Raw genomic sequence first — 57,671 nt, 5'->3', positions numbered from 1 at the left:
CGCCGGCGTGATGGGCGGCATCAAGGGCGGCATCCTACTGCTGCAGGCCGCCGAGGGGCACGACCCGTTCACCGAGGGCTGGGCCACCAGATTCGGCGTGGAACTTGTCGACAGCTTCATCGCGGGCGCCATCGGCGGACCGCTGACCTTCGGCATAAACAGCCGCGTCGTGGAGGCGGTCGCGTTCGGCGTCGGCCAGTTCGGCGACAACGTGCTGCAGTACGGCCGGGACCGGGCGCTCGACGCCGCCGGCCTGACCGACTGGGCACAACGCAACCACCTCTACAGCGGAATGACGCTCGGCAATCTCACCAACTCGCTGACCCCTGCCGCGCTGCTCGGCGAGATCCTCAGCGAGACCCGCCGCGGTGGTGCCCGCCCCGACCTGATCACCCCGACCGTCGGCCAAGCCGCGCAGAACCTGTTCGGCAACTCCGGCGCGAACCTGCCATCCGGCGCGAACCTGCCGTCGGGCGCCAACTCCGCGCCGCCCGCCGTGCTGCCCACCCCGGCTCCGGTGCTCACCCCCGCCGGCGCGAACACGCCCGTACCGGTGGGCGCCACCACCCCGACCGGCGCCAACGCGGGCGGCACCGGCACGAGCACCGCCACCGCACCGGGTTCCCGCACGGCCCCGGCCGGCGTCGTCTCCGCACCGTCCGCCACCTCCACCAGCCCGACCACGACCGCCAGCACGACGACCACGACCACCGGCTCCACCACCACCGGCCAACCCACAACGGGTACGCCCACAACGACCGGAAGCGGCCGGGACAGCGGCACCACCACCAGCACACCGGAGTCGCGCACGCCCACACGGGAAGATTCGGCCCCCCCGACACCGGCCGCCCCAACCCCGGCGACGCCGACCCCGGCCACGCCGACGCCCGCGACGCCCACCCCCGACTCGTCCGGACTGGCCACCCCCACCCCGGCCAGCCCGAACAACCCCACCCCCTCGTCGCCGACGCCCGACGGCGGCCCTCGCCCGGACGCCGACACCACCATCCGGCCCGACCCGCCGATGGCGGACCCGGTCCGTGGCGACGGCACCCGGGCCGACAACGCTCCGACCACACCAGACCCGACTTCGCGCACCCCGGACCAGGCGACCCCCGAGGGCGACCGCACCCGGGATCAGGACCCGCTGAACACCACCGGGCCGGCGCCGAACGTCGACGGATCCCCGCCGCTGGACTCCACCGCGCAGACGACGCCGACCAGGGACGCCGCTGACGGCGTACCGCCGGGGGACCGGACGCCGGACGGTGCCGGAGCCGACGGTCGCGCGCCTGACCAGCGGGCCGGCGACGGTCAGCCGCCCAGCCCGGTGACCCCTCTGCCCGACAGTGGCCGGTCTGACTCCGGCCGGTCCGACGCGGACCGCTCCGACCCGGCCCGGAGCGAGCCGGCTGCCGATCCGTCCAGGTCTGAGCCCGACCCGGGTACGGGACGCGACGAGCCGCGCTGGTGGGAGTGGCGGCAGCGGATCGAACAGCGGATCGAGACGCAGTACGCCGGCGGCGTCGCCGCCCACCTCGGCGGGCTGCGAGGCGACGTGGACGCGGTGGTCGGTTCGGCCCCCCGGCTCACCCCCGACCTCGTACAGCAGGCACTGAATACCAGACCGGACAGCCTCAACCGGTACGGCGAGCGGCTGCGCGGCTTCATCGAGCAGAACTTCACCCGGGTCGACGAGAGCGGTAACCGCCGCCCGATGACGGCGACGGAGATCGACGCCCGGCTGGACCAGATGCGCATCGAGGCGCGCCCGGCGCCGTCGCCCACCCGTCCCGACGCCCCGGAGCCGGACGCCGCCGAGCGGGACACCCCCGAGCCGAATGTTCCCGAGCGGGGCGCTCCCGAGCCGGACGCCGCCGAGCGGAACACACCGGAGCCCAGCGCCCTCCAGCCGACCGCTCCGCAGCCCGACGGCGCCAACCGCGACGACCGTCCCGACCGCACACACCGGTCGGACCTGCCCGACGGCGGAAGGTCGGATCTGCCGGACGGTGGACGTTCCGAGCTGCCGAGCGACGGTCGCGCCGACCTCGCGGAAGGGGGCCGATCCGATCTTCCGGAGGGCGGCCGGGCAGATCTCCCCGAGGGCGGCCGATCCGACCTGCCCGACGGGGGCCGATCCGATCTGCTGGATCGGGGCCGCACCGATTCGGTCGGACCGGACAGCCGTCCCGACGGCGCGCCCCGCCCGGACGGCACCCGCCCGGACGTAGACCCGCGCCGGGACGGGGATTCGCTCCGGGAGGGTGTGGTGCGGGCCGAGGGGAGGACCCCGCCCGACGGCACGGTGCGGCCCGAGAGCGCGGTGCGCGGCGACGGAACGACGCCGGCCGAGGGGCGGGCGCGGCCGGAGGAGGAGGTACGGGCCGAAGGCACTGTTCCGGTCGAGCGGCCGCGAACCACGCCGGACGTCACCGCGAGCACCAACCCGCCGCACACCGGTGACGGGCCGCGTAACGAGGATCCGTCCCGGGACACCGAGTCGGAGCTGCGACCGACCGACAACCTCGGCCCGAACTACCCCACCCGGGACGGCCGGACCGGCGCCGACCTGCCGCAGCAGGTCCGTGACATGGTGGACCAGGCCCGGCAACGGCTGATCGACAACTACCCGGAACACGCGATCGCCGGCCGGCTGCGCGACCTGGACGACATCGCCCGGATGGCTGACCGGTTGCAGGACACCGTGGCCCGCGCCCGGTCCACCGGCGACACCCGCGACCTGGTACGCCAGGTGCGCGAACTCAGCAACGCGGTCAACCGGTACTCGGACCGGTACCGGAACTGGCACCACCCGACCCGGCCGGACATCCCGGCCGACCCGGGTTGGCGTGACCTGGACGGCGTCGACCCGCTCAACTCCGTCGAGATGGCCAACCGGGCCGCCACCATCGACCCGGACACGCACCGCTTCCACGTCATGGACCAGGCGATCGCCATCGCCAAGATCGGCGACGTACTCGGCCCCGAGTTCGAAGCGCACGCCCGGCGCACGTTCGAACGAACGGTCCCGATGGACATCCAGCACGCCCAGCACCTACTGCCGTCAGACGAGGTGAGGCGCCTCTCCAGAAGTATCGCTAGGGATAGCCGTGGCTTTTTCGAACCACGCAGCGGCGCCGTTTTTGTCAACCCGACCACCATGGTCCAGCACCCGGTGACTGGTGGTCCGATGTCGGTACCTCGTCCAATCAGCGGGATCGCCACGACGATCGTGCATGAAGGCATGCACGTCCTGCAGCCGAACAACGCAGTCATCGGCAATCTCGCGGAAGGCAGCCTTCCGGAACCCGAGGTGGCTCGGACCATGGGAATGCTTCGCTTCGAGCGGGAGTTCCAGGCGTTCTCGGTCCAGCAACGGTTCCTGCACGGACTGGCCGGGTTCCGGTCTGCCGACCCGCAGTCGGACCCGCGCATCCCAGCTGCCGACGGTTACCGCGATGTCGCCGCCTACAGCGTGCGGCAGACGATGGACGAGATTTCGAACAGGTACAACGTTCCCCGGTCGATCCTGCCCGACGACCTCGTTGCGCGGCTCGCGGAAATGACGCCGGAGCGGGTCACCGAACAGGCGCGCAGCGCGATCGCCGAGGCGACCCATCCCGATCCGTCCCAGCGGCGGCAGGGTGGACTGGTCGGTCCGATCACCACTCACGTGTTCGACACCCACGGTTGGGACCTCGACACCGTCCAGGGCAACCCGGCGGCGTCGGATGTCGGACCGTCCCAGGACGGGTCGGGTCGCTCGACCGAACCGGAGACGGGCCCGGATCCCCCCAACCAACCGGCCGAGCAGTTCGGGCCGCACGATCCGCAGCAGCCGGGTCCGCTCGGCGAGCATTTCGCACCGGGTGTCCACGATCCGCACGCCGGCACGCCGCAAGGCTTCGACCCCAAGGAGCAGCGCACCGCCGCCCTGCGCGCCAGCGAGGGCCGGCAGGTCACCCGGCTGCCCGTACACCCGGAGAACCACGCCGGTTACCGGTCGCTGGAGGCGCTGGAGCGGTCCGGCCCGGACGATCCCGGCCGGGGTGTGGAGTACAAGGAGGTCGGTCACGACACCCGGTCGTCGGTCGACGATCAGATCCGGCGGGGCCTGGCCAAGTTCCAGGCGCAGCCGGACGGTAGCCGCCTCGAAGGCGACATCGTCCTCGACGGTCGCGAGGCCGGCCTGAGCCGGGCCAACGCGGAGGCGTCGCTGCGCTCCCGGATCGGCCGGATGCTCGCCAACGGCGATCCGCGGCTCGACCAGGTCGGTCGCATCGACATCTACCTCGGCGACGGCAGCCGGCTGAGCTACGCCGACGGGCGCATCACCCACCACACTCCGCAGGGTGACCGAACCGTCGGCACCTGGGACCCTGACGCCCGCAGATTCGTCGAGCCGCCGACCGTCACCCCGGACGAGCTCGATTTCGAGCACGGGTCGCCACAACCGCCCGACGGGGGAACGCCCGAGGCCGACGGACCGGCTCCGGAGGGTGGACCGCCCGACCCACGGTCGGTCGAGCAGCGCTATCTGGACGCGCTCACACCGGAGGAGCGGGCCGAGCTGCAGGCCGCCCTGGACCGGGCCACGCCGGTGGCGGAGCAGATGCGGTCGGACCTGCTCGACGTGGAGGCGGCGCTGCGGGAGCAGTTCCAGACCCGCGACGTCGAGGTGATGGGCGACGGCGGCAGCGACGTCAAGAAGCTGGTGTCGCTGGCCCGCAAGTTCCTCATCGAGGGCGACCGGTTCGGCCTGGACGCCTTCCTCGGCGAGGCCAACGACCTCGCCCGGTTCTCGCTGCGCGTCCCCGAGGGACCGCACTACAACGACGTCGTCACGGCAGCGCTGGACCGGCTGCAGCAGGCCGGCTACCGGTACGACCCGGCCCACGACAAGAGCTTCTGGCGGCCCGGCAACCGCTTCTACGGCCGCAACGTCACGCTCTTCAACGCCGACGGTCACGCGATCGAGGTGCAGTTCCCGACCCGTTCTTCCTGGGACGCCGGCACCCACACCCACCGGCCCTACGAGACCCTGCGGCTCGACGCCCCGGACCCGGTCACCGGCGAGTCGCAGCCGCCGCGCGCCAGGATCGACGCCTTCCTGGAAATCCTCAGGACCAACCGGGAGTTCGGTCTCGCCGACCGGGTTCCGGGCGGTGTGGACCCGGCCGGGTCCAGGGACACCAGCTTCGCCAAGTGGATCGCGAGCCGACCCCAGGTGTGGGCCGCCTACCAGGCGGCGCTGGCGGCCGACGGACGCACCTTCGCCGACGAGGTGCGGGAGCGTGGGCTCGGGGTGGAAGACTTCCCGATCGACCCGAAGCTGCTGCAGGGGGGACGGCTCGATGCCGCAACAGTTCAGCTACTACGTTCTCTACCGCCGGGACCATCGGACGGATCCGCCGGTTGGCCTGCTGGCCGAGGGCCGGACGGACCCCAACTACCCACTCCGGGTGATCGGGTGGAGTCACCGGTCCAGGACCTGGACGGAGGCGGCCGACACACTGGCGGAGATAACCATCAATCCGGAGTACGAGGACCGGTTCCGGATGGTGGATCGGGCGACGGCCGAGGCGATAGCCCGGGAGCATCTGGGCGCGACGCTGCCGACCGAGGAGGAGATGCAGCGGATCGGGGACCAGGCGGCGACGGACCGCCGCGAGACCCGTCCGTAACGCCAACGCCTGATCCGGGTCCGCCTGGTCCGGGTCTGGCCGACGGCGTACCGCCCTTGGAGTCGACCCGGACGGTCGGGCCTCGCAGCTTGGCGCCGATCGAGAGTCCCCAGTACCAGCGGGACGTCGAGGACAGCCTGCGGACCGAGAACGGCGGTTACCAGGTCGGCGCGGACCCGTCCACCCATCCGTACGGCCAGCTGATCAATGATGGTGGCCCGGGAGTGGTCGGCCGAGGCAACAACTGCCTCGACAATTCACTCGCCGCGCTGTCCAGCTTCTACGGACAGCCCGAGGTCTCCGCGCCGCGCTGGCCGGACCGGCGTCCGGACGGTTCGATCGACCGGACGACCGGCGAGGCCGATGGACCCGCCCGAGCCGGCCAATGGCTCAACGCGGCCTGGACTCCGCCGCCCGTCAACATGCCCACCGACCCGGTCGGCCGGGCCGCGGCCGTCGCCGACCAGTACCGCCAGCTTCATCAGCAGATCGCGGATGCCGGCCCGGGCGCCTCAGCGCTGGTGGTCGCGGAGTGGCTCGCCGTCGACCAGGTCACCGGCCAGCCGGTGGTCGACGCAAATGGCGCGGTCCAGATGGAGAACTCGCACGCGTTCGTGGTGGTCTACCCGCCGGGAGCCGACGGCCCGGTCTGGTGGGACCCGCAGCACGGCCGCACCTCCAGCGGCCCGCCGGCCGGATACCAGGCGGCCACCCACACGCTATGGTCCATGCGCGGCGAAGGGCTGGCCCGCGGGCCGCTACCGATGCCCAACACGACGGGCGTCGCCGGTAGGCCGGACGACGTCGCACCGAACAGCGAGGGTACGCAGCATGAGCCAGGAGCAGGAACTGACCGAGGAACAGGCGCTCGACCTGATCACGCGGCTGATCGGGCGGGGCGGACAGGTGGCTCTGCACCCGTTCGCGCACGGCTGGCTGGCTCGGGAGATCCTGACGGCGGAGGAGCGCAGCCGGGGGATGCAGATCGGCATGGGCAGCTACATCATCGACCGGACGGGAGTGATCACGGTCCACTCGAGTCTGCCGATCCCGATGGTGATCGAGGAGTACAGCGAGGCGCGGACCCAGGGGCGGATAACCGGCCGACAGATCTGGCCCGAGCCGACCGAGACCTCCCTGACGGACCCGCGACCCTAGCCGATACCCATCCGGGCGAGCAGCGGTACCTGGACGCGCTGACGCCGGATGAGCAGGCCGAGCTTCAGGCCGCGTTGGATAGCCCGGGAGCATCTGGGCGCGACGCTGCCGACCGAGGAGGAGATGCAGCGGATCGGGGACCAGACGGCGACGGACCGCCGCGAGACCCGTCCGTAGCGCCGCCCTCCGATTCTGGCCCGCCCGGACCGGGTCTGGCCGACGGCGTACCCCCGTTGGAGTCGACCCGGACGATCGGGCCGCGCAACCTGGCGCCGATCGAGAGCCCCCAGTACCAGCGGGACGTCGAGGAGAGCCTGCGGACCGAGGACGGCGGATTTCAGGTCGGTGCGGACCCGTCGACCCATCCGTACGGCCAGCTGGTCAACGACGGCGGTCCGAATGTCGCCGGCCGAGGCAACAACTGCCTCGACTGTTCGCTGGCCGCGCTCTCCAGCTTCTACGGACGACCTGAGGTCTCAAGTCCTCGATGGCCGGATCAACGCGCGGACGGGTCGCTCGACACGCACTCCGGTGAAGCGGATGGGCCGCAACGAGCTGCCGGATGGCTTGGCCAAGACTGGACCGCTCCCTCGCCGGACACCCCCAGCGATCCAGTCGGTCGGGCCGCTGCCGTGGCGGATCAGTACCGGGCACTGCATCAGCAGGTCGCCGACGCGGGACCGGGAGCCTCGGCCTTGGTCGTCGCGGAGTGGCTGGAAGTTGATCGCGAGACCGGCCACCTGGTGACGGCCGCCGACGGCGCGGTCCAGATGGACGGTTCGCACGCCTTCGTTGTGGTCTATCCGCCTGGTGCGGACGGACCGATCTGGTGGGATCCGCAGACAGGCCGGACCTTCACCGGCCCACCGTCCGGATATGTCTCCGCGACCTTCGCGCTATGGTCGATGCCCGGCGGAGGTCTGGCCGGTGGCCCGCTGACGAGGTCGGGCCTGACGGGTGACGCCGGTGGACGCCACCACGTCGCACAGCACAGTGAGGAATCGCAGCGTGAATCAGGACCAGGAGATAACCGAGGAACAGGCGGGGGATCTGATCACCAGGCTGCTCGGACCCAGCACAGAGATAGTACTGCATCGATTCGAGTTCGGCTGGCTGGCTCGGCCGAAGCTCACCCCACAGGAAATCAGCCGGGGGCAACACATCGGTCTGGGCAGCTACATCATCGACCGGACGGGAGTGATCACGGCCCACACGAGTCTGCCGATCCCGATGGTGATCGAGGAGTACAGCGAGGCGCGGACCCAGGGGCGGATAACGGGCCGGCAGATCTGGCCCGAGCCGACCGAGACACCTCCGGCGGGGTAGATGAATCCGCCGCTTCGCCAGTCGATCGAGGATCCGTAACAGACAGCGGCACGCGCGAATCGGTCGGCGACGGACCGCCGCGAGACCCGGCCGTAGGGTCGCCGGTGGATCCGGCTCGGTCCGGTTGGGGTCTGGCGGACGGGGTGCCGTCGGTGCGGGCCGGCCGGACGTTCGGTCCGGGCGGGCTGGCGCCGATCGAGAGTCCCCGGCATCAGCGGGACGTCGAGGAGAGCCTGCGGACCGGGTCCGGTGAGTTCCTGGTCGGCGCGAATCCGGCTACGCATCCCTACGGCCAGCTCATCAACGACGGCGGCCCGGAGGTGGCCGGCCGGAGCAACAACTGTCTGGACAGTTCGCTGGCGGCGCTCTCCAGCTTCTACGGCCGGCCTGAGGTCTCCGCGCCGCGTTGGCCCGACCAGCTTCCGGACGGTACGCGGGACCACTTCAGCGGCGAGGCGGACGGGCCGAACCGGGCCGTGGCGTGGTTGGGTTCCGGCTGGTCCGGGCCGCCGTCGAACATGCCGACCGATCCGGTCGGGCGGTCCGCCGCGGTGGCCGACCAGTACCGGGCGCTGCACCAGCAGATCGCGGACGCCGGACCGGGTGCCTCGGCGCTCGTCGTCGCCGAGTGGCTGGCCGTCGACCGGAACTCCGGCCAGCTCGTCACCGACGCCAACGGCGCCGTCCAGATCGCCGGGGCACACGCCCTGGTCGTGGTCTACCCGCTGGGCGCCGACGGCCCGGTCTGGTGGGATCCGCAACGCGGCCGGACCTCGACCACCCCGCCGAGCGGCTACGTGGCGGCCACCCACACGCTATGGTCCATCCGCGGCGACGGCCTCGCCAGCGGCCCGATACAGCGCACAACGGGCGCGGTCGGATCCTCCGACGGCGTCGTGCAGAACAGCGAGGGAAGACGGCATGAGCCAGGAGATCACCGAGGTACAGGCGGAAGAACTGGCGACCCGATTCCTGGGGACCGGCACCCGGATAGCTCTGCACCCGTTCGAGCACGGCTGGCTGGCTCAGGCGATCCCGACGGAGTCCGACCGCAGCCAGGGGAGGCATATCGGGCTGGGGAGCTGCATCATCGACCGGACGGGCGTGGTCACGGTGCAGTCGAGCCTGCCCATCCCGATGGTGATCGAGGAGTACAGCGAGGCGCGGACCCAGGGGCGGATCACCGGCCGGCAGATCTGGCCCGAGCCGACCGACACGCCACCCAACCCCTAACCCAAAACCAAACCCCGGCGGTACGCCCAGAGCGCCCCGGGCCGCTGCGGCGGATGGTCGACGGCCTGCGGCGCCTGTTCGGCCTCGCCGATCCGCCGTCGAGCGGCGCCCGGCCGGAGCCGCCGACAACCATGCTGCCCTGGCCGGACCAGCCGACCACACCACCGGTCTGGCCGGAGCCGACCCGCTCGGTCTGGCCGGAGCCGACGCCCCCGGTCTGGCCGCCCGACCAGTTCACCACCGGCCCGGTCCGGCCCGATCCGCAGACCACCGCCCCGGTACGGCCGCATCAGCAGGCGGCGAGCCAGGTCTGGCCCGACCAGAGCCAGGTCTGGCCCGACCAGAGCTATGGCTGGCCAGACCAGGGTCACGGCTGGCCAGACCAGGCGAGCAGCGCGCCGCCGCGTGCCGTGCCGTCGACCGTCGACAGCACTCCCGTACCCGAGGAAAGCTCGCCGGCGGTGGAGCCGGCGCCGGCCCCGGAGAGTTCCCACGACGAGGTCTGGAGCGACCCACCGTGGCGGCGGGAAGGTCGCGACCCGTCGTTGGACGAGTTGATCCCCGCCACGGACGCGGAGATCGCCCGCTGGGAGGGCGCGGTCCGGGAGGAGTTCGCGCGGCACCTGGACGGCCTGGAGTTCGCCGGGATGCGGCTGCGGCTCGACCCGACCGTGCCAGAGAGCTTCAGCGTCTACCGGGACAGCGTGGTCATCCGCGCCGACATTCTCGACGGCGAGCGTGGGTACGTCGGGCAGGCCGTCCGGGAGTTCCGCCGCGACCACGACGGCCGGCTGATCGCCGAGCACGTCTCGCTGAAGCTGTCGAAGTCCGTGCACGGCCGGGGCTTCGCCGACCAGTTCAACGAGGCGATGCGGGACTGGTACCGGTACTCCGGCGTCGACCACATCAGCCTGCGGGCCGCGTCGACCATCGGCGGCTACGCCTGGGCGCGGGCCGGCTTCGACTGGCAACCGGAAACCGGCCACCACGCCCGCAACGTGATGCAGCGGCTCGGCACCGAGCTGCGTGCCGCCCGCGCGGACGCCGAGGCGGTCGCCGCGTGGGCGGCCGGCGACGCGAATGTCGACATCGCCGCACTGCGCGCCCGGTACGGCGCCACCGACCCGGACGCCATCGTCGACGAGATCCAGCGGCAGCAGGAAGGGGCGCGGGACATCCTCGACCGGGCCGCCCGGCACGGCTTCGGCAATCCCGGTTATCCGACCCCGTACGAGGTCAGCCGGGCCGGCTGGAACGGGCAGCGCGGCCCGGAAGCGAGCTGGCTGGGCAAGCGCGCGCTGCTCGGCGCCGACTGGCGGGCGTACCAGCGGATCAGCGACGGCGGCCCGTTCCACCCCCGCAGCGCCCACGCCAACCCGGAGCCGTCCCCGCCTGCCGGCGGGGGCACCGATCGCGTATTCGACCCCCGGGACGCTGAGCGGCGCCTGCTGGACAGTCTCGCGCCCGAGCACCGCGAGGTGCTGGAGTCCTCGGTGGCCGAGGCGCGGGTTGTGGCCGACGGGGTGCTGGCCGACCTGCGGGCGGTGACGGCCGGGCTGGACGGGTTCACCGAGTCGGACCGGCCCCGGGTGGTGGACGAGCAATATCGGCCAAAGAGCCTCCCGTCGCTCGCCCGGAAGTTCATTGCCGTATTCGAGGCCAAGGGGCAGACACCAGAAGCGTTCCTCAACTCGGTTGCCGATCGGGTCAGGTTCAGCGTTCAGACCCCGGAGGCCAGGTACGGGGCGGTAATCGATGCCACCCTCAGGGCTCTCGTCGACCGCGGGTACCAGATCACCGAGGTCAAGAACTTCTGGCTAGCGGGCAATCGTCATAACGGAGTCAACGTCACGGTACGATCTTCAGCCGGATTCGCGGTGGAGGTGCAGTTCCCCACGGCACTGTCCCGGGACCTGGGAAAGACGACCCATGAGCTTTACGAGATTGTTCGCCTTCCGTCGGCCAGCTCTGTGGACCGGGTCAACGCATTGCTCGAAATTTCCCGGCTGAATCGGCAGGCGGGAATATTTGACCGGATGCCGAGCGATATGGGGTCGCTGCCCCGGCCCGTCGACACCAGCTTTGAGGCGTGGACCCGCCGGAAGCCGAGAGCATGGGCGGAGTATCAAGCCCATCTGGCTGCGTCCGGACGGACGTTCCCGCAGGTAGTCGCGGAACTTGGCCTCGGACTCAGGGACTTCCCACGCGGTGAGAGATTGGGGTTAAGCGGTGCAGCCGAGAACGTTCGACTACCACGTGGTGTACCAGACCAGCCGAGGGAGCCCTCCCGCCAGCCTGATCGCGTCGTGGCTGGAGACCGACCACCCGTTGCGCGCGGTGCTATGGAGCGTCCCGAAACAGCGGTGGATCTGGGCACCGGAGATCGCGGTGACACTTCTGTACGACGACTCGGAGGAGGAGGGGATCGACCCGGTGGACCGGTCGACGGCGGAGCGGATCGCGCGGGAGTACCTGGGGACCGAATTGCCGACCGAGGAGCAGCTGCATCGGATGTGCGAGGAGGGCGTCCGCCAGTCCGAGACGTAGACGAGCAGGGCTTGCCGCAGGATGAAAGCGCGGATGGCCGTACTGGTGGACTTCGAGAAGACCTGGGAGAGCCGTCAGATGGTGGAGTACGCGTTCGGGGTTCGCTTCAGCTATCACGCGATGCTCAAAGCGCCGGCGACACCACCGTCCGGCCTGATCGCGGTTCGGGCGTGGTCGGGTCCGTTACAGGCAGTAGTTTGGCACATTCCGAAGCGCCGTTGGATCTTCGCGCCGGCACTCGCGGCGCCGAGGATCTTCGACGACCAGTACGCGGACCGGAACCGATCCGTGGACCGGCCGACGGCGGAGCGGATCGCACGGGAGTACCTGGAGACGGAGTTGCCGGCGGAGGAACAGCTTCACCAGATTTGCCAGGAGGGCGCCCGCCAGTCCGAGGAGTAGACGAGCAGGGCTTGCCGAAGGATGGAAGCGCGGATGGCCGTACTGGTGGACTTCGAGAAGGTCCGGGAGAGCCGTCAGATGGTGGAGTACGCGTTCGGCTTCCCGGAGATGGATCGCCGGATGGTGATCGAGACGGCGACCCAGCGCGGCACACCGCTGGACGGGTTGGAGAACCTGCTCTACGAGAAGGCGTACCTGAAAATCGTACGGACCTGGCTAGCCGATGGAACGTGGCCGGAGAGGGGCGGGTACGCGGCGTAGCGGACGCAGGTGGGTCGCCCACGCCGGCTTCCGTGCCGCAGCAACGCTCCGACCCGGCCGCCGCTCCGACCAACCCGGCGGGCGCTCCCGGCGGCGCGGCCCGGGTGCCGTTCGACTTTGAGCGGTTCTTCACGGATTCCCGGTGGGCGGACGAGGCGACCCGCTTCGAGCAGCGGCTGGGCGCGTACTACTTCACCGACCCGGCCACCCTCGACGTGGCCCGGGAGGCGCTCGGCCGGCTGCGGGACGTGCTCACCGACCTGACCCCCCGGCGGCCCGACGAGAGCCCGGCCGCACACGCGCGGCGGGTGGAGGGCGCCTTCTTCCGCGACGACGCCGCCGACAGCGCCGGCCAGGTCGGCGCCACCGTCCGGCTCGACGACCTGCTCGCGCATGGCAACCTGCGGGAGCTGATGACCGCCTTCTACAACGCCGCGTACTTCAACCGGTCGGCCCCCCACACTCTCGCCGCCACCCTCATCGACATCTTCGACGGCGGCCGGTGGGACGCCGCGCGGGACGCGGGCATGGACGTCGACCAGCTCCGGACCATGCGGCACCAGCTCGACGAGAGCGTCAACCGGGCGATCCTGGGCCGGCTGGAGGCCCGCTTCGACCCCACCGGGTTCCGGTTCGGTCGGGACCCGTTCGGCACCGGCAACGTGGTGATGCTCTCCGATCGCGGCATCCGCGACCTCGCCGACGTGATCCAGAGCCAGGCGAGCCGGCACGACCGGACCCCCGAGGAGCAGGAACGGCTCGGCCTGATCAGCAACCCCGGCCGGTACGACGCCCTCGGCGTGCCGCTCGGCCGGTTCGAGCGGGCATACCTCGAATCGCGGCTCGGCGGGCCGCTCACCCCGGACACGCCGCTGCCCTGGCGGGAGGGGGTGGCCGCGCACGAGTCCACCGGCAGCCGCTGGGCCAGGCGGGTCGCGGGTGACGGCTTCCCCGTTGTCGACGGTGTCTCCGCGACCACCACCCGGATGCTCACGGCCGCCCGGTTCCTCGGCCTCGACCCGGCCCGCGTGCAGGGGTTCCTCGGCGCGTTGATGGGCTGGATGCTGCCGGGGCGGGACCATTCGCTGTTCGAGATGTTCCGCGGCGCGCAGATCGCGGGGATCGCCCGCACCGAGCTCCCGCCGGGTGGCCGGTTCACCGCCGTCGACCTGCACCGCAACCTGCCCGGCCTGGACCTGCACACGTTGCGGACCCGGATCCTGCCGGACGGGCTGTTCCCGCACGAGGCCCGCTACCTGCAGCACGCCACCGACCCGGACGGCTTCACCGAGACCCGGCACCCCATGGTGCGCGACACCGCCGCCCGGCTCTGGCCGCAGCTGCGCGACGGCCGGGTCACCGACTCTGATCTGGCCGACTGGCTGCGCCGCAACGGCATCGACCCGGCCGACCAGCCCGCCGTCCGGGCACTGGGGGAGCGGCTGTCCGAGCCGCACGTGATGGCGCTCACCGTCTACACCCGACACAGCCACTACCTGATCAACAACGTGATCCGTACCCAGCTCTGGACCGCCGGGGTGTCGGAGTCGGCGGTCCGGGCGCGGATGGGCTCGAAGGTCCGCGAGCTGGTCGGCAACTACCTGGAGAACCTGCGCGCCGGACGGAAGGCGCTGCCGTTGCCGCTGGCGTTGCGCCCGGTACTGCACGTCGGCGAAGGCCACCTCGACTCCCGGTCGGCGTTGAGCCCGTTGACGCGGGACTGGATGGCCGCCGCGGACCGGGCGGACGCGGCGAGCCGGCTGGCCCACGAGCACCAGACCGCCGGTCGCGCCAGCGAGGCGCGCCAGGCTCGCGCCGCAGGGGTACGCGCGCAGCGCGAGCAGTCGATCGCCTGGCGACGGCTCACCGCGGCACTGCAGGCGCCCACGGCCCGGCTCTTCGACGAGGTCCGCTGGCACGCGGACATGGTGCACGATGCGCTCACCCGGTTGCCCGCGCTCGGCTCGCCCGACCGTCCGGCACTCGCGTTCCGCGGGGACTGGCTGACGCCCGGTCACTCACCGATCTACGGGTCGCGGCTGCGGCCACAGGGCACGGCGAGGGAGTTCCTCAGCGTCAGCCGCCGGCTGGACGTTGCGGTTCGGTTCATGGCGGAGAACCCGGCCAGCGACCGGCGTGTCCTCGTCGTCTATCGGCTGACCGGCGGCCAGGCTCGGGACATCTCGGTCTTCTCGTCCTTCGCGGAGGACCAGGAGGCGGTTCTCCCGCCGCGGTCGCGGACCCGACGGGTCGACGACCGCGACCTGATCGAGCGGGTCCGCGCAGACCTGGCCGGAACGATCGACAGTATGGTCCGCGACGGGGTGATTCCGAACGCGCCCGAGGGCTACCAGGTCATCGTGATGGAGGAGGAGTGACGTGGCGGACGGATCGGAGCTGGACGAAGCGGGCTGGCGGGTGTGGAGCGGGCTGCACCGGCTGCTGTTCCGGTTCGCCGGCCGGGTGCCCGACGAGTGGCTCACCCATGCCCGGGGCATGCTCGGCAGCGGTGATCTGAACTATCTGCCGGACACCATCTCGGGCTCGCTGCTGGAACTGGATCTGCCGCTGCGCCCCGCCGAGGCGCAACTGCTCCGTGACACTCTGGTGCTGCTGGGCGTCGACGGAGATGAACCGGCCGGACTGGCCCGGGTCCGGATCTCGGACGAACCGACCCCGGCCACCGGCCACCGGTTCCACCCCGCGCCGCCCGCCGTGCTGGCCGAAGCCGGAGCGCGCATCCCACCGAGCCTGGACCTGACGGGCGGCGACCCTGACGATCTCGCGGAGTTGCCGGCCGACCTGGCACACCTCGACGATCTCGCCCTCGACCTGACCGACCAGACCGATGACCGGGCACTCGGCAACGCCACCGGCCAGGACGGGACGATCTCGCTCTGGCGTGCCTGGCGGTTCGGCCCGCAGGGGCCGCCAGTGGGCGGTCGGCGCGTCTACCTGATCGAGGTCACACCCGGGACCCCGGCCTGGGACATAACCCACGAGCTGCAGCGTGAGCTCATCTGGAAGGGTGAGGAGTCGCCGCAGGTGGAGGTCTTCTGGACCGGTGACGAGCTGACCCCGTACCACCGCGCGGCGCTGGCCGGCGCGGCCCGGCTCTGGGTCAGGCCGTGACCGGCGAACGGAACCGGGGGCCGGCGTAGCGGCGCAGCGCGTCGGCGACCTGCTCCGGACTCTCCACCAGCTCGCTGATCTCGATCAGTCGATGACCGCGGCGGCCACCGGCGGAGAACCGTGGTCGGCCCTGGGCCGGCACCAGATCGGAGAGCCAGAGTACGAGGTGGTTCTGGGTGCCGTTGGGCAGCACCACCGGCTCCACACTGATCCCGTCCACCTCCGCCCAGGTGCCCTCGAAGTCGCAGCCGCCGGCGTGCACGACCAGGCCGGTCTCGCTCAGCACGAACTGGAACCGGCGCAGCGTGGACAGGAACAGCAACGCTCCCACCAGGAGAAAGAAGCCGCCCGAGCCCCACAGCAGCACGGTGATGATGGTCAACCGCGATCCGATCAGGGCGAAGACGCCACCGACCAGGAGGGCCGCCAGGGCGTAGCCGGCGGCGATCCCGGCGAGCTTGCGGCTGCCCCGGTCGTCGCGGTGCAACTCCATCAGGACTCCCCGTTTCACCATGCCCGGCCCCTGCCCGGCTCGCGGTCCTCAAATTATCAAAGCGGTGCCGTCCGGCGTGGACGCCGGCCCGGCCCGGCGCCGGGCCGCTGCTAGATTGACGGGCGGACGACGGTCGACCAACGGGGAGGTGGGCATGGTGCTGCCGATCGCCCGCAGCCGGGACGAGGTGGACCTCTACCTCAGCCTGCACCCGTGCGAGCGGTGCCAGACCGCCGACGCCGACTGGCGGATGTCGACCGCCAGGGACGGCGACGGCAGACGGATCTGCCGCTACCAGGGCGCCTGCCGGCGCTGCCAGGCCGCGCGCGAGTTCACCTTCCTGGTGCCCGAGCGGCCCGCCGTGCCCGGTCCGGACGACCTCATCTTCTTCGGCGGACCGGAGCCGTCCCGGCTCTTCGACGCCGGCGAGTGGCGGCTGATCTCCGACGCCGGCATCCACGAGGGTGGAGCGCCGCCGAGCCACGGCCCCGCCGCCGAGCGCCGGCGGGCGTTCACGCTCGGCGTTGCCGCCCTGGCCGAGGTGCTCAAGTTCATTCCGGACGGTGCCGAGGCGGTGCCCGAGTCGGCGTTCTGGACCCCGCACGGCCGCGCCGCGTACGACCAGCATCCGGACCGGTTCACCCGGGACTACGTGCAGCGTCGGCTGGACCAGTTCCGGGACGAACTGGAAGCCCGGTTCCCCGACTGAGCGCGCCTAGGGAGACAGCCATGCGTCGTACGATGGCCGCCGTCGTCGCCGCGGCCGCGCTGGCCGGGGTCCTCGCCACCGGTGGGCCGGCGGCCGGCCAGACCAACCGCAACTGCGCCGAACCCGGTCAGCCGATCAGCCCGATGCCCTGGCCACAGCAGATGCTCGGCCCGGAACGCGCCTGGTCGTTCACACAGGGCGGCGGGGTGACGGTCGCCGTGCTCGACTCCGGCGTCGACGCCGACCATCCCCAACTGGCCGGTCGGGTGTCCGCCGGCTTCGACGCCGTGGACGGCGGCACCGGCGACGACGACTGCCTCGGCACCGGCACCCACGTCGCCGGCGTGATCGCCGCCGTCCAGACCGGCTCGGTCGGCTTCGCCGGCGTGGCGCCCCGGGTGCGGATCCTGCCGGTCCGGGTGGTGGCCGACCGGCCGGGCCGCGGCATCGCCGAGCCGGACGCGCTCGCCGACGGCATCGACGCGGCGGTGGAACGGGACGCCGACATTCTCGCGATCTCGGCGGTCACCTACACCGACGACACCGCCCTGCGGCTCGCGGTCGCCCGCGCCCTCGAAGCCGGTGTCCTGCTGCTCGCGGCGGTCGGCGACCGGGGCGACGAGGACGGCGAGATCGTCCCGTATCCGGCCGCCTACCCCGGCGTCGTCGGCATCGGCGCGATCGACCAGAACGGCGAGCACTGGCGGGGTTCGCAGCGGGGCGACTTCGTGGACCTGGTCGCGCCGGGCGCCGCGGTGCCGACCCTGCAGACCGGCGCGGGCATGGCTCTGGTCGACGGCACCGGCGTGGCCTGCGGCTTCGTTGCCGGGGCGGCCGCGTTGGTCCGGGCCCGGCGGGGCGATCCCACCCCGGACGAGGTGGTACGGCAACTCTTCGCCACTGTCATCCCGGCGGCCGGTGGGCCGGCGTACGGGCGGGGGATCGTGAATCCGCACGGCGCCGTGACCGACCGGATGGCGGTCGACGAGCCCGCCGCCCTGCCGGCGCTGGTCCGGCCGGTCCGGGAGAGCTCGCCGGCCTGGGAACGCAGCCGCGACCTGGCGCTGGCCGGCAGCCTGGTGGCGCTGATCGTCGTACTGGTGGTGCTGGTGTCGGCGATGGCGTTGCCGCGCGGGCGGCGCCGGCTGTGGCGGTCCGGCACCAGCAACCCGCCGGTCGTCCGCCCGGAACCGGAGGAGCCGGCCCCACCGGTGCCACTGTTCCCCGCCGGCTGACCTGGGCCGCGGTCAGCCGCCCCGGGCGGTGCCGTCGGTGGCGGCCGGCGCGAGGGCGGCGGCCGGGTCGAGGGTCGGGCCGGTCGGCAGCCGGCTGACCAGGGCGGCGGGCACGTTCACCGCCAGCTCCGGCGGGTAGCCGAGCATCGGCAGCACGCTGGCCTGCGGGACCGGATACTTCACCCCCACGTCGGTGATCACGTAGTACGGTCCGGCCTGCGCGTTCGGTGAGCCCAGCACGCGTACGGTGGTGACCCGGCCGGCCGGCACCAGGACCAGGTCGGCCAGCGGCACCCCGTCGGCGGAGACCGCTGGGGTGGGCACGGCCGCGGCGAGACCCGGAACCTCGCCGCCGACCTGGACCGTCGGTGGGGTGGCGCCGTCGGCGGTGACCGCGCAGAGCGGGTCGGCGCCGCCGGGCACGGCCAGCGCCGGCGTGGTCGGCGGCGGTTGCCCGTCGCCGGCCGGTGCCGGCAGTTGCCGGCTGACCGGTGCCGCGTTCGCCTCCGCGACGCTCATCGGCACCGCCTCGGCCGGTGACTCGGCCCGCAGGATGTCCCGCTGCAGGGCGGTGATCGGCGCGAGGCCGTCATCGAAGACCAGCCGGAACTGGGTTCCCGAGCCGGTCTGCGTGCTCAGCACGTCGCCGATCCGGCGGCCGTTCACCGCGCTGGACGGCTCGCCGCGGTCCGGGACGGCGATCGGCTGGATGTCCGCGCCGGCGGGCAGCGCGTTGAGCCAGGCGGTGCCGACCGGCACCGGATTCGCCGCGCCGAACAGCGCCGGCACCAGCGCCTCGGGGTTGCGGATCTGGTGCCGGCGGCCCTGCCAGACCAGGTACCGGGCGTTGAGTTTCGCGTCCCGCACCAGCACGGCGCCGTCGCCGAGCGGCTGGCCGCCGGCGGGCGTCGTCGCCACCGCCACCGCCACCACGCTGACTCCCTGGCCGGCGGCGTTGGTGCTGGGGATCGCGCACGTCGTCCAGGGCAGGCCGACGTGCCGCTTGATCCCGGGCAGCGAGTCGGGCGCGCCGGGGATGCCGACGGTGGTGCCGCGCGGCGCCTTGCTCAGCGAGTTGGCCGCCACCCGGTGCACGGGTGGGTTGGCCCGGCCGGCGGCGAGCAGCGCCGAGGCGTAGTTCAGGGTGGGATAGAGGGTGCCCCGCGCGTAGACGAAGCTGGCCCCGGTCTCCTTCTCGATGACGACCGAACCGTCGGCCCGCCACCGGTCGGCGCCGACCTTGGTGAGCAGCCCGTAGATGCCGAAGCCGGCGGCCACCAGCACCGCCACCATCACCCCGCCGAACAGCGCGCCGATGCCGCGCCGCAGCGGGGACTGCTGGGGGTCGGTCTCGCGCATCACGAAGGCGGAGATGACCCGCTGGGTCATGAACTGGTACGAGTGCAGCTGATCCCGTCGGGTCGCCATCTCCTCACCCGCCGATCGACGCGAAGAGCCCCTGGATCGCCCCGAAGACGCCCAGGACCGCGCAGGCCAGCGGGATCAGCGCCATGATGGCCAGCACGTCGAGGATGTCGGCGGCGCGACCGACGTACGGCGACGGGCTGCGCCGGCTGTAACGCAGCCCGGCGGCGAGTACCACGCCGGCCAGCGCCGCGAACAGGAGCAGCAGCAGCAACCGGCCACCCTGGTCGGCGTCGAGCACGTACCCGAACAGCAGCAGGGCCAGCCCGATCGACCCGCTGGCCAGTAGCGGCACCCGCTGCTGCGGCAGGGCGAACAGCCGGGCCCGCAGCAGCAGCGCGGCGGCGGCGGCCAGCGAGAGCAGCTTGCCGGCGGTGGTGCCGTCCACGACGATCAGGAACGCGATCGACAGCGCGCCGGTCACCGCCGCGGCGAGCAGCATGCCGGAGAGCAGCTCGGTGGCTCTCGCCACGGCCGCGAAGACGTCGGAGCGGCGGGGGACCGGACGATCCTCCAGGATGTCCTCCGGCCGGTCCGGCAGCTCCGGCACCGGCAGCCGCCCCAGCGAACTGGCCATCAGCGGGTAGCCGGGCAGCAGACCGATCACGGTGGTCAGCGCGACCGCGGCGGCGCCGACGGACGAGACGCCGGCCAGGCAGAGCAGGGCGGCGAGCAGCCCGGTCAGGCTGCTGGCCAGGCCGGCCATGAAGAGCCGCTGGACGGCGGCGACCCCGGTGTAGCCGATGACGCTGAACACCAGCAGCAGGGCGGAGCCGAGCAGCAGGCTGGCGGCGCCGAGCCGGTTCAGCGGGGTGTCGCCGGGCGCGGCGAGCAGGGCGCCGCCGACGAACGCGTACGGCAGGCCGGCGGCCGAGACCAGCGCGCCGACGGTCGCGTCCGCGAACGCCCGGGACAGTACGATGCCCAGCACCGCGAGCAGGCCGGCCAGCCCGAGCGCGGTGGCGGCGGGCAGCGGCCACGGCGGGCCGGCGGTCAGCAGGACGACAAGTCCGAGCCCGAGGACGCCGGCGGTCACCACCAGGGCGCACCGGCGGGTCGCCGCGTTGCCCCAGGACCGGCCGGCCCGGCGGGCGCCGCCGGCGATCACCTCGACCACGTCGTCGTACGCCAGCTCCGGCCAGTCGTCGCGGCGCGGTGAGAGATGCAGCAGCTCGCCGTCGCGGACACCCTGGACGGCGAGGTTGCGGGTCGGTTCCAGGACCGCCCCGGTGGCCCGGCGCAGCACCCAGCCGCCGTGCCGTTCACCGACGTCGCCGAGATCGTCGCCGGCGTGCCGCAACAGGTGCGGCAGCAGCTCCGCGACGAGTAGATTGTCGGGCAGCGCCACGTCCATCCGTCGCTTGGGCGCCGCGACCGTCACCCTGGCCAGGCTCAGGCTCCCGGGGACCGACATGCTGGTTACCTCCCCGCCCCCATGCGATAGCAGCGCTCAACCTAGCATGGCGGTTCCGGTCCCCGACGTGTCGGTTCCGGCCCATTATGCAGGGTCGTTCGACCTGGCTGGGCCGATCCGCGGCGCAGGTCCAATGTCTATATGATTTGCCCGCCGAATCCGGTCGTACGGGGAGGTCGAACGGTGACATCGGTAATTGTCAAGCGCCTGCCGCGCCGGGTCGCGCCGGTGCTGCCCTCGGGCGAGGTGGTGCTCGAACCGCCGCCCGAGGTGCCGCAGGCGTCCGGCAAGGCCTGGATGCGCATGTTGACGATCCTGCCCATGGTGGCCGGCGGCGCGGCGATGGGTCTGATGATGGCCGGTCAGCGTGGCGGCGGCGGCCCGCTCACCTACGTGGCCGGCGGCATGTTCGGCATCTCCATTCTCGGCATGATGGCGATGATGGTGATGAATCAGTCCGGGCCGGGCAAGAAGGAGATGATCGAGAATCGGCGCCAGTACATGCGCCAACTCGCCCGGCTCCGCTCCCAGCTGCGTACCACCATCGGTCAGCAGCGTGAGGCGCTCCACTACCGACACCCCGACCCGGCCGCGCTGTGGTCCACCGCCAGCGGTGGCCGGCTCTGGGAGCGCCGCCGTGCCGACGTGGACTTCAGTGTGGTCCGGATCGGGCTCGGCGCGCTGGAGGTCGCCACCCCGCTGATCCCGCCGCAGACCCGGCCGGTCGACGAGCTGGAGCCGCTCTGCGCGATGGCGCTGCGCAAGTTCGTCGCCACCTACGCGATCGTGCCCGACCTGCCGGTGGCGATCGCGCTGCGCGACTTCTCCCACGTCTACCTGCGCGGCCCGGAGGCCCCGGCCCGGGACATGGCCCGCGCGCTGCTGGCCCAGGTGGTCACCTTCCACGCACCCGACGACCTGCTGGTCGGGATCTGCGTCGCCAACGACCGCCGGTCGGACTGGGAGTGGGCGAAGTGGCTGCCGCACGCCCAGCATCCGGCCAAGCTGGACGCGGTCGGCCCGATCCGGCTGTTCGCGCCGTCGGTGGCCGCCCTGGAGGCGATGCTCGACGACGTCCTGGACAACCGGCCGCGGTTCGATCCGGCCCTCGCCCAGGCGGCCGTGGGGCAGCACGTGGTGGTCGTCATCGACGGCGGGTCCACGGCCGGTTCCGACCACCTGATGACCGACGGCGGCGTCGCCGGGGTGACCATCCTCGACCTGTCCAACCCGCCGCCGCGACTGCTGGACGACACCTCCGTCACCCTCGACCTCGCCGACGACGGCACGATTTCCGGCACCACCATGGACGGCACCACCGAGGTGGGAACGGCGGACGCGCTGAGCCCCACCGAGGCCGAGGTGCTGGCCCGCGAGCTGGCGCCGCTGCGGCTGTCGGCCACCTCCTACACCGACCAGTCCGCGCCGGTCGCCATCGACCTCGGCCTGGCCGAGCTGCTCGAACTCGGCCCGCCGCACGACCTCGACCTGACTCGGGCCTGGGCCGGCCGGCCCAACCGGGACCGGCTTCGGGTGCCGATCGGCGTCGGCCAGGACGGCCGCCCGATCGAGCTGGACCTGAAGGAGTCGGCCCAGGACGGGATGGGTCCGCACGGCCTGCTGGTCGGCGCGACCGGCTCCGGCAAGAGCGAACTGCTGCGTACGCTGGTGCTGGCGCTGGCCGTCACGCACAGCTCCGAGATCCTCAACTTCGTCCTGGTCGACTTCAAGGGTGGCGCGACCTTCACCGCGCTGGACCGGCTGCCGCACACCAGCGCGGTGATCACCAACCTTGCCGACGAACTCTCCCTGGTCGACCGGATGCTCGGCGCCATGCAGGGTGAGCTGGTCCGCCGCCAGGAGCTGCTGCGCCAGGCCGGCAACTACGCCTCCCAGCGCGACTACGAACGCGCCCGGGCCGCCGGGGTGCCGCTGGCGCCGCTGCCCAGCCTGCTGGTGATCGTGGACGAGTTCAGCGAACTGCTGACCGCCCGGCCCGACTTCATCGACATGTTCGTCCAGATCGGCCGGCTCGGCCGGTCGCTCGGCATCCACCTGCTGCTCGCCTCGCAGCGGCTGGAGGAGGGCCGGCTGCGTGGCCTGGAGACGCACCTGTCGTACCGGGTGGGTCTGCGGACCTTCTCGTCGATGGACAGCCGGGCGGTGCTCGGCGTCTCGGACGCCTACGAGCTGCCCCGCGCCCCCGGCCACGGCTACCTGCGCACCGGGACCGAGGGTCTGATCCGGTTCAAGGCCGCGTACGTCTCCGGGGTGGTCCGCCAGGACGGCTACCGGGCCACCGTCGGCGGTCGACCGGTGGACCCGGTCCGGGAGTTCACCACCTACTACGTCGCGCCGCAGCGCGAGGAGCAGTCGACCGACCCGGCCGAGGCGGTCGAGGAGCCGGAGGAGACCGTCGTCGGCGACACCCTGCTCGACGTGCTGGTGCAGCGGATGGAGGGGCAGGGGCCGCCGGCCCACCAGGTCTGGCTGGAGCCGCTGGACGCCCCGCCGACCCTCGGCCAGATGCTCGCCCCCGTGGTGCACACGCCGGAGCGCGGCCTGACCACCCGGTCGCTGGACCCGGAACGGACCCTGCACGGCCTGGTCGGCGTCATCGACAAGCCGTTCGAGCAGCTCCGCGAGCCGATGTGGCTGGAGCTGTCCGGCAGCGCCGGCAACGTGATGGTGGTCGGCGGCCCACAGAGCGGCAAGAGCAACTTCCTGCGTACGCTGATCGGCAGTCTGATCCTGCGGCACACCCCGCGCGAGGTGCAGTTCTACTGCCTCGACTTCGGCGGCGGCGGGCTCACCGCGATGGCCGGGATGCCGCACGTCGGCGGGGTCGCCACCCGCCGCGACGTGGACCGGGTACGCCGCACCATCGCCGAGATGTACGGGCTGATGCAGGAGCGGGAGGCGATGTTCACCGCCCAGGGGGTGGAGGGCATCGCCGGGTACCGGCGGGCCAAGCGGCAGGGCCGGTTCGCCGACGACCCGTTCGGCGACGTCTTCCTGGTGGTGGACGGTTGGGCGACGCTGCGCGCCGAGTTCGACGACCTGGAACCCATCATCAACGAGCTGGCCAGCCGGGGGCTCGGCTACGGCGTGCACATCCTGGCCGCCACCAACCGGTGGATGGACATCCGGGCCGCGGTCCGGGACATGTTCGGCACCAAGATCGAACTGCGACTCGGCGAACCCAGCGACTCGATGATCAACCGGCGGGCCGCCGTCAACGTGCCGGAACGGACCCCCGGCCGTGGTCTTACCCCGGACGGCTTCCACTTCCTGGCCGGGTTGCCCGAGCTGGACGCGGAGCCGCGCATCGAGGACCTCTCCGACGCGGTGGCGGAGTTCGTCAAGCTCACCCAGGCGCACTGGACCGGGGGGCGGGCGCCGGCGGTGCGGCTGCTGCCGGCCGAGCTGCCGTACGCGGCGCTGCCCGCCCCGCAGGGCGGCAAGCTGCCGATCGGTATCGCCGAGGCCGACCTGCAGCCGGTGTTCCTGGACTTCGACGCCGAGCCGCACGCGCTGCTCTTCGGCGACATCGAGAGCGGAAAGAGCTCCTTCCTGCGCAGCCTGGCCCGGATGGTCGCCACCGGGTACGAGCCGAGCCAGGCCCGGCTGATCCTGGTCGACTACCGGCGCAGCCTGCTCGGCTGTGTGGACACCCCGCACCTGATCGGCTTCGGTACCGCCCAGCAGTCGACCACCGACCTGATCAAACAGGTGACCACGGTGATGCGGGAGCGGCTGCCCGGCCCCGACGTCACCCCGGAGCAGCTGCGCAACCGCAGCTGGTGGAAGGGTCCCGACCTGTTCCTGCTGGTCGACGACTACGACCTGGTCGCCAGCGGGACGGTCAACCCGCTGGCGCCGCTGCTGGAGTTCCTGCCCCAGGCCCGCGACATCGGCCTGCACCTGGTGGTCACCCGACGCATCGGCGGCGCCTCCCGGGCCATGTTCGACCCGGTGATCAGCCGGATCCGGGAACTCGCCTCGCCGGGCCTGATGATGTCCGGCCCGCGTGAGGAGGGCGCCCTGTTCGGCACGATCAAGCCGCAGTTCCTCCCGCCCGGCCGGGCCTGGCTGTTCACCCGCCGGCACGGCGCGCGTCTGATCCAACTCGCCTGGACCCCACCGGCGCACTGACCGACCGCCCGTCCGCCGACCCCGCCGCTCGCGGTGGGGTCAGCGGCGGGGGGCGCCCGCGTACTGCCGTTCGATGTCGCTCTGCGCGAACCAGACGTAGCGTTCCGCGCCGTCGCCCACGACCGCGACCATGTCGTCGGCCATCACCTGGAGGAACTGGGAACTCGGGCCGGGCAGCCGCAGCGCGTTGGCGGCCAGCGACGCCTCGGCGCTCGCCAGCCGTTGGATCAGCACCAGGTCACAGTCCTGCAGCGCCGGTACGCCGGACTGGTCGAGTTGGCGTAGCACGGTCAACTGGGTCTGCCACGGGCCGAGCGGCGGTGGTGCCGTGCCGCCGACGAAGCCCTGGTCGTACACGATCAGGACGGGCTGGTGGGCGGTGCCGGTCAGGGTCAACGGCTGCTCGGCGGCGACCACGGTGACCCGGTCGGCCTGGCCGGTCGCGCGCTCGCCGAAGCTCTGCCAGGCGTACGGGTCGGTGGTGACCACGGCGACCCGGGCGCCGAGGGCCAACGCCCGGAAGGTGAAGAGCTGCCCGGCCCACACCCCGCCGACCAGCGAGATCCGGGTCGGCTCGGGCCGGAAGAAGCGCACCGACACCGGCAGTTGCTGGCGGTCGGCACCGAGGATCAGGCCCGCGCCGGCCGAGCCGACCCGCAGCTGGGCGAGCGCGGTCCGGGTGGCCGTGTGCGAGCCGATGCGCAGCCGGGCCAGCCGGCCGGAGATCGTGTCGCGTCGGCGCCGCTCCGGCGGCCGGTGGTCCTGGTCGAGGTCGGGCGGTCCCGAGTGGCCGGTGTTCGCCAGCGCGATGCCCTGCGCCGACAGTTGCGCGGAGCCGGCACCGGCGGCTTCGGCGGAGACCGCCGCCTGGGTCGCGGGCCGGGCGACGGTGGCCGCCCCGGGGTACGCGGTGACCGGCGGCGCCGGGATCGAGTGCGCCGGCCGGACCGCCGGTGGCGGGGCGGCCACCGCGGGCGGAGCGGACGCGGCCTGGGTCGGCCGCAGCGCCGGCACCTGGGGTACGGCGGGCGGGGCTGGGACGGCCGGCGGCGCGGGCACCGCGGGCGGTGCCGGTACGGGGCGCTGGGTCGGGATCGCCGGTGGCGCCTGCAGCGCCGCCTGTCCAGGTGTGGGAGGCGGGGCCACGGGCGCCGGCCTGGTGGCGGCCGGCGGCCCGGTGACCGGCGCCACCGGCGATGCCGTCGCCGACGACGGTCCAGATCGGACCGGCGGTACGGGCGGTCCAGTTCGGACGGGCGGTGCGGGCGGCCCGGTCCGGGTCGGCGGTGCGGGCGGGCCGGGACGGTCTGGTGCTGCGGATAGGCCGGCCCGGTCTGGTGATGCCGAAGGACCGGTGCGGGCCGGTGGTGCGGGTGGCCCGGTCCGGGTCGGTGGTGCCGGCGGTCCCGTCCTGGTCGGCGGTGTCGGGGGAGTGGCCCGGGTCAGCGGGGTGGCCGCGGCCGGCGGGGCCGAGGTGGGGCTCGACGCGGCGGTCGGACCGGTCGGCCCCGGTGGCGGGGCGCCCGGCCCGGTTAGCGCTGGTGGCGGGCCGGGCGGCGGCAGGTTTGGGGGTTGCGGAGGAGGTGGCGGGTAGGCCCGTGCCGGGCGGATCGTCGGCGGCGGAGGCACCGTGGGCGGGGGTGGGATCGACGTGGCCGGAGGTGGCGGTGGCGGGGCGCTCGCTCCGGTCCGGCCGGCCGAGGATGCGGTCGTACCCGGCTGGTCGGCCTGCGGCGGTGGGGCGCCGTGGCTCGGCGCCCAGGGGCTCGACGGCGGCTGGCCGGGCGGCCAGGAGCTCCGGGCCGCCCGGCCAGCGGGCGGTGGTGGAGTCCACTGTGTCGGTGCCGTCTGCTGTCCGGGCCGGGCCCACTGTGTCGGTGCCTGTTCGGCCGGCGGTGGCTCGCCCGTCGCAGCCGGTTGGCCAGGTACTGGACCGGCCTGGTCCGGCTGGGGCTGGTCGGACTGCCCGGCCGCGGAGCGTGGGGTGATGACCGGCCACATCGCCGGTTGCCCACCGGTACGGCCGGTGATCGTGCCTCCGGCGATGGCGGCGATGTGGGACGGCGGCGGTGGCGGTGGCACCGGGCGGGCCGGGTCGCCACCGCCCGATCGCGGCACGGCACCCGACCCGTGCGGCCCGCCCACCGGTTGCCCGCCCGGTGTCTGCCCCACGGGTGGTACGACCGAGGCGCGGCCGGTGGCCCGGGGAAGCGCCGGCCGGCCGGCGGGCGGCTGTCCCGGCTGATCACCGGTGGCCGAACTGCGCCGTTCCTCCCGCGGGTCGAGCGTCTCGTCGCCCGGACGGGTGTGGTCGTCTCCCGGCCTGGTCATCGTGCCCCACCCCCGGTCGGCGCGGACGCGTACACCGCCGGTCCCTGCTCCCCGTCGAGGGGGAAGAGTTCGGCGTTGGCCCGTTCGGCGCCACGGGTCAGGGACTGGCAGATCGGCCCGAGGTCGGCGCCGGGGGCGGCCACCCGGACCAGGGCCCGCAGATCGACCGTCCGCGCGTCGTCGTCGGGGGCCAGGATCACCGCCACGCTCGTCATCGCCGCGGTGGTCGCGGAGACGCGGGCGAGCAGCGCGGAGCCGTCCGCGAGACTCGGCCAGCCGCGGATCCAGAACGACCGGTGAGCCAGCCGGGCCGAGTGCCATTCGCCCCAGTTCTCGCGTGGCCGGACCGGTTCGGTGCTGTGCCCGGACTCCAGGTCGCAGGAGTGCGCCAACACCACGACCAGCTCCTCGGCGTCGAGTAGCCGGTGGGTGATGCCGATCCAGCGCAGCGACTTGGCGACCCGGCGGACCAGGGTCGCCACCACGGCGGGCGCGACGTCCAGTTCGGCGCCGCCGGACGCGCCGGCCTCGGCCACGGTCCGCGCGTCCAACCGGACCGCGATCCAGGTCTGCTGATCGGCGGGTACGGCGCCGTACCGGCCCAGCAACTGCTGGTACGACTGACGGGCCGGAGCGGCCGGCGACAGGGTCAGGCTGGGCGCCGGCACCGCCTGCGTCACCACCTGCAGTACCGCGCCCGGTTGTTCGGCGTCGACCAGGGCGGAGACGAGCCGGTCCAGCGGCAGCCCGCCAGGTTCGCCCCGGGCGGGCGGCTTCAGGGTGACCTCGGCGACCGCGAACCAGCCGGCGTCGTCGCGGGCCACCCCGACCCGCTGGTCGCCGGCCACCTCGACGTTCTCCACGGTCAGGCCGGGCGCGAGCACCCGCAACGCGACGAGGCGGGGGTCGTCACCGTTGGGGACCCCGGCCGAGGTCCGCTGCCGGCGGCGGTAGTGCCAGGTCATCACCCGCTTCTCCAGCCACCACCGGCCGTGGTCGCGGGCCAGGGCCAGCAGCAGGAGCAGGGCGCCCACCACCCCGGCCACCGCGGCCGCCAACGCGCCGCCGGTCAGGGCCAGCAGCACCGAGATGAGGACCACCTCGGCGATCAGGAGCTGGACGAGGTGCAGTGGGCCGAGCCGGCCGGGCCGCCGGCGGGGGAGCAGGATCGCCGGCTCGGGCCGGTCGGCCGGTTCGACGGACGACCGGGTCTGCGCGCCGATGCCGCCGGTCGGCACGTTGCCGACCCTGGGCGGCAGCGGACCGTTGCGTGGCGGCTGGGCCCGCGGGTCCCGGGCCGCCGGCGGTTGCGTCTGCGGCGACACGCTCATGCGATTCAGTTCCCCCTGACTGGTTCGCCGCCCGTGTCGGGCGTCCCACCATCATAGGATCGACGGTCGTGTCAGCACCGCCGCCGGGGCACGAGGGTACGCCGGTCGCTACCTGGCGGTGGCAAGTATCTCCGGTACGGCGTCGCGGCGGACCGCGTCGTAGAAGGTCTTGACCTTCTCGGTATCGGCGAAGACGACGCTCTCGGTGCCGACCCGGCCGGTGCCGCTGGTCGGGCTGGTGAAGAAGGTCAGGTCGTCCGGCCGCAGGTCGCGCAGCTCCATCGCCAGGTCGAAGATGGAGAGGGACTCGTCAATCGACACCGCGTCGGCAGTGGACTTGACGAAGGCGTTCAGCCGGCCGGGGTTGGTCAGCACGCCGGCGGTGGTGCCCTTCTGCAACACGGCCTTGATGACCTGTTGCTGGTTGCGGATGCGGGCGAAGTCGCCGTCGGCGAACTGCTTGCGCTGCCGGGCGTAGTCCAGCGCCGTCGCCCCGTCCATCTCCTGCCGGCCGGCCTTGAAGGTCCGGAACGGCTCGTGCAGCGAGGTGAAGTTGCGCGGTACGTCGATCTCGATGCCGTCGAGTGCGTCGATGATCTCCTGGAAGCCGGCGAAGTCGATGGTCACCACGTGGTCGATCCGGACCCCGGTGAAGTCCTCCACCGTCTGCACCATCAGCGGGATGCCGCCCCAGGCGTACGAGGCGTTGATTTTCGCCTCCTGGCCCCCCGGCTGGCCGTTCGGCCCTTCGGGGACCTTGACCCAGGTGTCCCGGGGGATCGAGATCAACTGGGCGCTGGACCGGTCTTCGGGCAGGTGCGCGACGATGATGGTGTCGCTGCGGGAGCCGCCCAGGTTCTCCGGATCGCGGGAGTCGCTGCCGAGGATGAGCAGGTTTTTGGCCTCCTGCACCACCTTCTCCGGCCGGGACTCCTCGGGCACGTTCTCGAAGGCGTCGATCCGGGCGATGTCCGACTCCACCGACCGCACGTAGAACCCGGCGGCGACCACGCCGCCCGCACCGAGCAGGACGAGCGCGAGCAGGCTGATGCCGAGACTCAGCAGGGTGCGACGGCGGCGGCGCGACCGGCGCCGAGTCCCCGGTCGGGCGGCCGCCGCCTGGTCCGAAGGCCCGACCGGCTCGGTGGGCGCGGCGGGCTCGGTGGGCGCCGCCGACCCGCTGGGTGCGGTCGGCTCGGTGGGCGTGGCCGACCCGGCCGAGGCCGTCCGATGGGCGGGTGCCGTCGGGCGGACCGACCAGGCCGGAGCGCCCGGGTCGGTTGGTTCGGGCGTCCGGTGCGCCGGCGTCGCCGGGTGGTGCTCGCCCGCTGGTCCGTTGTGCATGCGGCAGATCGTACGCACGCCGGTTTTGTCGCGAGTACGGTCGTCCGGCGCTGGTCACGGGGCCGGCCGGATGATCCGCACCGGGCCGGAGTGGATGATCGACGCGACCGCGGACGGACCGGCCGCGCTGGCGATTCCCGGACGGACGGCCCGTTGTGGGATTCGCCGGTCGACTCGCTACGATTCCGGGAAGGGGGAGGCCGACGGGCCGGGACGCAACGTCGACACCCCGACCGAAGGTGTAGGGGAGCCATGGCCCGGATATTTGCCGTTTCGTCGGAGCGAGCGGGGGCCTACCCGACCATCCGGGACGCCCTGGAAGTCGCCGACGACGGCGCGGTGATCTCGATCGAACCCGGCGTCTACGCCGAGGCGGTGCGGTTGTCCGGCCACCGGCTCAGCCTGGTCGCGGCGAAGGAGCCCGGGACGGTGACGATCGACGCCACCGGCGCCAACGGCTCCGCGGTCGAGAGCCGCGGCGGTGAGGTCACGCTGCGGGGACTGGTGCTGAAGTCCGCCGACTATCCGGCGGTCCAGGCCGCCGGCGGCCGGTTGACCGTCGAGAAATGCGAGGTCGGCGCCGGGTACGCCGCCGCGGTGCAGGTGGGCGACGGTGCCGAGTTGACGGCCACCGATGTGAAGGTCACCGTCGGCCAGCACGGCTTCGTCATCGAGGACGCTGGCGGGATTCTGGACAAATGCGAGATCCGGGACACGGCTGACGACGGGATCATCGTCCGGCTCGGCGCCAATCCCACCATCCGCAACTCCACCGTGGCCGGTTGCGGCTTCCGGGGCATCTACGTCTACCAGGCCGGCCGCCCGACGATCGAGCGGTGTGACATCTCCGGCACGGGTGACATCGGCATTTCGGTCGCGCACCAGAGCAGCCCCACCATCACCGACAGCTGGGTGCACGACACGCAGGGCGTCGGCATCCGCTTCGACCGCGGCTGCGGTGGCCTGGTCCAGGGCACCCGGGTGGAGAACACCGCCACCCCGGGGATCGAGGTGGTCGACGGCGCCACCCCCGACGTCCGCCCGGTGGACGACGGCGGGCACCGGCCGAAGGTCGGCATCGGCGCGATCGAGGGCGCCACCCGGCAGGACACGGCCGAGGTGGACAAGCTGCTCGCCGAGCTCGACTCGATGATCGGTCTGGCCGGCGTCAAGGCCGAGGTGCGCGCCCTGATCGACGAGATCCAGGTCAACGAGTGGCGCCGCAGCGCCGGCCTGGCCGTCGGCGCGGCCAGCCACCACCTGGTCTTCACCGGCGCCCCCGGTACCGGTAAGACCACCATCGCCCGGCTATACGGTCAGCTGCTGCGGGCCCTCGGGGTGCTGCCGAACGGCCAGTTCAAGGAGGTCTCGCGGCGCGACCTGGTCGGCCAGTACATCGGCCACACCGCCGAGAAGACCACGTCGGTGTTCGAGGAGGCGCTCGGCGGCGTGCTCTTCATCGACGAGGCGTACACCCTGTCGCGGGCCGGCGGGGCGAGCGCCGACTTCGGCCAGGAGGCGATCGACACCCTGGTCAAGCTGATGGAGGATCGCCGCGACGAGGTCGCGGTCATCGTCGCCGGCTACACCGACGAGATGCGCGACTTCCTGAACGCCAACGCCGGTCTGGACTCGCGGTTCGCCAAGACCCTGGAGTTCGAGAACTACGACCCCGACGAGCTGGTGCTGATCGTCAACCGGATCACCCGCAACGACGACTACATCCTGGGTCCCGGTCTCAGCGACGCTCTGCTGGAATGGTTCGGCCAGATCGAGCGGGACCGCAACTTCGGCAACGCCCGCGAGGCCCGCAAACTGCTGGAGGGCATGCGCAAGGCCCAGTCCGGCCGCCTCCGCGCCCTCGGCCGGATGCCCTCCCGCGACGACCTGCGCACCCTAACCCTCGACGACCTCCTGACCGCCACCCGCTAACCCAACGCCGCCCCACAAACGCCTCCGCGGCCTCCTCCCTCCATTCCTCCCCTCCCAGGGCACCCGGTCAGCCTCGGCCGGCCAGACCACCGGCCGAGGTGGCGCCACCGCATCCGCGCCTCGCGGAGAATTCCCCGACCCGCCCATCCGAAAGCTTGATCAAATGATGAAAACGGTCGCTGCACGCCTTGGCAGCGACCGTTTTCATCATTTGATCAAGGGTGGAGAGCGGGTGGCGGTGGGGCGGGCTGGGCTGTGGGTGGGTGGGGATCCGCGGGTGGGTGGGGTGTCCACAGGTGGGGGAGTTGTCCACAGGCGGGGGTGGGGTGGGTGGCGCGGCGAGGTGTGGGCGGGCAGCGTCGGCGGCCATGGAGTCGGGCGGTGTGGAGCGGTCCGCTTCGGCGTGGCGGCCGAGTCGGTCGGAGGGCATGAGCCCGGTGCTGAGACAGGCGCTGGAGGTCGGCGGGGGGTTGGTGCGGCGGGGGGAGGTGCCGGTCGGCGCATTACGGTGGGCGGTGCGGCTCGGCCAGGTGCGGCGGGTGCTGCCCGGGATCTACGTCGGTGTTCGGAACCGGGAGCCGCCAGCACCGGACCTCCTTCGACGCGCCGGCCTGGCGTGGACGGACGGACGCGCCGCGCTGAGTCACGCCACCGCCTTGGACGTCTGGGGACTGCGTCGGCAGGTCCCCGGTGAGCCGGTGCACCTCATCGTCGCGGCGGGTGAGGGGAGGCGGAGTCGACCAGGGTTCGCCGTCCACCACCGGGACGACTTCGTACCGGAGCCGCCGCAGTGCCGGTGGCGAGGTGGCCTGCCGATCACCACCATCGAGCGGAGCCTGGTAGACGCCTGGCCGTTGGTGCCGCCGGCCGATCGCCCGGGGCCGGTCATTCAGGCGGTGAACGATCGACTGACCACACCGGCCCGGGTCGAGGCCGTCCTGCGGGACCTGCCCAGGCTCGTTGGCCGGGCCGGACTGATGACCTTGCTGGACAGGTTGACGGTCGGCTGCCGGAGCTGGTTGGAGATCTGGGGACACGATCATGTCTTCAGCGGCCCGGGGATGCCGCAGTTCCAACGGCAGTTCCGGGTCGAGGTCGGTGGCCGGGTGATGTATCTCGACCTCTATGCCGAACGGGAACGGGTCGACTTCGAACTTGACGGCGCCACAACCCACGGGGATCCCCGCCAGCGCGAAATCGACCTCCGCCGGGACGCCCTGCTGGCCACGGTCGGCATCCTGGTGGTCCGCTACCCTCACCGCAGGCTGGTGCACGAGGCGGCCGAGGTCCGCCGGGAGATCCGCGCCATCCTGGCCAGCCGGCGCGGTGCCCGCTGATCGCCGTCCGGCCAGCGGCCTCCAGACCGGCCACTACCCGTGCGGGATTTCGTGACCCCCGCCGCCCTCGGCCACATGGTCAGGGGTGTCTCGCCTTCGGCGGCCCTGCTGACCTGGGCGGACGGTCGGCTGCGCTGGGACGCGTGGTCGGAGGTACCTCCTGGTGGGCGGCGCTGCCGCTGCGGGCATGGGCGGCCCTCAGCGGGAGAGCGAGTGTCGGCCAAACACGGCGGCCGGGTGGTGCCACTTGCGACCCGCGTGGTCAAGGGCGGGGGGTGCGGAAGCGCTCGACGGCCGCTTGGATGGCCGGGCCGGTCGCCGACGACGCCTGTGCCCACGCCTCGAACTCGACGCTGGTGGCGAGGTCCGACCGGACGGCGGTCCGGACCGAGGTTTTCACGTCTCGGGCCAGGGCCGGGTCCAGCGCGGCCCACCGCTGCGCCCGCTCGTGGGCGACCGCGACCGGATCGTCGGCGAGGGTGCCCGCCAGGCCGATCCGGACCGCCTCCGGCCCATCGACGGTTCCGCCGTCGAGCAGCAACTGTAGGGCCCGTTCCGGCCCGAGCGCCCGGGTCAGGAACCAGGTGCAGCCACCGCCCGGGTGCAGGCCGATCTTGGTGAACGAGGCGATCAGCCTGGCGTCCGGTCCGACGACGCGGTTGTCGCAGGCCAGCGCGAGGTTGAGACCGGCGCCCACGGCCGGGCCGTGCACCGCGGCGATGGTGGGGATCGGCAGGGCCAGGATCCGCAGGAAGCTGTCGTAGATGCGGTGCAGGTCGGCGCGGATCTCCTGTACCGAGCGGCCGGTCTCGCCGAACATCGCGGGCAGGTCGGCCCCGGCGCAGAAGGCTGAGCCGGCACCGGTCACGACAAGCGTCCGGGCCTGCCGGTCGGCGGCCACCTCGGCGATCGCGTCGGCGAGGGCGTCGCGCATCTCGGCGTCGATCGAGTTGCGCCGGTCCGGGTTGTTGAGCGTCAGCGTCCAGCGCCCGTCGGCGACGGTCAGTTCGACCTTGCTCATCGCGAATCCTCCTGAGTCAACCAGGTCCACACGCCAGCGCTGCCGCGCGGCACCAACGCTTCGGCAAGCATCGTCTCCCACCGGCGCTGGCTGCCGTCCTCATCTCGCCAGGACCAGAGCCGCCGGCTCGCCAGGTGCAGCGGGTGCTCCCGGGTCACCCCCATTGCGCCGTGCAGTTGGTGGGCGCCGCGCGCCACCTCGGTCGCGGCCTGCCCGCAGAGCACCCGCGCCACCGCCACCCGCAACTTGAACTCCGACACCCCAACCCCGGGCGCTCCAGCGCCGACGCTGGCGTCCGCTCCCGTGCTCGCGTCCGGTCCCGGGGGAGCGTCCGGTCCTGGGCTGGTATCCGGTCCCACGGGAGCGGTGGCGAGTGCGTCGGTGAGGGCGGTGCGGGCCAGTTCGAGTTGCGACGCCATCCGGGCCAGCGTCTGGGCGACCGCCTGGAAGGCCAGCAGCGGGCGGCCGAACTGCTCCCGGGTGGTGACGTGCAGCCGGCTGTGCTCGACCGCGGCCTCGGCGGCGCCGACCAGCCCGGCCGCCGTCAGCAGGGCCGCCTCGGCCCGCACCTGCGGGGCCGGCGCCGCCCCGGCGAGGACCATCGCATCGGTGACTGCAACGTCGAACTCAACCGTGTCGCGCGGCTCGCCGGCCAGGTTGCGGCCGGCGGTGATCCGCACGCCAGGGGTCCCGGCCGGGAGCGCCAGGGCGGTGCTGTCGGCGTACACCAGGAGGGTTTGTGCGGCGGTGGCCCACGGCACGCGGGTGACCGTACCGCGTAGCCGGCCGTCGGTGATCGTCAGGCCGGCGGTGGGCGCGACGAGGACGGTGGCGCCGTCCGGGATCGGGCGGCCGGCGGCGGCGAACTGCCGGCCGGCCAGCGCGGTCCCGGCCAACGGCAGCGAGACGGCGTGTCGGCCGAGCCCTTCGACGAGCGCGGCCAAGTCGCCGAGCGTGCCGCCCGAGCCGCCGGTCTGCTCGGGTACCGACACCCCGGTCCAGCCCAGCTCCCGGATCGTGTCCCACACGGCGGGCACCCCATCGGGGTCGCCGCCGTGCCCGGCGAGCACGTCGTCGGCCAGTTCCCGCAGATCGTCGGGGTCGCGGCGGGGGGGCGCGGCGACGTCCCGGGCGATGATGGTCCGCAGCACCTCGGTGCTGCCGCCGCGGATGGTGAAGCCGGGCGCGGCGAGGATGCCCTGGGCGAGCAGCCCGGCCGGTCCGGCCGCGTCCGGGTCGGGTTCGGCGTCGAGCAGGGTTCGGGCCGTCTCGTTCACGTCGCCCTCGAACTCGGTGCCGAGGTCCTTGAGCATCGCGGCGGCCCGTACCGGCGCGGCACCGGCGTCCAGGTCGGCGGCGATCCGCCAGGCCAGGCCGCGCAGCCCGGCCAGCCGGGCGAGCAGCGCGCCGAGCGGCGCCGCGTCGCCGGTGCCGGCATCGACCACCGAGGCGAGCAGCGGGTACGTGCTGAGCACCCGTTCCATTCCGCCGCGCTCGAAGGCGAGCTGCTCGGTGACCTGCGCCCAGCCGTTGCCGGGCTGGCCGAGCACGTGGTCGCCGGGGACCCGGACGTCGGTGAAGGTGACCTCGTTGAAGTGGTGTTCGCCGCGCAGGTCGACGATGGGACGCACCTCGATGCCGGGGGCGGACATGTCGACGATCAGTTCGGTGAGTCCGTCGTGCTTCTTCTCGCCGCGCCCGGTGCGGCAGAGCACGTAGGCGTGGGTGGACCGGTGCGCGTGGCTGGTCCAGATCTTGGCACCGGTGAGCAGCCAGTCGTCGCCGTCGCGGCGGGCGGTGGTGCATACCGAGGCGAGGTCGCTGCCCGCTTCGGTCTCGCTCATCCCGAGGCAGAAGGTGACCTCGCCGCTGGCGATCCGGGGCAGGTAGGCCCGCTGCAGGGCGGCGGAGCCGTTGCGCAGGATCGCCGGGCCGATCTGCCGGTCGGCGATCCAGTGCGCGGCGACCGGCGCCCCGGCGCGGAGCAGCTCCTCGGTGACCACCAGCCGGGCCCGGTTGGAGCGGGCCTGCCCGCCCAGCTCCGCCGGCCAGGTGAGCCCGATCCAGCCGCGGCCGGCGAGGGCCGCGCTGAACTGCGCGTCGTAGGAGCGCAGCCAGGCGTCGCAGGTCGGGGTGAACCGGCCGTTGTGGGCCCAGTCGGCCACCAGCTCGCGCACCTCGCGGCGGAGCTTGTCGAGCTCGTCATTGCTCATGATGCCCTCCCCGAGTCGTCGGTCGAGCATACGAGCCGGAGGAGAAGATGTATACAACCACCGCCCGACCCGCTGTCTAGCTTGGGACTTTTGACGTGATCAAGGTAGGCGCTAGCAGGGATAATGTTTCTGCCACGTGAACTATTGACACAGCGAGAGCGCGGTGCCTACGTTCGATTGCGTACAAAGCTGAGGTGCGGATCACCCAGGCGCCTCGCCGCGGGTTGCGATCACCCCACGACTCGTCGACTTCACGTCCCGCCAGCGGGCCTCTTGTAGGGAGTGGCACCTTGACCCAGACCTTCGGGGCCGGACGGCTCCGCATCTTCGCCGCCGCGCTCGGCGTGGCCGGGCTCCTCTTCACCGCCGCCTGCGGTTCGGACGACGCCGGATCCGACGCCCCGGCCGAGGTGAACGACGCCTACACCCAGCAGGCCGCCGAACTGATCGAGGCTGGCACCAACGGGATGCTCTACTTCGAGGGCGCCGAAGCCGACATCACGCTCGACAAGATCAAGGTCTACCAGGACTGGTCCGGGCCGACCGAGTCGGTGAAGCCGCCGGCCGGCAGCAAGCTCAACATCATCGTCTGCCGGATCGGCACCTCCTGCGAGGAGGTCGGCAAGAAGGCCGCCGAGATCGCCACCAGCCTCGGCTGGTCCGCCGAGGTGCTGGACGGGCAGGGCACCCCGGAGGGCTTCCAACGGGCCTTCGCGACCGCCGCCGCCAACAAGCCCACCGCCGTGATCACCGTGGCCATCCCCGAGAACCAGGTCGCCGACGGCGTCGCCGAGCTGCAGAAGTCGAACATCCCGGTGGTCGGCGTCTCCGCGGTGGCCGAGGGCGGCGCGGTCGGGTACGACGCCCACGTCTCCAGTCGGGAGACCTTCCAGGCGGTGCTGGAGGCGACCAAGGCGGTCGCCGACTCCGGCGGCACCGCCAAGGTGGTCTTCCTCTGGGACGTCGGCTACCCGCACCTGGTGGAGGCGCTGGAGGCCAGCAAGCGGGTGCTCGCCGGCTGCACCGGCTGTGAGCTGCTGGAGGTCCGCGAGCGGACCTTGACCCAGGCCACCGACCCGGTGGAGATGCAGAACATCACCACCTCGCTGATTCAGAAGTACGGCGACGACCTGGAGTACATCCTCACCCCGTACGGCAACGGGGTGGAGTCGATCATCGCGGCGCTCAAGGCGGCCGGCCGCGACGACATCAAGGTGATGTCCAAGAACGCCGAGGCGGAGCGGCTGGCCAGCGTCGCCGCCGGTGACCAGTTCGCCGACTTCGGCGCGATCCGCGGCTGGAACGCGTACGCGGCGATCGACCAGGTGGGTCGGCTCGCGGCCGGGCAGCCCGCGCTGCCGGACGCCGAGCAGGGCATCCCGGCCACCGTCTTCGACGCCTCGAACGCCCCGGCCGACGGCACCGTGGACTGGAGCAGCTACGTCAACTACGCCGAGCGGTACGAGCAGATGTGGGCAGCGGCCCAATGAGCGGGGCCGGACCGGTCCTCGAGGTGGCGGGCGTCTCCAAGTCGTACGGCCGGGTCCGCGCCGTCAGCGAGGTCTCCTTCGACGTACGCCCGGGTGAGATCCTGGGCGTCGTCGGGGACAACGGCGCCGGCAAGTCGACGCTGATGGGCATGGTCAGCGGGGCGGTGGCCCCGGACAGCGGGCGGCTGCGGGTGGCCGGGCGGGACCTGCGCCCGCACACCATCGGCACCGCCCGCTCCCTCGGCATCGAGATGATCTACCAGGATCTCGGCCTGTCGGACAACCTCAGCATCGTCGAGAACGTCTTCCTCGGCCGCGAATGGACCGCCGGCCCGCGCGGCCTGCCGGTGCTGCGCAAGAAGGCGATGCGGGCCCGGACCCGGGCCGTGCTCGAAGAGCTCGGCATCGACCTGCACGACATGAACGTGCTGGTCGAGGGGCTCTCCGGCGGCCAGCGGCAGATGGTCGCGATCGCCCGTGCGCTGGTCACCGAGAACGAGCCCCGGGTGATGGTGATGGACGAGCCGACCGCCGCGCTGGGCACCACCGAGTCCCAGGGGGTGAGCGACCTGATCCGGCGGCTGCGCGACCGGGGGTACGCGGTGATCGTGATCAGCCACCGCATTCCCGAGGTGCTCGACCTGGCCGACCGGCTGCTGGTGATGAAGGGCGGCCGGTGCGTCTACCACGGAACCACCGAGGTGCTCGACGTCGAACGCTGCGTGCAGCTCATCGTCCAGGGCGCCCCGGCGATGGCAGGGGAGGCAGCGCGATGACCGATTCGGCGACCAGGACGGCCCCACCGCCGGCCGGCGACCGCGCGGTGGTGCGGCAGAACGCCGACCGGTCCCGGGTCAGCGGCGGTGAGCGGCTGATCGAGGGGGTGAGCCGGTTCGGCCTGCTCGGGATGTTGGTGCTGGTGATCGCGTTCTTCTCGGTGCTGAGTCCGGAGTCCTACTTCACCACCACGAACTTCCGGCTGATCCTGGTCAACCAGACCGTGACGGTGATCGTGGCGCTGGCCGCGACGCTGCCGCTGCTGGCCCACTACCTGGATGCCTCGGTCGGTCCGATGCTCGGCCTGGCGCACGGCATGGCCGTCTGGCTGGTCGCGGTGCACGGCCTGCCGATCTGGTTCGCGCTGCTCGCCGTCCTCGTGCTGGCGGTGCTGGTCGGGCTGCTGAACAGCCTGCTGGTGCTGAAGTTCCAGATGAGCTCGATCATCGCCACGCTGGCGTCGGGGAGCCTGCTGATGGGCTCGCTCTACGCCATCACCAGCGGTCGGGTGATCTTCGAGAACGTACCGGCCGGGTTCACCGAGATCGCCCGCGGCGAGCTGGCCGGTATCCCGCTGCCGCTGTTCTACCTCGTCGCGGTCGTGCTGGTGCTGGAGTTCATCGTGGTCTGGACGCCGTTCGGCCAGCGGCTCTACTCCATGGACGGCAACCTGCGCGGCGCCGCCCGGGCCGGCATCGACATCCGCAGCTACACCATCCGGGCCTTCGTCGGCGCGGCCGTGCTCGCCTCGATCGCCGGGGTGCTGCTCGCCTCCCGGGTCGGGTCCGCCCAGCCGACCGTGGGTGAGCAGTTCCTGCTGCCGGCGTTCGCGGCGGCGTTCCTCGGTGCGGCGGTGCTGCGGCCGGGCCGGGTCAACATCCTCGGCACGGTGATCGCCGCGTACTTCATCACCTTCACCATCGCCGGGCTGCAGCACCTGGGCGCCGCCACCTGGATCGAACGCATCTTCAACGGCCTCGCGGTGATCGTCGGGGTCTCGGTGGCGGCCTGGTCGGTCCGCCGCCGCCGTCAACTCGCGGTCCGGCACGTCGAACGGCTGGAGCAGGACCACCCACCGAAGGGAAGTGCCGCATGAAGAACGACTACTTCGTGTTCGACAACGCGATCCACATGTACAAGCTGACCGACGAGAACATCGACTTCAACCACGGCGGCCGCAAGTCGACGAACGCCCTGGTCGAGTACGCGAAGAAGTACTCCGGGCCGGGCTACCCATACGACGACATCTCCGGGCGGGAACTCTCCGTCGAGGACGCGTACCGGCTGATGTTCGCCGAATCGGACACCGACCTGGCGATGGCCCAGACGGTGCCCAGCCACGGCGGTTGGAAACTGGGCTTCTCGCCGGCCGAGAACAACTGGCGGCTCAAGGAGGCGTACCCGGACCGGGTGTTGTTCTGCGGCGGGGTCGACCCGATCACGCACGGCCGGTACGGCGCGGTCACCGAGATGATCCGGCAGATCACCGAGTGGGGCGCGACAAGCTTCAAGTTCTACCAGGCCCACTCCGGCGGGGTGTCCTGGCGCATCGACGACCGCAATACCGCGTACCCGCTGTGGGAGACCGCGCTGGAGCACGGCGTCAACAACGTGCAGTTCCACAAGGGACTGGCGTTCAACACCCAGCACATCGCCGACCTGGCGCCGTACGACCTGGAGCGGGCCGCACAGGACTTCCCGGAGATGAACTTCATCGTGCACCACCTGGGTGAGCCGTTCATCAACGAGACGATCAACATCGCGGCCCGCTACGAGAACATCCACCTCGCGCTGACCGCCTGGATCAATCAGTACCCGGTCGCGCCGCGGGCCGCCCTGCACGCGATCGGCAAGTGCCTGCTGCACGTCGGCCCGGACCGGCTGCTCTGGGGCTCCGAGGCGTTCGTCTGGCCGAAGGTGCAGGCCTACATCGACCTCTTCGCCGACATGCGGATGCCCGACGACCTGCAGGACGGGTACGGCTACCCGCCGCTCACCGACGAGGTCAAGGCCAAGATCTTCGGCCTCAACTTCGCCCGCCTGATGGGCGTCGACGTCGAGGTGAAGAAGAAGGAGCTGTACGGAAACGGCTCCGCCACCGTGACGAAGAAGGGCAGGAAGTCCGAGAAGCTCGGCAAGTCCGAGAAGCTCGGCAAGTCCGGGAAGCTCGGCAAGTCCGGGAAGTCCGGCAAGAAGGCGCGGAAGGCGGCCGAGCATGCCCGGTAGGAAGAAGACCAACCGCGCCGCCGACCGGGCGCTGGACGGCAAGGTACGCCAGCTCGTGGAGGCGCACGGCGGCGGAGTGTCCGTCGACGTGGACGCCGACGGCGACGCCCACGTGACCTTCCACGGCCGCTGCGCCGCCTGCCCGTCCGCGCCGGTCACCATGGGCTCCCTGGTCCGCCCCGCCCTGCTGAAGATCGACGGGGTGCGCTCGGTCTCCCGCGACGGCGCGGTGTCGCGCTACGCAGAGGCGCGCATCGAGGCGATGTTCCGTGTGACCGGGGACGCCCGATGACCGGCACTCCCGGCAGCGGGCCGCTGAACGGTGCTCCCGGCGACGGACCGCTGGCCGGTGCTCCCGGCGACGGACCGCTGACCGGCGAGGCCGGCGACGGGGGCCGGACCGGCGGGGCCGGGGATGGGGGCCGGACCGGCCGGTTCGCCGACGGGCCGTTGACCGGGCTGCGGGTGGTCGAGGCCGGGGTGCTGCTGGCAGGCCCGTTCTGCGGCCAGCTGCTGGGCGACTTCGGCGCCGAGGTGATCAAGGTCGAGGAGCCGGCCAACGGCGACCCGATGCGCCAGTGGGGCCGGGAGAAGCCGCACGGCAAGTCGCTGTGGTTCCCGGTGGTCGGCCGCAACAAGAAGTCCGTCACCTGCAACCTGAGGGTGCCCGAGGGGCAGCGGGTGATGCGCGAGCTGCTCGCCGAGGCGGACGTCTTCGTGGAGAACTTCCGCCCCGGCACCCTCGAACGCTGGGGACTCGGCCCGGACGAGCTGCGCGAACTCAACCCGAAGCTGGTGATCGTGCGGGTCACCGCGTTCGGCCAGAGCGGCCCGTACGCCTCCCGCGCCGGCTACGGCTCGATCGGCGAGGCGATGGGCGGCATCCGGTACGTCACCGGTGACCCGGCCACCCCGCCGAGCCGGATCGGGGTCAGCCTCGGCGACTCGCTGGCCGGCACCTTCGCCGCGCTCGGCGCGATGATGGCGCTGCGGGTGGCCGAGGCCACCGGCCAGGGCCAGGTGGTCGACAGCGCCATCTACGAGTCGGTGCTGGCCCTGATGGAGTCGCTGCTGCCGGAGTACGCGCTGACCGGCTATGTCCGGGAGCGGACCGGTTCGATCCTGCCGAACGTGGCGCCCAGCAACGCGTACCCCACCCAGGACGGCGCCTCGATCCTGATCGCGGCGAACCAGGACACCGTGTTCCGCCGGCTGGCCGCCACCATGGGCCGCGCCGACCTGGCCACGGATCCCCGGTACGCCAGCCACGCGGCCCGGGGCGAGAACCAGGCCGCCCTGGACGAGCTGATCGCCGCCTGGACGGCCACCTTCGACCAGGAAGCGTTGCTCAAGCTCCTGCACGACGGGGGAGTGCCGGCCGGCCTGGTCTACACCGCCCGGGAGATGCTCGCCGACGAGCACTTCGCCGCCCGGGAGTCGATCATCGAGCTGCCGCATCCCGAGATGGGCGCGTTCCCGATGCACAACGTGGCACCGCGGCTGTCCGGCACCCCCGGCCGGCTGCGGTGGGTCGGCCCGAAGCTCGGCCAGCACACCGACGAGGTGCTGCGACAGGTGCTCGCACTCTCCGCCGACCGGATCGCCGAACTGCGCGCCGCCGGCGCCATCTGATGAAGGAGAAAATCATGCCGAAGAACCCGAACGTGGTCCGCAAGCAGTCCATCTCGGCGCGGGCGGCCCGCAAGATGATCGACGCCGCGGTGGCGAAGGCCGAGGAGATGGGCTTCGCCGTGACCGTCGCCGTTTGCGACGAGAGCGGGGTGCTCAAGGCGTACGCCCGGATGGACGGTGCGGCGATGGTCAGCGTGCAGTTGGCGCAGGACAAGGCGTACACGTCGGTGGGTTTCGGGTTGAGCAGCGACGGCTGGTACGACTTCATCAAGGAGGACGGCCCGCTGGCGATGGGGGCGCCGGCCGGGATCGACCGGCTGGTCACCTTCGGCGGCGGCTACCCGGTGAAGGTCGACGACCAGGTGGTCGGCGGGATCGGGGTCAGCGGCGGCCACTACACGCAGGACATGGAGGTCGCCCAGGCCGGCCTGAAGGCGCTGTCTTGAGCGTCGAGATCATCGAGGTCGGCCCGCGCGACGGCTTGCAGAACCATCCCCGCTTCGTCGCCACCTTCGACAAGATCGAGCTGGTCCGGCGGGCGGTCGCGGCCGGTTCCCGCCGGGTCGAGGTGACAAGCTTCGTGCACCCCGCCAAGGTGCCGAACCTGGCCGACGCCGAGCAGGTGGTGGCCGGCCTCGGCGACAGCGGCGTCGACTCGATCGGGGTGATCATGAACGCCCGCGGCCTGGACCGGGCGATCGCGGCGGGGGTGGCCGAGGTGAACGTGGTGGTGCTGGCTAGCGACACCTTCGGCCAGCGCAACCAGGGCATGACCACGGCCGAGGCGGTCGCCGAGGCGCGGCGGCTGCTGCCCCGGGCGCACGACGCCGGCCTGCGCGCCTCGGTCACCGTCGGCGCTACCTTCGGCTGCCCGTTCGAGGGGGAGACCCCGCTGTCGCGGGTGCTGCACATCGTCGAGGACGTGTTGGCGGCCGGGCCGGACGAGGTGGCCCTGGCCGACACCATCGGCGTGGCCGTGCCGGAGCAGGTGGAGCGGGTTTTCACCGCCGTCCGGGCGGTCACCGACGCGCCGCTGCGTTGCCACTTCCACAACACCCGCAACCTGGGCTCGGCCAACGTCCTGGCCGCCGTCGGAGCCGGCGCCACGGCGGTCGACGCCAGTGTGGGCGGGCTCGGCGGCTGCCCGTTCGCGCCGAACGCCACCGGCAACGTCGCCACCGAGGACGTCGTCTACGCCCTGCACCGGTCGGGGTACCCCACCACGATGTCGCTGGACGCCGCGATCGACAACGCCCGGTGGCTCGGCGGGGTCCTCGGCGAACAGGTGCCGGGCCTGCTCAGCCGGGCCGGCGGGTTCTGATGGCCGCGCCACTGGACGGGCTGCGGGTGCTCGACCTCACCAGCACCTTCTCCGGGCCGTACTGCACCCTGATGCTGGCCGACCTGGGCGCCGAGGTGGTCAAGGTCGAGCCGCCGGGCGGGGACATCGCCCGCCAACTCGGCGCCAGCCGCACCCCCGGCCTGGCCGCCGTCTTCCTGAACATGAACCGGGGCAAGAAGAGCGTCGTGCTGGACCTCAAGTCGGCGGCCGGCCGGGCCGCGCTGGCCCGGCTGATCCCCACCGCCGACGTGCTGGTGCACAACATGCGGCCGGGCGCGGCGGACCGGCTGGGGCTGTCGTACCCGGAGGTCGCTGCCCTGCGCGCGGACATCGTCCACTGTGTCATCCCCGGGTTCCGCAGCACCGGTCCGGACGCCGACCGGCCCGCCTACGACGACGTGATCCAGGGCGCCTCCGGGATGGCCTGGCTGCAGAGCATCAACCAGGACCGACCCGGGTACGTCACCACCCCGCTCGCCGACAAGCTCGCCGGCCTGACCGCCGCCACCGCCGTGCTGGCCGCGCTGCGGCACCGCGACGCCACCGGGCAGGGCCAGCGGGTCGAGGTGCCGATGCTGGAGACGATGATCGCGTTCGGGCTGCTCGAACAGCTCGACGGCTGGACCTTCGAGCCGCCCACCGGGCCGCCGGTCTACCCCCGCACGGCGGCCCCGAACCGGCGCCCGTACCGCACCGCCGACGGCCACCTCTGCGTGCTGATCTACACCGGCGAGCAGTGGGACCGCTTCCTCACCCTGGTCGGACGCGCGGACCTGCTGCGCCACCCCGACTTCGACACCGTCGGCAAGCGCATCGCCAATGCCGACCGGCTCTACCAGGTGGTCGCCTCGGTGCTCGTGGAACAGCCGACCGGGCACTGGCTGGCCGCACTGCGGGAGATCGACGTACCGTGCGCGCCGCTGGCCGACTACGAGGAGATCCTGCGCGACGCGGACCTGCGCGCCGCCGGCTTCGTCTCGGTGGTCGACCATCCGGCCGCCGGGCGGCTACGCACCATCGCCTCACCGATCTCACTCTCCGCGTCACCGGTCACCGGCTACCGGCACGCGCCAACCCTGGGCCAGCACACCGACGAGATCCTCGCCTCCGCCGGCATCGCTCCCGCTGCCGGGAGCGGAGCCGGCCGTGACCTCGGCAACGGCCCTGGGAGCGGTGTCGGGAGTGGCCTCGGCAGCGACCTCGGGAACGGTGCCGGCAGCGACCTTGGCAGCGGCGCCGGTAGTCACCTTGGCAGCGACGTCGGGAGTGGCGGATGAGCGACGGGTTGGCCGGACGGATCGCGCTCGTCACCGGGGCCGGGTCCGGCATCGGGCTGGCGGTGGCGCGGAGGCTGGCCGAGGCGGGGGCCGAGGTGGTCTCGGCCGACCTGGACACCTCGGACTGCGCCGGCTTCGCCGTCACCGCAGACCTGGGCACCGCGACCGGGGTGGACGACCTGGTGGCCGCCGCGACGGACCGCTTCGGCGGGGTGGACGTGCTGGTCAACAACGTGGCGGTGGCGCCGTACCGGGACGGGTTCACCGATATCGACGACGCCTCCTGGCAGCGCAGCTGGGATGTGAACGTGATGTCCGGCGTACGGCTCTGCCGGGCCGTCATCCCGATCATGGTGGACCGGGGCGGCGGCAGCGTGGTGATGATCGGCTCGGAGGCGGCCCGCCACCCGACGCCGCGGCTGCTCGACTACTCGGTGACCAAGGCCGCCCTGCTCAGCCTCGCCAAGGCCCTGGCCTTCGAGTACGGCCCGCACGGCGTCCGGGTCAACACGGTGGCTCCCGGCCCGACCCGCACCGCCACCATGGACGCCTATCTGGCGTCGCTGGCCGGTGGCTCCGACCTCGACGCCGCCGCCGACCACCTCGTTCGGGACGTGCGCAAACTGCCGCTCGGCCGGATGAACGACCCGGAAGACGTCGCCGAGGTGGTGCTCTTCCTGGCCGGCGACCGCGCCCGCCAGGTGACCGGCTCGGAGTACGGGGTCAACGCCGGTTCCACGGCGTCCATGTAGGTTCACCCTCGGGGAAAGCAGGTGAGGACATGGTTCGTGCCACCCGAGGGGTGTACGAGTCGATCAAGACCCGGATCCTGGACGGCTCGTACGAGCCGGGAGCCAAACTGTCCGAGGAGGAGTTGGCCGCCGCCGTCGGGGTGAGCCGCACCCCGGTCCGGGAGGCGCTGCGCCGGCTGCACGCCGAGGGCCTGGTCGACTGGGAGGCCAACCGGGGCGCCACCGTGCCAGCCTGGAGCGACCAGGACCTGGAGGAGATCTTCGAGCTCCGCGCCCTGCTGGAGGGGTACGGCGCCGAGCTGGCCGCGGCCCGGATCACGGCCCAGGAGATCGACCGGCTGCGCGAGCTGTGCGCGGCGATGGAACGGCACGCGGCCAGCTCGGCCCCGGACCGGGCGGATCTGATCGCGGTCTGCAACTCCGAGTTCCACGAGATCATCCTCAGCGCCGGCCGGAACCGCCGGCTGAGCGCCCTGCTCGGCGCGGTCGTGCAGACTCCGCTGGTGAACCGCACCTTCCGCCGCTACGACGAGGCGGCGATGACCCGCAGCATGGCCCACCACCGGGAGCTGATCGACGCCTTCGCCGCCGGCGACCGCGCCTGGGCCGGCTCGGTCATGCGCGCCCACATCCTCGCCGCCCGCGCCACCCTCGGCAACGGTGCCTGACCCGGCCACCCCCCTTGGCTCCTTGATCAAATGATGAAAAGGGTCGCCCAGGAGGTCTGAGACGACACTTTTCATCATTTGATCAAGGGAATCGTGGGGCGCGCTAGGCGGGCGGCGTCACGGTGGGGGTGGGTGTACCGCGTCAGGTGTTGGGGTTGGGGCGGGAACCAGGGGCCGGGGGTTGGAGCATCGGCGAGCCGGCTGGCTCGGGGACTACCAGTGGCCGGTGTTGTTGCGGAACTGGTCGGGGGCCGGGCGGGTGTGGGTGGCCTGCCAGTCGCGTAGGGCTTGCCTGAGGCGGGTGTTCTCGGCGTGGAGGGCGCGCAGTTCCTGGTGCAGCAGGGCCAGTTCGTCGGCGAGGTGGCGCTGGAAGGCGCGTACCTGCTCGGCGTCGAGGCCGCGGCGGCGGGGGTCGAACTCGTGGGTGCGTACCTCGTGGGGGGTTGGTCGGTGGGGACGGCCGGTGCCGATCGGCCGGCCGTTGCGGTACACCTGGGCCACCTCGGTCCTTTCCGGAGCGGCGAGGGCGGGGGAGTGCCGGTCACCCTGGGTGGGTGGAAGGGGGGGCCGCCCACCTTGCCGGTCGTGGGCGGCCCGCCCGCCCTGCCACCGCAGCCTCATTCGGCGGTACGACGACAGAGCTGGCCGGACGGGCCGGGGGCGGGATGCCCCCCACCCCCGGCCATTGGGTGAGCCACCCAATCGTTGCCACGCGAGGAGAGCGGCTCGGACTCCACTCTAACGACTAAGCCGTGAGAGTCAACCCTTGGTTGTTGATCCGGATCGCCTCGTGATCGAATTGGCGTGCCACGCGCAAGGAGTGCCATGCCGACGACCCCGGACTACATCCGCATCGCAGACGAGATCGTCAACGGCGTGCGGACCAGCAAGCTGAAGCCAGAGGACAAGCTGCCGTCGATCACCGACCTGGCGGCTCAGTACGGCGTCGGCACGTCCACGATCCAGATGGTCTACGTGCGACTCGAAGCGCTGCGGGTGATCCGGCGGCACCAGGGCAAGGGCGTCTACGTCACCGACCCGAAGACCTGGATGCGCGAGCCCTGACCAGCTCTGACCGTGCGCGGGTTAGGGGGTTTCGATGGCGGTTTCGATCTTGTCCAGGTAGTTGAACCACCACTCGCCCTTGCTGGGCTGGGAGGTGGTGGTGACCAGATTGGTGGCGACCAGGATCGCGGGGATCATGATCGTGTCGGCCAGCAGTGGTGCGCGGGTCGGTTCGCCGTTGAGCATGCCGCCCAGCAGCGACTCGACGTCGTCGGTGGTGAGGCCCATCCACGCCTCCTGGCGGCTGATGCTGGCGGCCAGCTCGGCGATCTGCGCGGCTGACGGTTTGCCGCTGTACATCTGGAACAGGACGAAGGCCGAGATCGCGAGGGCGAGATCGACCGCCTTTCGGACACTCTCGGCGTCGCGGAACTTCCTCAGGGCTTTCTCGAACCGTGGGGTGTCCCGGTGCACCGCGGCGTCCATCGTGGCCCGCAGCAGCCGCTCAATCCGATCGTCGATCCTCATCGTCGGCTCTGTCCTCCAGCCGTCTCGCCCGCCATGCCTGGTACGCCCCGATCGCGCCGGCCGTCGCCAGGAGGGTTCCGACGACGGTCTTCGGGAGCGTAGGCAGGAACTCCTGAAAAGTCGCGTACGCCGCCGCGGTGGCCGAAGTCCACAATCCGATCGTTTCGCTGCTGACCCGTTGGCGGACTTTGGCCGGCGGTGCGCCCTGTTCTCGGATTTGCTCGTCTCGTGGTCGTGGTAATGAAGTGCTGTCGTTCGGCTCCGCTGGAAGATCAGCGGGTGGCGGACCTGTCGCGCTGCCACCACCCGGGTCTAGTTTCCCAGTGCCTGGACTTTCGTGATCGTTTTCTTGACCTGATCATTGACCGCTGGGGTGCGGCCGGCGACCTGGGACAGGATATCGACCAGACTGTCTATCTGGCCAGTGAGCTGGGCTGAGCTTCCCTCCAGTGCGGTGGCGATCAGTTGCCTGGCTTGTAGTGCGTCCTGCTGCGCGGAGCGCAGCTTCGCCTGCGTCTCGTCCAGCTTCTGAGTTGCGGCGGACAGTTGCGCGATGATCTGGGCGGCACTCATGGTGCTCCTCCCGGGGCTCGTCGCGAATGCGAAAGATGAATCACCATCCTACTTATTGTGAGCTCGCCTCTCATTGTTGCAGCACGGAACTGCTGGAAAGCAGACATTGACCGGCGACGAGGCGTGGAAGTTTTGCGGGTGAGGTCACCGGTGAGGATTCGGGCGGAAGTGGTGGCGGCTGATGTGTTCGGCGACGCGGCGGCCCAGGTCGGCGCCGTCGACGTCGGCGGTCCGGAAGTGCACGCCGCCCCAGATCCGCGCCTCGATGACCTCGGCCAGCGCGTCCGAGAAACCGGTGAAGTGCCGCCGGGCGCCGGCATCCACACTGTACGAACTGAACGGCACGTCGTCGCGGCCGAAGAAGAACGCCAGGATCGACATCCGGCCCCCGGTGCCACAGGTGTGCCCGGAGGGGTACTCCGGGAACGACGGCGTCACCAGCAACGGTGTCCACTCCGGATCGGGTTCGGTGGCCGGATTGCCGTCGGTGCCGGCGAGCTGGATCGCGCTGAACGGGCGCCAGAAGTTCCACCGCTCCTTCTCCCGGGAGCAGGCGATCTGGGCGTCCGCGCCGGTGATGTCGACCATCGCGAGCATCCGGGCGGTCTGCAGCAGGTCCAGTCGCGCAGTGGTGGCGAGCTGCCGGCGGACCTCCCAGGTGGTCGAGCGCCGGTCGTGCCACCAGAGCGCCGCCTCGGTCTGGTCGGCGGTGCGGGTGGTGCTGGCCGCCGATCCCACCTCGCGTACCTCCTCGACGTCCCGGGCGTACGCCCGGCTGTCGAGGGCGGGCGGTCCCGGGGTGCGGAACAGGGACGCGTCGGGAATGGCGAACGGCCGTACGTGCCCGATCCACGCCCCTTCCACGGGGAAGGTGGGCGGGGTCGGCAGCCATTCGCCGGGCTCGGTGCCGACCTGCCACTGCCGGTCGCCGAAGGCGCCGTCACCGCGCCGGGCGGCGATCATCGCCGCCGAGGTCCGTTCGCCGACGGCGATGCCGCCCCGCTTGGCCCAGCCGTCCGCGATGCCGGCCAGCGCCTGCTCGTACTGGACCCGCAGCCGGTCCCGCTGGTCGGGGAAGAGCGACCGCAACACCCGGTGCGCGGCGGTGGCGACGGCCGCCTCGACCGACTCGCCGCCGCGGGTCCGGGGCGCCGACAGGTACGGCTGGTACGGGCGGCCGGCGATCGCGTTCACCGCGTCGTAGACCGCGCCGTTCACCATCGCGAAGCTGCGACCCTGCACGTTCGGCTGCTGGCCGGCGACGTCCCAGATCGCCTCTTGGGCGTACCGGTCCCAGACCAGCACCGGGTTGGCGCCGCCGGCGGCGGACGCCGGAAGACCAACGGGCACCCCGACCGCGAGGACCAGGCAGCAGGCAAACCAGAACCGGAACCGACGGTACGCGTCGCGACGTCTCATGACACCCTCCCGGGTACGATCACAGCGACGATTCTCGATGCCAGATGCTGTCGCGAACCTAGCCGTGGCCGTGCCATGAATGCAATGCGTGCGGGCTGGACCGCTTTGCGTGATCTGAAGCGATCACTCCGGCAGAGGTGTGACCCGGCTGTCGGCACCGGTCGCCTCGATGAACCAGCGGCGGCCGAACGCCTGTAACCGGTCGATGCGGATCGTGCCCAGCTCGGCCGGCACCTGCGGTAGCACGGTGAGCTGCCCGTCGCGGGCGTCCAGGCCGAGGATCGAGCCGATCAATTGCAGCGGCGCACCGGACGCCCACGCCTGGGGGCTGCACGGCGTCGGGTACGGCACCGGGAACGGGCCGTCGTCGCGGGAGAACCCGGCGAAGACCTCGGGCAGCCGCTGGTCGAAGTGGTCGGCCGCGGCCAGCAGCGCCAGCGCCAGCCGGTTCGCCTCGTCCCGCAGCCCGTACTGGGTCAGGCCCTGCACGATGAGCGAGGTGTCGTGCGGCCACACGGTGCCGGTGTGGTAGCCGATCGGGTTGTAGCCCGCGTCGTCGGTGGAGAGCGTGCGGATACCCCAGCCGGAGAACATCGCCGACGACATCAGCTGGCGGCCCAGCAGCGGTGCCCGTTCCGGCGGCACGATGCCGCTCCAGAGCAGATGCCCGATGTTCGAGGTCAGCGAGTCGATCCGGTTCTTGTCGCCGTCCAGCCCGATCGCGTAGTAGCCCCCCCGCTCCTCGATCCAGAAGTCCCGGTTGAACCGCTCGAAGAGCCGCTCGGCCTGGTCGCGCAGCCGGGCCGCCAGCGCCGGGTCGGCCATCGGCCCGGCGGCCAGCTCGGCGAGCCGGGTCTTCGCGTCGAACACGTACCCCTGCAGTTCACAGGTCGCGATGGGCAGCACCGGAATCCGCCCGTCGGCGAACTGCACGCCGTCCCACGAGTCCCGCCAGCACTGGTTGCCGAGCCCGTGCGGCGAGGCGGTGGCGTACTCCACGTAGCCGTCGCCGTCCCGATCGCCGTACCGGTCGATCCAGTCCAGCGCGGCCCGGGCCTCGTCCCACAGTCGCCGCACCAGGTCGTCGTCGCCGGTCCACCGCCAGTACTCGGAGAGCAGGATCAACCAGAGCTGGGTGGCGTCGGCGGTGCCGTAGTAGGGGCTGTAGGGCAGCTCGCCGAGCCGGGTGAGCTCGCCCTCGCGGCTCTCGTGCGGAATCCGGCCGGGCTGCTCGTCGGTGAAGTCGTTGCAGCGCCGGCCCTGCAACCGGGCGAGCGAGGTGAGCGCCCCACGGGCGAGGTTCGGGTTCCCGCCCATCGTCTGGTAGGCGGTGATCAGGGTGTCCCGACCGAACAGGGTGAGGAACCAGGGCGCGCCGGCGGCCGGCAGGATCACCTCCTGGCCGCCGATGCGGGTCCGCACCCGCAGCGCCAGCAGATCCTCGGCGGACTGGTTCAGCACCCGTTCGAGCAGCGGCGAGCCGCACCTGATGTGGGCCCGGTCGGCGTCCCACTGCTGCGCCGGGTCCTGCACGTTCAGCGGCGTACCGGGTCGGACCCGCACCGATGGCAGGTCCATCGGCCCGAGTTCCAGCGGCACCTGCAGGTCGAACCAGTGCCGCTCCTCGCGACGCAGCATCAGCTCCCAGACCAGGTCGTCACCGTCGATCCGGTCCGCGGGCGGGTCGACGAGAACCTGGGTACGGGTTTCGAAGCCGCCGTTGCGGTACTCGAACGACAGCCGGGATCCGTCGGCGGCGTGGTCGCGCCGGACCATCCCGGACCGGTCCCGGATCCGGTTGGCGCGGATCTCCAACAGGTCGGCGAAGTCGACGCCGGTGCGCAGCCGCAGCTCGACCCGGACCGGATCGGCGGCGTACGACCGCAGGCTGATCCGTTCGCGCAGGCCGTCCCGGCCGACCAGCCGGATCCGCCGCAGGTCGAGGGTGCTCGACGGCAACCCCCGCCGGCCCTGGTTGGTGAGGAAGAAGGTGGCGGAGTAGTAGTCGGTGGCCTGGGCGCGTAGCGCCCGCGACAGGCGGCCGTCGACAAGCAGCTCCCAGCGGTTCAACAGCCGGGTGTCGTTGGCGATCAGACCGCCCATGCCGGCGGGCGGTACGTCGCCGGCGCCGTCGGAGTACATGAACGCCCGCCCGTCGAACACCCCGATCGCGTTCGGCAGTCCGGACGGTAGCGGGGCGTCCTCGTGCTCGCGTACGCGTACGTCGGTGGTGATCCCGGGCAGCGGGTTCGCCGGCGTCGGTCGATCTCGCGTGGCGTCCACGGGTCCTCCTCGTCCCGCCCGATCATCGCCGAATCCGACCGGCCGCACTGCGCGTATCGACCGTTTGACGTCTCCGGGGTTGATCAGTGGCCGAACTCGGGCAATTATTGATCGATTTCGGTTCCGCGCCGATCTTCGGGCGGCAGGCGTGGGGAGAGTCATGGACGTCGGGCTGGTGGTCTGCGTATCGCCGGACGCGGACCTGCGCGGACGGATCGTCCGCCGGGTCGACGGGTTGGCGCCGGTCCTGGTCTGCGCCGACTTCGACGAGCTGCGCAGCACCCTGTTCGGCGCGCAGCCGGGGTCGCGGCCGGTGCCACGGGACACTCCGGTGCCGGGGGAGCGGCCGCCCGCCGAGTCGTCGCGGCCGGTCTCCTACGGAGATCTGATGGTCGATCCGGTCGGCCACCTGGTGACCTGGCGCGGCGGCCCGCTGTCGACCACCCGCCGGGAACGGGAACTGCTGGTGCGCCTGATCCGTCCGCCGGTCGTGGTCTGGCCGTACGAGCGGCTCTTCGTCGAGGTGTGGGGTGGCACCTATCTCGGCGACACGTCGATTCTGCACTCGGCGGTGAAGCGGCTGCGTCGCAAGCTGCGGGCCGTCGCCGGTGCACCGCTCGTCGAGACGGTACGCGGGGTCGGGTACCGGCTGGCGCCGGTGGGCTGACGGGAAGCGCTTGCGTGCCCGGTCCATAATCGCCCCCATGGGACCGGAATCGCCGCTCGGCATCGAATTGGGGCCGGACGAGGCTCTTGCCGACACAGTCAAGACAATCGTTCTGCCGTGGTCAGGACAGTCGGTAAATATCAGGATCCCGGCCGGGACGGCGGACGGTACGGTGCTGCGGCTGCCGCAGCTGGGTCCGGCGGCGGCTGACGGGTCGCGCCAGGACGCGTACGTCCAGGTCCGGGTCGGGGCCACACCCGGTCCGGCCCCGACGGCCGGCCCGAACCCGGTGGAAGCTGCCGGGTCCGGCCAGGCTGAGTCCGGTCTGCCGCAGTACTCGCTCCCGCCCGAGTCCGGGGCAACCCAGTTCGCGCCGCCGCAGTCCGGGCCACCGTCCCAGTCCGGTCCGCCCCAGTTCGCCCCGCCCCAGTTCGCGCCGCCGCAGTCCGGCCCGCCCGCTCCGCCCGGGTCGCCGCAGTTCGCCCCGCCGCAGTCCGGCCCACCGGCTCCGCCCGGGTCGCCGCAGTTCGGCCCGCCGCAGTTCGGGCCGGCCCAGTTCCCGGTCGCCGTGCCGCCGCCCGGCCCGGCTTCGCCGTGGCGCCGCAAGCGGTTCATCGCCGCCGGGGCCGCCCTGGCGGTGCTGCTGCTGGCCGGCTGCTGCGCGGTGCCGGTGATGTTCTTCCGCGACGACCCGGCCACCGAGGCGACCGGCGATCCGTCCAGTTCGCCGAGCGCGGCCGCCCCGCGGCCGAGTGCCACTCCGGTCGGCCCGGACGAGTACCAGGCCCTGCTCACCGCCGCCGACACCGAGCTGACCAAGGAGTTCCAGACGCTGACCGCCGCGAAGAACCCGAACGTGATCGAGGTCGCCGCGCTGGACGTCCGGGCCGGCATCGACAAGCACTACCGGGCGCTGGTCGCGGTCACTCCGCCGCCGGCCATCGCCACCGCGCACACCCAGCTGCTGACCAGCCTGGCGGGCCTGCGGGAGGCGCTGACCGACGCGGGACGGGCCGCCGACTCCGGTGACATCTGCCTCGGCCCGTCGGCCCTGTCCCGGGTCGGCCGCAGCGAGGCCGCCGGCGCGGTGCGGGAGGCGGCCCAGGCGCTGGCCACCGCCGATCCGACCCGGGCGTACCGGGTGGGGTCCTTCGTCCCGAAGAATGCCGGCGACGGCAGCCGGCGGTTGGCCAACGGCACCTACGTCAAGCGGACGCAGGGGGGTTCCGGCCAACTGAAGATCGAGAACGGTGGCGGCGACGCGGTGATCAGCATCGTGAAGGGCAGTGCCAAGAGTCCCGTGATCAGGGTCTACGTCCGCAGCAAGAACAGCTTCACGGTCACCGGCATCACCGACGGGACGTACCGGATCTTCATGACCAACGGCCGGGACTGGAACCCGGGACTGCGGGCCTTCAGCCTGGAGTGCCGGTACCGGAAGTTCGACGACTCGTTCAAGTTCACCACCACCTCCCGGACCTTCACCATCTGGACGATCAAGCTCACCCCGCAGCTGGGCGGCAACGCGAGCACCAGCGGCGTCGACCCGGACGAGTTCCCGGGCGGTTGACCGTCGGCGCGCGCTCCCGGCCGGCCAGCCGGCCGGGAGCGCGCGGGTCGGGTCAGCCGGGGGATGCCGGCAGCGACCGGCTTGGCTTGATCTTGGTCAGTTCACCGATCAGCGCGCCGGCGACGATCCGGTCGACGCCCGGCAGCCGAGCCAGCCGCAGGGCGACCCGGCGGGCCGACAGTTGCCACCGCCGCTCGGGGAGGAACCACCGGGTACCGGCGCGGGCGACCCGCTGCTTCTCGGTCACCACCGGCCGCATCGTGGCCTCGTACCGGGCGAGCGCGGCGCCGACCGAGTCGGTCCCCGACGAGCCGGGGTCGACCCGGGCCAGCTCCTCGGCGAGGAGGTAACCGCCGGCGACGCCGAGCGAGGCGCCCTGGCCGGCGAGCAGCGACACCGCCTGGCAGGCATCTCCGACCAGGACCACCCGACCCCGGCTCCAGCTCGGCACCTCGACCTGCGCCACCTGGTCGTAGTAGATCTGCCCGGCCGGTGGGCAGGCTCGCAGCACGCGGGGGACGATCCAACCGAGCCGGGCGTACTCGGCCCGCACCGCGGCCCGGGGGTCGGCGGGCAGCCCGGGGTCGGCGGTGCGGTGCACGGTGAAGACCGCCACCCGGCCGTCGCGCAGCCCGTAGCAGCCGAGCTGCCGATCCACCGTGTCGGTCAGGCAGAACTGGTCGCGGACCAGGGCGTGGAGCTCCGGTACGTCGACGACGAACGCGGCGGTGTGGAAGCCGAGGTACCGCAGGAATCGCGACTCGTCGCCGAAGGTCAGGGCGCGGACCGCGGAGTGGATGCCGTCGGCCCCGACGAGCAGGTCCGCGTCGAGGGTCGAGCCGTCCGTGAGGGTGACCCGGACCCCGTCGTCGCGGTTGTCGATGGCGGTCAGGCTGGTCGCGTACCGCAGGTCCACCCGGCTGCTGACCCGTTCGCGCAGGGCCCGCTCCAGGTCCGGACGCATGATGCTGACCAGCCGACCGTCCACCAGGTTCGCGAACCGGTCGAGGCTCAGGCCGGCCCGCCGCCGGCCGGTGGCGTCCCGGTACGACATCTCCTGGACCCGGTAGCCGAGTTCGTGCAGCCGAGGCAGCACGGCGAGCGCCTCGGCCGCGTCGTAGCCGGGTCCGAAGAAATCGATCATGTATCCGGTGCCGCGGGGAGCCGGTGCCTGCTCCAGCACGACCACCTGCCAGCCGTGCTGGTCGAGTCGCTGGGCCAGGGTGAGCCCGGCTATCCCGCCGCCGCAGATGACCGCCCTCATGCCGGGTCACCCGCCGTCCGTCCGCCGGGGCGCCCGCTCGACGCGGGTGCCAGGGTCCTTTCCAGTACGGGCGCCACGGCCTCCCTGGTCAGGCCGGGCACGAGCGGGCGGTGCAGCAGTACGCCGTCGATCGCGGCGGTGAGTACCGCGGCGGTCTCCGTCGGCCCCGGTACGCCCCGGTCGCGCAGCCAGTCGGCGAGCCGGCCGCGGACCTCCTCGACGACCTCGCCGACCGCCTCGCGTACCTCGTCGTCCCGGGCTGCCGCCAGGTAGGTCTCGGCGAACAGCAGCGACGTCGGATCCCGGCCGGTGTGGGCGTCCAGCATGGCGAGCATCTCGTCCAGCGCCTCGGCCGGCGTGCCGGCGCGCTCCAGCAGCGCGATCAGCTCGGCCGTGAGGGTGCGCATCACCCCGGTCGCGGCCTCGACCAGCAGCGTCCGTACCGAGGCGAAGTGGTAGTGCACCAGCCCCGCCGCGACCCCGGCGCGCTCGGCCACCAATCGGGTGCTGACCCCGGCCCAGCCGCGCTCCGCGATGAGTTCGGCCGCCGCCACCATCAGCCGGCGACGGACCTCCTGACCCCGCTCGGCCGCCGTGCTCGCCATCCCGCGCCGCCCCCTCCCGCTCGTTGACCCGAATCTGTTGGGCAAACGCCCTGTGCGATCGCCTTGGGCACTCGCCCAAGATAGCACGGACGTCGTCGACGGCAGGGCTCGGCCGCGCCGATGCAGGTGGGTAGAGGGACTCAGCCGCGCAGGTAGGCCAGGACCGCGAGCACCCGGCGGTGGACGTCGGTGTCCGGCGGCAGGTCGAGCTTGGCCAGCACTCCGCCGATGTGCTTGGCCACCGCCGCCTCGCTGACCACGAGCGAGCGCGCGATGGCGGCGTTCGACCGCCCCTCGGCCATCAGCGCCAGCACCTCGCGTTCCCGGGGGGTGAGCCGGCCCAGCGGATCACGGCGACGGCTGAGCAGCTGCCGGACCACCTCCGGGTCGACCACGGTGCCGCCGGCCGCGACCCGGGCCAGCGCCTCGACGAACTCCTCGACCTCACCCACCCGGTCCTTGAGCAGGTAACCGACCCCGCGACCCCGGCCGGAGTCGAGCAGCTCCGCGGCGTAGGTCTGCTCGACGTACTGGCTGAGCACCAGGACGGCCAGCGACGGCCGGGCGGCCCGCAGCTCGACGGCGGCCCGCAGCCCCTCGTCGGTGAAGCCGGGCGGCATCCGCACGTCGGTGACCACCACATCGGGCGGGTCCGCCAGCACCGACGCCAGCAACGCCGGGGCATCCCCGACTGAGGCGACGACGGTGTGCCCGAACCGGTGCAGCAGCCCGGCCAGGCCCTCCCGGAGCAGCACCGAGTCCTCGGCCAGCGTCACCCGCAGGGCGGACACGGGATCTCCGCCCGGATCAGGGTCGGCCCGCCGACCGGGCTGGACAGCAGCAACCGGCCGTCGAAGGCGGCCACCCGGTCGGCGAGCCCGGCCAGCCCGGTGCCGGCTGCCGGGTC

38 protein-coding genes (2 of these 38 cut by a window edge) are annotated in these 57,671 nt (G+C 72.3%); 21 read left to right on the top strand and 17 right to left on the bottom strand.

Annotated elements, in window-relative coordinates; genetic code table 11:
- Window positions 1-14,992 carry the 3' portion of a toxin glutamine deamidase domain-containing protein gene (locus tag O7627_RS20500; RefSeq protein WP_278095117.1) on the top strand. The gene continues 563 nt to the left of window position 1, outside the view, so 14,992 of the gene's 15,555 nt are visible here — the last part of the coding sequence; the start codon falls outside the window, past its left edge; it ends in the stop codon at window positions 14,990-14,992.
- Between the two features lies 1 nt (window position 14,993).
- A complete protein-coding gene (locus O7627_RS20495; protein WP_278095116.1) occupies window positions 14,994-15,746 on the top strand; it encodes a hypothetical protein in 753 nt (250 codons plus the stop codon).
- Here O7627_RS20495 and O7627_RS20490 read toward each other — a convergent pair.
- Entirely contained in the window at window positions 15,736-16,239 is a 504-nt protein-coding gene (locus O7627_RS20490) for a hypothetical protein (protein WP_278095115.1), read from the bottom strand. The two genes, O7627_RS20495 and O7627_RS20490, sit on opposite strands and share 11 nt — an antisense overlap.
- Before the next feature lie 154 nt (window positions 16,240-16,393).
- On the opposite strand from O7627_RS20490, the gene O7627_RS20485 reads away from it, so the two are divergent.
- Together O7627_RS20485 and O7627_RS20480 are read left to right on the top strand one after the other, a co-directional pair.
- Window positions 16,394-16,948, top strand: a complete 555-nt coding sequence (locus O7627_RS20485; protein ID WP_278095114.1) for a hypothetical protein — start codon at window positions 16,394-16,396, stop codon at window positions 16,946-16,948.
- Window positions 16,949-16,968: 20 nt separating this feature from the next.
- Complete coding sequence (locus tag O7627_RS20480) at window positions 16,969-18,183, top strand: S8 family serine peptidase (RefSeq protein WP_278095113.1); 1,215 nt, start codon at window positions 16,969-16,971, stop codon at window positions 18,181-18,183.
- Between the two features lie 12 nt (window positions 18,184-18,195).
- Here the strand turns inward: O7627_RS20480 and eccB are convergent, their stop codons facing one another.
- Together eccB and eccD are read right to left on the bottom strand one after the other, a co-directional pair.
- Complete coding sequence (gene eccB, locus O7627_RS20475; RefSeq protein ID WP_278095112.1) at window positions 18,196-19,611, bottom strand: type VII secretion protein EccB; 1,416 nt, start codon at window positions 19,609-19,611, stop codon at window positions 18,196-18,198.
- Window positions 19,612-19,615: 4 nt separating this feature from the next.
- On the bottom strand, window positions 19,616-21,022 hold the full coding sequence (eccD, locus tag O7627_RS20470; protein WP_278095111.1) for a type VII secretion integral membrane protein EccD: 1,407 nt from the start codon (window positions 21,020-21,022) through the stop codon (window positions 19,616-19,618).
- Between the two features lie 183 nt (window positions 21,023-21,205).
- Between eccD and eccCa the strand changes: the two genes are divergently transcribed.
- Window positions 21,206-25,177, top strand: coding sequence for a type VII secretion protein EccCa (eccCa, locus tag O7627_RS20465; protein ID WP_278095110.1), 3,972 nt, complete (start codon window positions 21,206-21,208; stop codon window positions 25,175-25,177).
- A gap of 39 nt (window positions 25,178-25,216) precedes the next feature.
- Here the strand turns inward: eccCa and O7627_RS20460 are convergent, their stop codons facing one another.
- The 3 genes from O7627_RS20460 to O7627_RS20450 form a co-directional block, all read right to left on the bottom strand.
- Window positions 25,217-26,323, bottom strand: a complete 1,107-nt coding sequence (locus O7627_RS20460) for a hypothetical protein (RefSeq protein WP_278095109.1) — start codon at window positions 26,321-26,323, stop codon at window positions 25,217-25,219.
- 1,181 nt (window positions 26,324-27,504) lie between these two features.
- Window positions 27,505-28,839: a type VII secretion protein EccE gene (locus tag O7627_RS20455; protein ID WP_278095108.1), complete on the bottom strand. Its 1,335-nt coding sequence runs from the start codon at window positions 28,837-28,839 to the stop codon at window positions 27,505-27,507.
- A gap of 108 nt (window positions 28,840-28,947) precedes the next feature.
- Window positions 28,948-29,889, bottom strand: coding sequence for an LCP family protein (locus O7627_RS20450; protein WP_278098352.1), 942 nt, complete (start codon window positions 29,887-29,889; stop codon window positions 28,948-28,950).
- Window positions 29,890-30,435: 546 nt separating this feature from the next.
- On the opposite strand from O7627_RS20450, the gene O7627_RS20445 reads away from it, so the two are divergent.
- Window positions 30,436-32,115 carry a right-handed parallel beta-helix repeat-containing protein gene (locus O7627_RS20445; RefSeq protein WP_278095107.1) on the top strand — a complete coding sequence of 560 codons (1,680 nt, stop codon included), beginning with the start codon at window positions 30,436-30,438 and terminating at the stop codon, window positions 32,113-32,115.
- 428 nt (window positions 32,116-32,543) lie between these two features.
- Entirely contained in the window at window positions 32,544-33,452 is a 909-nt protein-coding gene (locus O7627_RS20440) for a DUF559 domain-containing protein (protein WP_278095106.1), read from the top strand.
- Between the two features lie 262 nt (window positions 33,453-33,714).
- On the opposite strand, the gene O7627_RS20435 is transcribed toward O7627_RS20440, so the two are convergent.
- A complete protein-coding gene (locus O7627_RS20435) occupies window positions 33,715-34,473 on the bottom strand; it encodes an enoyl-CoA hydratase (protein ID WP_278095105.1) in 759 nt (252 codons plus the stop codon).
- On the bottom strand, window positions 34,470-36,686 hold the full coding sequence (locus O7627_RS20430; protein ID WP_278095104.1) for an acyl-CoA dehydrogenase family protein: 2,217 nt from the start codon (window positions 36,684-36,686) through the stop codon (window positions 34,470-34,472). The genes O7627_RS20435 and O7627_RS20430 overlap by 4 nt, the downstream gene beginning before the upstream one ends.
- Before the next feature lie 290 nt (window positions 36,687-36,976).
- Between O7627_RS20430 and O7627_RS20425 the strand changes: the two genes are divergently transcribed.
- The 11 genes from O7627_RS20425 to O7627_RS20375 are packed head-to-tail and all read left to right on the top strand — an operon-like array spanning window position 36,977 to window position 46,850.
- On the top strand, window positions 36,977-38,176 hold the full coding sequence (locus O7627_RS20425; protein ID WP_278095103.1) for a substrate-binding domain-containing protein: 1,200 nt from the start codon (window positions 36,977-36,979) through the stop codon (window positions 38,174-38,176).
- Window positions 38,173-38,952 carry an ATP-binding cassette domain-containing protein gene (locus tag O7627_RS20420; RefSeq protein ID WP_278095102.1) on the top strand — a complete coding sequence of 260 codons (780 nt, stop codon included), beginning with the start codon at window positions 38,173-38,175 and terminating at the stop codon, window positions 38,950-38,952. Before O7627_RS20425 ends, O7627_RS20420 begins: the two co-directional genes overlap by 4 nt.
- Window positions 38,949-40,049: an ABC transporter permease gene (locus O7627_RS20415; protein WP_278095101.1), complete on the top strand. Its 1,101-nt coding sequence runs from the start codon at window positions 38,949-38,951 to the stop codon at window positions 40,047-40,049. The genes O7627_RS20420 and O7627_RS20415 overlap by 4 nt, the downstream gene beginning before the upstream one ends.
- Entirely contained in the window at window positions 40,046-41,179 is a 1,134-nt protein-coding gene (locus O7627_RS20410) for an amidohydrolase family protein (RefSeq protein ID WP_278095100.1), read from the top strand. Before O7627_RS20415 ends, O7627_RS20410 begins: the two co-directional genes overlap by 4 nt.
- Complete coding sequence (locus tag O7627_RS20405) at window positions 41,169-41,471, top strand: NifU family protein (RefSeq protein WP_278095099.1); 303 nt, start codon at window positions 41,169-41,171, stop codon at window positions 41,469-41,471. Before O7627_RS20410 ends, O7627_RS20405 begins: the two co-directional genes overlap by 11 nt.
- Window positions 41,468-42,811, top strand: coding sequence for a CoA transferase (locus tag O7627_RS20400; RefSeq protein WP_278095098.1), 1,344 nt, complete (start codon window positions 41,468-41,470; stop codon window positions 42,809-42,811). The genes O7627_RS20405 and O7627_RS20400 overlap by 4 nt, the downstream gene beginning before the upstream one ends.
- Window positions 42,812-42,825: 14 nt before the next feature.
- Entirely contained in the window at window positions 42,826-43,257 is a 432-nt protein-coding gene (locus O7627_RS20395) for a heme-binding protein (RefSeq protein WP_278095097.1), read from the top strand.
- Window positions 43,254-44,132 (top strand): hydroxymethylglutaryl-CoA lyase, encoded by an 879-nt coding sequence (locus O7627_RS20390; RefSeq protein WP_278095096.1) that lies wholly within the window; start codon window positions 43,254-43,256, stop codon window positions 44,130-44,132. Before O7627_RS20395 ends, O7627_RS20390 begins: the two co-directional genes overlap by 4 nt.
- Entirely contained in the window at window positions 44,132-45,430 is a 1,299-nt protein-coding gene (locus O7627_RS20385) for a CoA transferase (RefSeq protein WP_278095095.1), read from the top strand. The genes O7627_RS20390 and O7627_RS20385 overlap by 1 nt, the downstream gene beginning before the upstream one ends.
- Window positions 45,427-46,182, top strand: coding sequence for an SDR family oxidoreductase (locus O7627_RS20380; protein WP_278095094.1), 756 nt, complete (start codon window positions 45,427-45,429; stop codon window positions 46,180-46,182). The genes O7627_RS20385 and O7627_RS20380 overlap by 4 nt, the downstream gene beginning before the upstream one ends.
- Before the next feature lie 29 nt (window positions 46,183-46,211).
- Entirely contained in the window at window positions 46,212-46,850 is a 639-nt protein-coding gene (locus tag O7627_RS20375) for a GntR family transcriptional regulator (RefSeq protein WP_278095093.1), read from the top strand.
- A 213-nt stretch (window positions 46,851-47,063) separates the two neighbouring features.
- Here the strand turns inward: O7627_RS20375 and O7627_RS20370 are convergent, their stop codons facing one another.
- Complete coding sequence (locus O7627_RS20370) at window positions 47,064-47,351, bottom strand: DivIVA domain-containing protein (protein ID WP_278095092.1); 288 nt, start codon at window positions 47,349-47,351, stop codon at window positions 47,064-47,066.
- Between the two features lie 324 nt (window positions 47,352-47,675).
- On the opposite strand from O7627_RS20370, the gene O7627_RS20365 reads away from it, so the two are divergent.
- Window positions 47,676-47,915, top strand: a complete 240-nt coding sequence (locus O7627_RS20365; RefSeq protein WP_278095091.1) for a winged helix-turn-helix domain-containing protein — start codon at window positions 47,676-47,678, stop codon at window positions 47,913-47,915.
- A gap of 21 nt (window positions 47,916-47,936) precedes the next feature.
- Here the strand turns inward: O7627_RS20365 and O7627_RS20360 are convergent, their stop codons facing one another.
- The 4 genes from O7627_RS20360 to O7627_RS20345 all read right to left on the bottom strand — a co-directional run bounded on the left by O7627_RS20360 (window position 47,937) and on the right by O7627_RS20345 (window position 52,658).
- Complete coding sequence (locus tag O7627_RS20360) at window positions 47,937-48,383, bottom strand: hypothetical protein (RefSeq protein ID WP_278095090.1); 447 nt, start codon at window positions 48,381-48,383, stop codon at window positions 47,937-47,939.
- Window positions 48,384-48,695: 312 nt separating this feature from the next.
- The gene (locus O7627_RS20355) at window positions 48,696-48,956 is read right to left on the bottom strand and encodes a DUF6244 family protein (protein ID WP_278095089.1); all 261 of its coding nucleotides are present in this window, start codon (window positions 48,954-48,956) and stop codon (window positions 48,696-48,698) included.
- A gap of 144 nt (window positions 48,957-49,100) precedes the next feature.
- Window positions 49,101-50,375: a vanadium-dependent haloperoxidase gene (locus O7627_RS20350; RefSeq protein WP_278095088.1), complete on the bottom strand. Its 1,275-nt coding sequence runs from the start codon at window positions 50,373-50,375 to the stop codon at window positions 49,101-49,103.
- Window positions 50,376-50,498: 123 nt separating this feature from the next.
- On the bottom strand, window positions 50,499-52,658 hold the full coding sequence (locus tag O7627_RS20345) for a glycogen debranching N-terminal domain-containing protein (protein WP_278095087.1): 2,160 nt from the start codon (window positions 52,656-52,658) through the stop codon (window positions 50,499-50,501).
- A 160-nt stretch (window positions 52,659-52,818) separates the two neighbouring features.
- Between O7627_RS20345 and O7627_RS20340 the strand changes: the two genes are divergently transcribed.
- Both O7627_RS20340 and O7627_RS20335 read left to right on the top strand, forming a co-directional pair.
- Window positions 52,819-53,325 (top strand): winged helix-turn-helix domain-containing protein, encoded by a 507-nt coding sequence (locus tag O7627_RS20340; protein WP_278095086.1) that lies wholly within the window; start codon window positions 52,819-52,821, stop codon window positions 53,323-53,325.
- Window positions 53,326-53,362: 37 nt separating this feature from the next.
- On the top strand, window positions 53,363-54,895 hold the full coding sequence (locus O7627_RS20335; RefSeq protein ID WP_278095085.1) for a hypothetical protein: 1,533 nt from the start codon (window positions 53,363-53,365) through the stop codon (window positions 54,893-54,895).
- A gap of 52 nt (window positions 54,896-54,947) precedes the next feature.
- On the opposite strand, the gene O7627_RS20330 is transcribed toward O7627_RS20335, so the two are convergent.
- The 4 genes from O7627_RS20330 to O7627_RS20315 all read right to left on the bottom strand — a co-directional run.
- Entirely contained in the window at window positions 54,948-56,159 is a 1,212-nt protein-coding gene (locus O7627_RS20330) for an FAD-dependent oxidoreductase (protein ID WP_278095084.1), read from the bottom strand.
- Window positions 56,156-56,764: a TetR/AcrR family transcriptional regulator gene (locus tag O7627_RS20325; RefSeq protein ID WP_278095083.1), complete on the bottom strand. Its 609-nt coding sequence runs from the start codon at window positions 56,762-56,764 to the stop codon at window positions 56,156-56,158. Before O7627_RS20325 ends, O7627_RS20330 begins: the two co-directional genes overlap by 4 nt.
- Window positions 56,765-56,904: 140 nt before the next feature.
- The gene (locus O7627_RS20320) at window positions 56,905-57,555 is read right to left on the bottom strand and encodes a response regulator transcription factor (protein WP_278095082.1); all 651 of its coding nucleotides are present in this window, start codon (window positions 57,553-57,555) and stop codon (window positions 56,905-56,907) included.
- Window positions 57,537-57,671 carry the final stretch of a sensor domain-containing protein gene (locus O7627_RS20315; RefSeq protein WP_278095081.1) on the bottom strand. It continues 1,113 nt past the right edge of the window, so the window shows 135 of its 1,248 coding nt (coding positions 1,114-1,248); its start codon lies off the right edge, out of view; the stop codon is at window positions 57,537-57,539. The genes O7627_RS20320 and O7627_RS20315 overlap by 19 nt, the downstream gene beginning before the upstream one ends.

The organism is Solwaraspora sp. WMMD1047 (genome assembly GCF_029626155.1).
In the GTDB taxonomy this organism is placed as follows: Bacteria; Actinomycetota; Actinomycetes; order Mycobacteriales; family Micromonosporaceae; genus WMMD1047.
This window is presented reverse-complemented; position numbering and strand designations above follow the sequence as displayed.

Bases quoted from the DNA above. Each gene is read 5' to 3' on its own strand.
- O7627_RS20490 (WP_278095115.1), bottom strand. From the start codon at position 16,239: ATGGAGTTGCACCGCGACGACCGGGGCAGCCGCAAGCTCGCCGGGATC.
- O7627_RS20485 (WP_278095114.1), top strand. From the start codon at position 16,394: ATGGTGCTGCCGATCGCCCGCAGCCGGGACGAGGTGGACCTCTACCTC.
- O7627_RS20480 (WP_278095113.1), top strand. From the start codon at position 16,969: ATGCGTCGTACGATGGCCGCCGTCGTCGCCGCGGCCGCGCTGGCCGGG.
- eccB (WP_278095112.1), bottom strand. From the start codon at position 19,611: ATGGCGACCCGACGGGATCAGCTGCACTCGTACCAGTTCATGACCCAG.
- eccD (WP_278095111.1), bottom strand. From the start codon at position 21,022: ATGTCGGTCCCCGGGAGCCTGAGCCTGGCCAGGGTGACGGTCGCGGCG.
- O7627_RS20455 (WP_278095108.1), bottom strand. From the start codon at position 28,839: ATGAGCGTGTCGCCGCAGACGCAACCGCCGGCGGCCCGGGACCCGCGG.
- O7627_RS20445 (WP_278095107.1), top strand. From the start codon at position 30,436: ATGGCCCGGATATTTGCCGTTTCGTCGGAGCGAGCGGGGGCCTACCCG.
- O7627_RS20440 (WP_278095106.1), top strand. From the start codon at position 32,544: ATGAGCCCGGTGCTGAGACAGGCGCTGGAGGTCGGCGGGGGGTTGGTG.
- O7627_RS20435 (WP_278095105.1), bottom strand. From the start codon at position 34,473: ATGAGCAAGGTCGAACTGACCGTCGCCGACGGGCGCTGGACGCTGACG.
- O7627_RS20430 (WP_278095104.1), bottom strand. From the start codon at position 36,686: ATGAGCAATGACGAGCTCGACAAGCTCCGCCGCGAGGTGCGCGAGCTG.
- O7627_RS20420 (WP_278095102.1), top strand. From the start codon at position 38,173: ATGAGCGGGGCCGGACCGGTCCTCGAGGTGGCGGGCGTCTCCAAGTCG.
- O7627_RS20415 (WP_278095101.1), top strand. From the start codon at position 38,949: ATGACCGATTCGGCGACCAGGACGGCCCCACCGCCGGCCGGCGACCGC.
- O7627_RS20410 (WP_278095100.1), top strand. From the start codon at position 40,046: ATGAAGAACGACTACTTCGTGTTCGACAACGCGATCCACATGTACAAG.
- O7627_RS20405 (WP_278095099.1), top strand. From the start codon at position 41,169: ATGCCCGGTAGGAAGAAGACCAACCGCGCCGCCGACCGGGCGCTGGAC.
- O7627_RS20400 (WP_278095098.1), top strand. From the start codon at position 41,468: ATGACCGGCACTCCCGGCAGCGGGCCGCTGAACGGTGCTCCCGGCGAC.
- O7627_RS20395 (WP_278095097.1), top strand. From the start codon at position 42,826: ATGCCGAAGAACCCGAACGTGGTCCGCAAGCAGTCCATCTCGGCGCGG.
- O7627_RS20385 (WP_278095095.1), top strand. From the start codon at position 44,132: ATGGCCGCGCCACTGGACGGGCTGCGGGTGCTCGACCTCACCAGCACC.
- O7627_RS20380 (WP_278095094.1), top strand. From the start codon at position 45,427: ATGAGCGACGGGTTGGCCGGACGGATCGCGCTCGTCACCGGGGCCGGG.
- O7627_RS20375 (WP_278095093.1), top strand. From the start codon at position 46,212: ATGGTTCGTGCCACCCGAGGGGTGTACGAGTCGATCAAGACCCGGATC.
- O7627_RS20365 (WP_278095091.1), top strand. From the start codon at position 47,676: ATGCCGACGACCCCGGACTACATCCGCATCGCAGACGAGATCGTCAAC.
- O7627_RS20360 (WP_278095090.1), bottom strand. From the start codon at position 48,383: ATGAGGATCGACGATCGGATTGAGCGGCTGCTGCGGGCCACGATGGAC.
- O7627_RS20355 (WP_278095089.1), bottom strand. From the start codon at position 48,956: ATGAGTGCCGCCCAGATCATCGCGCAACTGTCCGCCGCAACTCAGAAG.
- O7627_RS20350 (WP_278095088.1), bottom strand. From the start codon at position 50,375: ATGAGACGTCGCGACGCGTACCGTCGGTTCCGGTTCTGGTTTGCCTGC.
- O7627_RS20340 (WP_278095086.1), top strand. From the start codon at position 52,819: ATGGACGTCGGGCTGGTGGTCTGCGTATCGCCGGACGCGGACCTGCGC.
- O7627_RS20335 (WP_278095085.1), top strand. From the start codon at position 53,363: ATGGGACCGGAATCGCCGCTCGGCATCGAATTGGGGCCGGACGAGGCT.
- O7627_RS20330 (WP_278095084.1), bottom strand. From the start codon at position 56,159: ATGAGGGCGGTCATCTGCGGCGGCGGGATAGCCGGGCTCACCCTGGCC.
- O7627_RS20325 (WP_278095083.1), bottom strand. From the start codon at position 56,764: ATGGCGAGCACGGCGGCCGAGCGGGGTCAGGAGGTCCGTCGCCGGCTG.